This is a genomic window from Pseudomonas sp. NBRC 111130 (assembly GCF_001320485.1).
Taxonomy (GTDB): domain Bacteria; phylum Pseudomonadota; class Gammaproteobacteria; order Pseudomonadales; family Pseudomonadaceae; genus Aquipseudomonas; species Aquipseudomonas vlassakiae.
Genome location: NZ_BCBG01000012.1, coordinates 112,680 through 165,510 on the forward strand (window position 1 = coordinate 112,680; position 52,831 = coordinate 165,510).

Consider the following 52,831-nt stretch of genomic DNA (forward strand, 5'->3'; position numbering starts at 1 on the left):
AAGCCCATCCGCTTCCACTCCCTTCAGGTGAACGACGACGTGCTCCTCTAAGCAGAATGGGTAAGCGCACACCAAGCGTGGTGTTCAAATCACTATTTGATCCAAGCCGCCGTATTGGGGCGTGGGCGCTGAATCAACTGTATCTCGCACTGCCATCCCCAGACAGAAATTGGGTTCCCGATTGCCAGACTGAGAATTTTCACACCCGCCTCTGGGAAGCCCACCTATTAGCGATTTTTCGTGAACAGGGACTCTTGGTCACCCAGCCTAAAGAATCACCCGATTTTCACATCGAGAATAGGCTGGGAGATGAGGCCTGGGTTGAAGCAGTGACAGCCAACCCGGAAGAGCGGTATGAGCATTTTGGCGCCTCGCCGGTCCCCCCACCCGCTGACCGACATGAGCGTTTCTTAGGAGCGGCTGCAGAAAGGTTTGCGAGGACCATCCAAAACAAATTGGACAAGCGTTACGAATCCCTACCGCACGTGGAGGGTAAGCCGCTCATTCTGGCCTTAGCCGATTTCCATGCGCCCAGTTCAATGCTGTGGAGCAGGGAGTCGCTCATCAGCTATCTCTATGGCTTTGCAGTTCACTCATCTGCGCATCGTGGTACGCACCTGATAACTGTGGAGGAAGAGACATCTCTGCTATCAGGGCGCCCCAACGGCCTATTTACGCTAATGGAAAATGCCCATCTTTCAGCGGTCATTTTCACCAATGCCTGCACAGTGCCAAAGCTCAGCCGAGTGCCGATCTCAGGTGGAGCTCATCTAGACGGGTACCGATACTTGCGGTTTGGTGAGTTTTTCGACCGTTCTCCGGGAGCATCACGAGGTATCCCATTTCTGTTGGATGTAGCGTCCAGCGACTACGGTCAGCTCTGGCCGCAATATGGCTACGAGCCGTGGTCTGCTGAAGTGGAGGTATTCCATAACCCTATGGCACTATACCCGGTGCCTAATGAGTTGATACCAGAAGTCACCCACTGGAGAGAAGTAAACGGAAGAGTCGAGTGCGAATCTTTCTTTGATGTATCCATACTCCGATCCAGAACACTCGTCCTCAGTGCAAACGCTAAGGTTCCGTCACTCGATGAGTTGCTGACAGCAGCCAGTCCTCCAGAGCTCTGACGGCGGCGGGGTGGCCGCATCGTTGCCACGCAGGTAGATGAGAATTTCTCAGCAAGCTACCCAGCCAGGGGAAGGACATGAGATCCCCTGCGCAATTCAGGACCGTTGAAGCGTCACCTCTCTTCGGGTAAAAGCATGACCGTCATACAACGCTACAACAGCGTCATACCCGAGAGCATAGGAAGAAAAATGTCGATCCAAGGACTAAAACGATACTTTGGAAACAAGATTCACGCAGTGATAATGATGGCCCCGCTTAAGCGGGAAATGATACGCCTCGGCATATGCACCCTTATGGCGATTATTCTGAATATCATCTTGTATACCGGCGTTGAAGTAGACGGCACCATCAAGCCGTGGGCAGAAACCCCGATAAAACTGTTTGCATCGTCGATGTTATTCGCCTTCATGATCAAGGCTTTTCTGCCAGTTCTCGGCTGGACGATACTGAAAGCAATGCTGTTGAGTGCGAACAATGCCTTCAGCGGCATACTGAGTTTTTTGGGCAATCAGTTCACAGGCGTCATGTACTGTACCGGAATTATTATGGGTTCTATCACGATTAAATTGTATATGGTTTCCGGGGTTTTAGACTCTGAGTTTGCTTATCTGTCCGCAATCGTATTTGCTTCCGGGGTTTTATATTTCTATGTGCTGCAATGCGCCATTCAAAAAACAATGAGTCCGGCCCTGCGTACACCAGCAGTACCGCGTTAAACCACTAGGCTGTGACTATTCATCTCTGGTGCTCAGTAGGCGCTCGCTCTGCTGAACCCTCACCCATACACAACCATTAATGGACTGGCCCGCCTTCGACTTTATGAAGAAGGCGAGCGAGCACGTGACTGATTGCGCATGTATTCCGAGATGAGACTTTCGAAATTGATGTCCGCCTCCTCAACGAGAATATTGACGTGACAGTACAGCTCTTCAGGACCTCTGAGATAATTGAAAATCCTTGATCTAACGATGCCGCAAACCCCTTCTTTGACCGCCGTAGAGGGGAGGTTGATAACATCGCCAACGCACGGGATAAGAGCTAGGCCATGGTCGCTGTTGAAGACAATGTCAGCTGGACAGGCATCAATGCTGGCATCGGATTGTCCTTGCGAAACCTGCTGATAATCAATGCTATACCTCATGTACAGCCTACCTCATTTGTTGAGTGAGGAATCAGCGCCGCGGATCGTAAACAGAAACCTCAAGTTCGCAAGCGACGGGAGCATGTAGCGGATTTTCGGTACTAGAGAGCTTGGCAACTATCGTTTTTCAAGCACATACCCTACGCCCCGAAGCGTATGTATCAGTTTGGTCTCGAAAGGGTCATCTATCTTGGCTCTGAGTCTTCGAATCGACACCTCTACAACGTTTGTGTCGCAGTCAAAATTCATATCCCAAACCTGCGAAATAATTTGGGTGCGGCTCAGCACCACACCGGTATTACGCATCAGGTAATGCAGTAACGCGAATTCTTTCGTGGTCAGGTCAATGCGCTGACCGTCCCTGAATGCCCTGTGCCGGCTCTGATCAAGCTCCAGGTCAGCGACGCGAATGACCTCTACGGATGCAGGGTGATCTGACCTGCGCATCAAGGCGCGAACCCGGGCCAGCAGCTCAGGGAACTCAAATGGCTTGATCAGGTAGTCATCTGCTCCGTTCTCCAGCCCCCGGACCTTATCCGCCAGCCGGCTTCTCGCCGTCAGCATCATGATACGGGAAGGGCAGTTTTTACGACGCAACAACTCAAGGACCTGCCAACCGTCCATCTCTGGCAGATTTATATCCAGGATAATCAGCTCATATTCGTGCTGCTTAGCCAAGAATAATCCATCTGACCCGGTGTGGACGCAATCTACGACATAGCCACATTCCGTCAGACCTTGACGCACATACTCCGCAGTTTTTACTTCATCCTCAATTACCAGAATTCGCATGGGATTTTGTCTCGATATCACTGAGCAATTAACCGCGCACGCGCGCCGGCATTATTGAAAGGGATGGTAAATCAAAATGAGCGTGCCGGGGCTCAAATGACGGATTTGTAATTTCTAGGTAATACAGTTGATAGTCTGGCGGTATATCTTGTCGCGGTTTGGGTTTGACAGTTGCGGGCCCTCTCTCCAGCAGGTGATTTGACCTTATGAAGTATTGGGTTATTTTCTTCTTTGTGCTGGCTTCGTTCCGCTCAGATGACGGCGAGGTCGCTCACATTGAAGAGACTGGTCATTGGTGTAGTCATGAACTTCACCGGCATGCGATGCGTACAATCGAACGCCTACTTGAATTTTAGGCAAAAAAAAGGCGCCCAATGGGCGCCAAATATCCACCTTTTACCAAAGGAGCACTTAAGCCACTCAAGGTGAATGCGTAATGCTCGTTTTACTAACAGGACCCGCCAATGGATAACTGGCCCAGTTAGCGAATTACAGAATCGAAAGCGGGTACTCGATGATTACACGAGTTTCATCCAGATCCGATTCGAAAGCAGTGGCACGCGTGGTTGCCTGGCGCAACCGGAAGGACAGATCTTTTGCCGGACCGGTTTGGACAACGTATTTGACTTCGACGTCACGCTCCCAACGCTTCTGATTGTCGAGCGGGTTGCCGTTGTCGTCGGTGCGCATGTAGAACTGGTTAGCGTTCGAGTAATCCGCACCCGAGCCTCTGGCGTAGCGCGTCATGAACGTCAGGCCTGGAATGCCGTAGCTGGTGAAGTTCAGGTCATAGCGCAGCATCCAGGAACGCTCTTTCGGCGAGTTGAAGTCGCTGTACTGGATGGAGTTGTCGACGAAAATCGAGTCCGACTGACGCAGGTAGTCGAAATCGTCGTCGCCGTTGTTGCGCTGATGCGACAGGGCCAGGGTGTGGGCACCGTAACGCACACCGACCTTGGCACTCCAGATGTTGTTGTCGAATTCACCCAGGCGCTTCTTACCTTCATCTACGGCTTTGTAGTAGTTGAAGCCACCGATCAGCGCCAGATCGTCGCTCAGCGGGTAAACCACGCTTGTGCCGGCGTAGTACTGATTCCAGACGTCTTTCAGCTGGCTGGCGTAGACGCTCACAGTCCAGTTGTCGTTGATCGAGTAGTCACCGCCACCGTAACCGATCCATGGCGAGTTGACCGGGCCGCCGTAGAACGTCACGAAGTTGTCGTTCAGGTTGCTTGAGACCGGCTGGCTCATCGCATGCAGACGACCACCCTGGAGGGTAAGGCCCTGGATGCTGGTGTTCTCAACGGTCACACCGCGGAAACTCTCTGGCAGCAGGCGAGAGTCACCCGATGCGACGACCGGGGTCGATGGGAAGACATCACCCACTTTCACGATGGTATCGAACAAGCGGACTTTGGCTGCGCCGCCGACCTTGGTGTATTCGTCGCGAGCTTCACCCTTGTTATCAACGGGCAGCACGTCGAAGGAGCTACGGCCGCCGTTGCGCCCATCACCGGTGTCGAGCTTGAGGCCGATCATGGCAAAGGCATCAACGCCAAAGCCAACGGTACCTTGGGTAAACCCGGAGTTGAATTTGCTGATGATCGCGTGCGCCCAGGCTTCGGAGTAGCCGTTCGTATTGCCCTTGCCACTGTTGTAAGTGGGGGCGGTGCTGTCGCGGTTATCACGGTTGAAGTAGAAGTTACGGTTCAACACTGTAAGGCTGCTGCCTTCAATGAAGCCTTCTGGCTTGTCTTCAGCTTGTGCCGAAATAGCATAGCTTCCAGACAGCGCAGAAACTGCCGCCAAATACAGTGGTACTTTGATTTTCATCCGATGCTCCTTTGATTCACGGCAGTTTTTATTATGTTTACCGGCGCGGGTGTCGTTAGTTGTTCTGACCCGGCGGCGCGCCTAGCGTAGCGCGAGCTCATATTTGCAGGCCGAAGATAACGGGAGGGTGATAGGACAATTACAATTTCGTCATCTACCTGTTATTCGGCACCTTCGCACCGCGTGTTTGCCATCTCTGTTGCTTGTATCGAAATCATCGTGTCGGGTTGGGTTTCCCAGTATTTACGGGCATTACAAAGCTTTCTTACGAAATTGTAATTTTCTAGCCACCCCTCTGATAGCTACCGCTCATTAGAGTGCCATCACCTAATCAAGTGGGGCTTGGCAGCTGTTTCGGCGTTCTCGCCAAGCTTTATCGAAGTTTGTGCACGAGGACCATCAAAGTGCCCCGGTATAACCGCAATGTCTTACCCAAGACCCCCGTCTCGCCCTGGAAGATCGCTGCACTCTGTGCAGTCATCTCTGGGTTGATGGCGCCTGCAGCCCTTGCCCAAAGCATCAGCTTGCCCCAGGCGCTTTCGACGGCCATGGATGCCAACCCAGACCTGGCCGCGGCCAGGCAAGAAATTGGGATCGCTGATGGTGCTCGCAAGCAGGCCGGGCTTATCCCCAACCCCACAATCTCGTATGACGTGGAAGACACCCGTCGTAACACCAGCCAGACGACTGTCTCTCTCAGCCAGACCCTTGAGCTGGGCGGTAAGCGGGGGGCTCGTGTTGACGTCGCCACATACGGGCAGACCGCCGCACAGCTTGAGTTAGACCGTCGCGTTAACGGCCTGCGTGCAGATGTCGTCCAAGCCTTTTACGCCGCGTTGCGGGCCCAGACAGGTCTCGACCTGGCCAAGCAATCTCTCGAACTGACTGAGCGCGGTCTTCGCATCGTCGATGGCCGTGTTCGCGCAGGTAAGTCGTCCCCAGTGGAGGCGACCCGCGCTCAAGTGCAACTGGCCGAAGCCCAGCTGCAAGTTCGACGTGCAGAAACGGAAAAAGCGACCGCTTACCAACAGCTCGCTCAAATTACCGGGAGCTCAGTCACCGTGTTTGATCGACTCGAATCGCCAACCCTCTCCCCGGGCTTGCCACCTCGCACTGAAGATCTGCTGGCTAAGCTCGACCAAACAGCAGAAATGCGTCAGGCCGTGGTGCAGATAGACAAGAGCGATGCCTCGCTCGGCTCAGAGAAAGCTCAGCGTATCCCGAACCTTACTGTCAGTGTAGGTAGCCAGTACGACCGCTCTGTGCGCGAGCGGGTCAACACTGTGGGCCTGTCTATGCCTTTGCCGCTGTTCGATCGTAACCAGGGCAACATTCTTTCCGCTTCTCGTCGTGCAGATCAGGCCCGGGACCAGCGCAATGCTGTTGAGCTGCGCCTGCGCACCGAAACCCAAACCGCGTTGAACCAATGGTCCACCGCCATGCAGGAGGTCGAGTCCTACGACAAGACCATTCTGCCTTCAGCCCAACAAGCCGTAGAGACCGCAACCCGCGGCTTCGAGATGGGCAAATTCGGTTTCATCGAAGTGCTGGATGCCCAGCGCACCTTGATCGTCGCTCGTGGCCAATACCTCGAATCGTTGGCAGCGGCGACCAATGCGCGTGCGCAGGTGGAAAGGGTTTATGGCGAAGTCGGCTCAACCGCCGGCACTCGCTGAACGGGCCAAACATTTTCTTCGGCACACAGCCTTGAACAAGCCGGTGCCTACGATCAGCAGGAGTAGCAATGGATAACAAACGCAAGATCGCCCTCGCGGTAGCCGCTGTGGCAGCCCTCGGATTTGGCAGCCTTGCCTGGAACAACAGTTCCGGACAGCAGGCCGCCAGTACTGCCGAGCATGGCGCTAACGATGGCCATGGCGACGAAAAGAAAGCCGCATCTGCCGCCAAAGAGGAAGGTGATGAGGGCCATGGTGAAGAAGGCCACAGCGAAGAGGGCGGTGAAGAAGAGGGCAAGCTGACGCTCAGCGCTGAACAGATCAAGGCCGCTGGTGTTGCCCTGGAAGCTGCAGCGCCTCGTGACCTCGGTACCGTCGTGAGCTTCCCTGGCGAAATTCGCTTCGACGAAGATCGTACTGCCCACGTGGTTCCTCGTGTTCCTGGCGTTGTTGAGGCTGTCCAGGCCAACCTGGGCGAGACGGTCAAGAAAGGGCAAGTCCTCGCGGTAATCGCCAGCCAGCAGATCTCTGACCTGCGCAGCGAACAACAGGCCGCACAGCGTCGCGTCGAACTGGCGCGTGTGACCTTCGAACGTGAGAAGCAACTGTGGCAGGACAAGATCTCTGCAGAGCAAGACTACCTCCAAGCACGCCAAGCGCTGCAAGAAGCGGAGATCTCCTTGGCCAACGCCAAGCAGAAGGTCGGCGCAATCGGTGCCTCGGTTAACTCCGTTGGCGGTAATCGTTACGAGCTCCGCGCTCCCTTCGACGCCGTGGTAGTGGAGAAACACCTGACCGTCGGCGAAGTCGTCAGCGAGGCGACCAACGCCTTCATCCTTTCCGACCTGAATCAGGTCTGGGCGACCTTCGCAGTTCCGCCGACAGATCTGGGCAAGGTCACGACTGGCCGTGCAGTGAAAGTCTCTTCGCCTGACATGAACGTCGAGGTCGAAGGGAAGGTGGGTTATGTCGGCAGCCTGCTGGGCGAGCAAAACCGTGCAGCTACTGTCCGCGTCACCTTGACCAACCCCAACGGCGCCTGGCGTCCAGGCCTGTTCGTAAACATTGCGGTCACCTCCCAGACCGATCGAGTTGCCGTAGCGGTCCCTGAGCACGCTGTGCAGACCGTTGAAGACAAACCTTCGGTATTCGTACGCACCCCAGATGGCTTTGACACCCGCCCGGTAAAACTGGGTCGCCGCGACAATGGGTACGTGGAAATCATCGACGGTATTGAAGCCGGCGCCCAGGTAGCAACCAGTGGCAGCTTCACACTCAAGTCCGAGCTCGGCAAAGCTTCTGCCGAACACGGTCACTGATGCGAACTGACAGGATGATTTCTCATGTTTGAACGTATCATCAGATTCGCCATCGAGCAGCGCATCGTAGTAATGATCGCCGTTCTGATCATGGCGGGTATCGGTATCTACAGCTATCAAAAGCTGCCCATCGATGCGGTACCCGATATCACCAACGTCCAGGTGCAGATCAACACTGCAGCGCCTGGTTACTCGCCCTTGGAAACCGAACAACGGATCACGTTTCCAGTTGAAACGGCCATGGCCGGTCTCCCGGGCCTTCAGCAGACCCGTTCCCTGTCTCGCTCTGGCCTGTCTCAGGTCACCGTGATCTTCAAGGATGGCACTGACATCTTCTTTGCCCGCCAGTTGATCAACGAGCGGCTGCAGGTTGCGAAGGAACAGCTGCCAGAAGGTGTAGAGGCCGTCATGGGTCCGGTATCTACCGGCCTCGGCGAGATCTTCCTGTGGACTGTTGAAGCCGAAGATGGCGCGGTCAAAGAGGACGGTACGCCGTACACCCCGACCGACCTGCGCGTGATCCAGGACTGGATCATCAAGCCTCAGCTGCGTAACGTCCCGGGTGTGGCCGAGATCAATACCATCGGCGGTTATGCCAAGCAGTTCCTGGTTGCGCCGGATCCAAAGCGCCTGGCTACCTACAAGCTGACACTCAATGACCTGGTCGCAGCGTTGGAAAGTAACAACGCCAACGTCGGTGCCGGCTACATCGAGCGTAATGGTGAACAGTTGCTCATCCGTGCACCGGGTCAGGTAGGCAATATCGAAGACATCGCCAACATCGTGATCACCAGTGTGGATGGTGCACCGATTCGCATCAGCAGCGTTGCTGACGTCAGCATCGGTAAAGAGCTCCGTACAGGTGCTGCTACTGAGAACGGCCGCGAAGTCGTGCTCGGTACCGTGTTCATGCTGATTGGTGAAAACAGCCGCACCGTATCTCAAGCTGTCGCCGCCAAATTGGCGGACATCAACCGCACCCTGCCAAAGGGCGTGGTGGCTGTGACTGTTTACGACCGTACCAACCTGGTTGAAAAAGCCATCGCGACGGTGAAGAAGAACCTGGTGGAAGGCGCGATCCTGGTTATCGCCATTCTGTTCCTGTTCCTCGGCAACATCCGTGCGGCTCTGATCACCGCGATGGTGATTCCGCTGTCCATGCTGTTCACCTTCACAGGCATGTTCAACAACAAGGTCAGTGCCAACTTAATGAGTTTGGGGGCACTCGACTTCGGCATCATCGTCGACGGTGCCGTGGTTATTGTAGAAAACGCGATCCGTCGACTGGCTCATGCGCAACATAAGCATGGCCGCATGCTCACCAAAACCGAACGCTTCCACGAGGTCTTTGCCGCGGCGCGAGAAGCTCGCCGGCCGCTGATCTTCGGTCAGCTGATCATCATGGTGGTGTACCTGCCGATCTTCGCCCTCACCGGCGTCGAAGGCAAAATGTTCCACCCGATGGCCTTCACCGTTGTGATGGCGCTGCTGGGTGCAATGGTCCTGTCCGTTACCTTTGTTCCTGCAGCTATTGCCATGTTCGTCACTGGCAAGGTGAAGGAAGAGGAAGGCGTGGTCATGCGCACAGCTCGACTGCGCTATGAACCGGTTCTGCAATGGGTGCTGGGACATCGGAACATCGCTTTCTCGGCCGCAGTAGCCTTGGTCGTGCTCAGTGGTTTGCTGGCAAGTCGTATGGGTAGCGAGTTCATCCCAAGCCTCAGTGAGGGTGACTTTGCGATGCAGGCCATGCGTGTGCCTGGAACGAGCCTCACTCAATCTGTCGAGATGCAGCAGCGTCTGGAGAAAGCGGTGATTGCGCAGGTGCCTGAAGTTGAGCGGATGTTCGCACGCTCGGGTACCGCAGAAATTGCATCTGACCCGATGCCGCCGAACGCCTCTGACGCCTACATCATGCTCAAGCCTCAGGATCAGTGGCCTAACCCGAAGAAGCCTCGTGATGAGCTGATTGCTGAAGTGCAGAAGGCCGCAGCGGGTGTTCCAGGAAGCAACTACGAGTTGTCGCAGCCAATCCAACTGCGTTTCAACGAGCTGATTTCGGGCGTGCGTAGTGACGTCGCTGTGAAAGTCTTCGGCGATGACATGGACGTGCTCAACAACACCGCCAACAAGATCGCGGCAGCGCTCAAAGCGGTCCCGGGCTCATCGGAAGTGAAAGTTGAGCAGACATCCGGCCTGCCGGTGCTGACCATCAACATTGACCGCGAAAAAGCAGCACGCTACGGCCTGAACATCGCGGATGTTCAGAACTCGATCGCTATCGCCGTGGGTGGCCGTCAGGCCGGCACGCTGTATGAGGGCGACCGTCGGTTCGACATGGTAGTACGCCTACCAGAGACCGTTCGCACCGACGTAGCGGGTATGTCCAGCTTGCTGATCCCGGTACCTGCCAATGCGGCACAGGGTGCCAATCAGATCGGCTTCATCCCGCTGTCCCAGGTCGCCAATCTGGACCTGCAACTGGGCCCGAACCAAATCAGCCGCGAGAACGGCAAACGTCTGGTTATCGTCAGCGCCAACGTTCGAGGCCGCGATCTGGGGTCCTTCGTTGAGGAGGCGACCGCATCGCTGGACAAGAAGGTGCAAATCCCTGCGGGCTACTGGACGACTTGGGGGGGCCAGTTCGAGCAGCTGCAGTCGGCTGCCAAACGCCTGCAGATCGTTGTTCCAGTCGCCTTGCTGCTGGTCATGACCTTGTTGTTCCTGATGTTCAACAACCTGAAGGACGGCATGCTGGTCTTCACCGGTATTCCATTCGCACTCACCGGTGGTGTTGTGGCGTTGTGGCTGCGGGACATCCCACTGTCGATCTCGGCAGGTGTCGGCTTCATTGCACTGTCCGGCGTTGCAGTACTGAACGGCCTGGTGATGATTGCCTTCATCCGCGGGCTAAGGGAGGAGGGACGAACGCTCAGACAGGCAGTCGATGAAGGTGCATTGACCCGTCTGCGACCTGTTCTGATGACAGCCTTGGTAGCGTCCCTGGGCTTCATCCCGATGGCTTTGGCCACCGGCACCGGTGCCGAAGTTCAGCGGCCATTGGCGACGGTGGTGATTGGCGGGATCCTGTCCTCCACCGCACTGACCTTGCTGGTACTGCCTGCCCTGTATCACTGGGCACACCGCAAGGATGAAGACGGCGACGAGGCCGAAGTGGTTAGCTAACAGCCTCCGCTAAAGAGAAGCCCACAACACGTGTTGTGGGCTTTTTTGTTTAAAGTGAAGTAGATGCACTTACCTTTCAAAATTGTAAGTTTCTCGTCATGCCGGTGATGCCTATGCATTGCTAAGGTTACGCCCGAGAAGTTTTGAAATTGAGAGGGTTTTATGAAAAAGCTAATTATCGCTGCTGCACTTGTTGTTTTCTCGGTGGCTTCGCAGGCCAACACTTTCTCCGAGAGCAAGCAGCTTCAATACACCAAGGAACACCAGACCGCAGTGGCCAAGTACGCGGAGAAAAATGGCAAGCCAATGCCAGAGATTCAGGATTACAAATATGGCATGAAGATAGACGTTGCGAAATTCGTACGTCAGTCGCAGGACCCCCGTACCTGCCAGGTCTATCCACGGTTGATGACCTTCGAGGACTCCCAGGGCACGCTCAAGACTGTTCGTTACTCGATGTATTCGCAATGCATCAACAACAAGTAGTAAACGATTTGAACAGAACAATTAGAGAATTCATAAATGCCAGGCAGTGCCTGGCATTTTTTATTACGCCCGATACCCCATAGCTTCGAAATGTTAACGCCTGGGCTCGGGCAAACCGTGCAATAGATCTTAGCCAACCAACAGAGACGGCTCCCCAACTGCAGAGGGCAATTGGAAGCCTTGACCCCAGAAGGGACGAGTTATGAAGAGTTTGCTTGAACGCCCTGATGACCAAGCCGGGCATGAAGGTCATAGCCATGAGCATGGCGGCATTTTTGGAATGAACACAGAGCTGATTTTCGCGCTGATCTGTGGTGCTCTCCTGGGTGCCGGAGCTCTCGCAGGAAAACTTGGCCTGATTGATCGTCTGCCTCTGATTCTGTACGTGTCGGCCTACGTGTTCGGTGGATGGTTCACCACTAAGGAAGCGGTTACCAACATCCGTCAGAAACGCTTCGAGATCGACTCGCTGATGCTTCTCGCCGCAGTCGGTGCCGCGAGCATCAGCGCCTGGGCGGAGGGGGCTCTGCTGCTGTTCCTGTTCAGTCTGGGGCATTCCCTTGAAAGCTACGCGATGGGGCGGGCCAAGAAAGCGATTGAGGCACTGTCCAAGCTCGCACCAGCCACCGCGATCGTACGCAGAGCAAATGGCACGGTGGAGATGCCCGTGGAGCTGCTGGTTCCCGGTGACGTTGTCATCGTGCGCCCCAATGACCGCCTGCCGGCCGATGGTTTTGTAGTCGTAGGCTCCTCAAGTATCAACCAGGCGCCAGTAACCGGTGAGAGCGTCCCCGTGGACAAGCAACCTGTTCCTGATGCCGAACTCGCACGCAGCAAGCCAGATGCAGTGGATGCAGCCTCGAAAGTCTTCGCCGGTACCATCAATGGCGAAACGCTCATCGAGGTTGAGGTAACCCGGCGCTCTACGGAGAGTACCTTGGCGCGGGTCATCAAGATGGTCAGTGAAGCCGAAGTCAGGAAGTCACCGACCCAGCGATTCACGGACCGCTTCCAACGCATATTCGTCCCGTTGGTTTTACTGCTGGTAGTCGGGCTGCTATTTGCCGGCATTTTCCTTGACGAGCCGTTCCGTGACTCGTTCTACCGGGCGATGGCCGTACTGGTTGCAGCCAGCCCCTGCGCGCTCGCGATCGCTACACCAAGCGCCATTCTCTCTGGCATCGCCAGGGCAGCCCGAGGTGGCGTGCTGATCAAGGGCGGTGCGCCACTTGAAGAGCTTGGATCATTGAATGCCATGGCATTCGACAAGACCGGTACCCTGACCGAAGGGCGCCCACGTATCACCGATGTAATACCCATAGGCGGCACGCAGATCGAGGATCTGCTAAACGTCGCCATCGCTGTGGAGTCGATGAGCGACCATCCGCTGGCTGCGGCAATTGTGCGTGACGGTGAAGAGATGATTGGCACACGGCGCCGATTCCAAGCCAAGAACATGAGCAACATGATTGGCCGCGGCGTGCGTGCTGAGCTTGATGGGCAGTTCGTCTGGATTGGCAAGGTCGAGATGTTCGGTACCAATGGTATTCCCGCACTCAGCAAGGCAGCCCTGGAGGCTGCGGAGCGTCTACGTCAGTCAGGCCGTACCACCATGGTGGTACGGCGTGCTGACAAGGATCTGGGCGCTATCGGGCTATTGGACACACCCCGGGAGGGGGCCAAAGAGGCACTCCAGAAGCTTAGAGAGATGGGCATCGAACGCATGGTCATGATTTCTGGAGACCACAACCGCGTTGCAGAGGCTGTAGCCAAACAAGTTGGCTTAGATGAAGCGTGGGGAGACCTGATGCCGGAAGACAAGGTCAAGGCCATCAAAAACCTGCGCCTTAGCGCCAAGGTGGCCATGGTGGGTGACGGCGTCAATGATGCCCCTGCCATGGCCAGTTCGAGCGTTGGTATCGCAATGGGGGCTGCTGGATCTGATGTTGCCCTGGAAACGGCTGATATCGCGCTTATGGCTGACGACATCAGGCAACTCCCATTTGCGGTGGGGCTGAGCCGTCACACGCGATCGATCATCCACCAGAATCTGTTCGTCAGCTTGGGGATTGTGGCCATCCTGGTTCCGTCCACCATCATGGGCTTGAGCATTGGTGCCGCTGTTGCGATCCATGAGGGCTCCACACTGTTGGTCGTCTTCAACGCCTTGCGCCTGTTGGCCTACCGCAGAAGCACCTGATCCCTGAGCTTCAATCATGAAGCTAAGCAGGGAAATGACCTGAAGTAGAAGTACGGGTCGTGCGCGATCAGCGCACGACCCGTACTTTTCTCTCACTCGTCGATCCCGATGCGCTTGAGGCTTTCAAGGGCCTTTCCGCACTCAGGTGAGCCATGCCGTAAGCCGCAGGCCAATGCAGCTTTGAGGCTCATGACACCGGCTACGAAACCGACTTGATTGCCGACTCCGTGTCCGTCCGCAAATCCCTGATCATACGCAATCTCGACAAGCGCATTGATCGCCGCCAGGGTGTCCTGTTTGTTTTTACTCTTTTGCATATCTACTCCGCGAGCATTCAGCTCATATCGCTCGGTTAGGTGGCGGCGCCTTCAGGTTTGGGGTGAGCGAATCCCGCTCCCATAGCCAATCCCTAACGGGGGGCTCAGCCCGCCACCGTAAGGAAAATCAGCTATTGAGAGCAGATGACTCGTTTTGGTCACCCGTGCTGCTCGCCTCACCGCATTGGCACTGAGTGGGTACATCCGGGTAGTCGCTGTGATTCTCAATGAACAGCGTTCGGCAGGTTTCGCACCCATAGATCCGGGGCAGGGATTTAAGGCCGCTCGGAAGCACGTCACTCAGAGGCTCGTTATGCCAAGGAGCCCCGTCAAGGATTCTTGAACGCAGGATGTTTCCCAGGCGCCAGGTGTCACTTTGTGCGCGCCAGGACCACATCGGCGCAGAAAGCGAATACTGGATGAAGGTCTCTTGTGACTGCCTGGATAGCGGGTACTTGGGGCGGGTCCAGCCGGAATCGATGATGCTGAACCCCATGCCCATTTCTGCGCTCGGGTGGGTCTTTTCACCAAAGAAACGGTCATGCGTCGCTGGAGCCGTCGCATGATGGTCAGTCGGTGGGAATACCCACAGATAACACTCATCCCGGTTGACCATGCTGATGAGCTCGCTTGGCCCCCGCATGGGGGAATTTGCAGCCAGGGCGAAGCGATCCTTCCACGACATTTTGGGAGGCGGCGCAATACCAGCAGCGATGGCCAACGTGGCAGTCTTGGGGACGAAGCGATCGCCTAGCTCGTTCAGATCCAGGTTCTTGCAGAGAGCCTTGAAGGCCTTTTTGCGAGTCTTCGAGCTGAAGGAGGGGTCAAGGAGCAGGCGAACCTGGTTCACGCCGATTCCCGCAGTTCGTAGCACCTCAATGACTTCTTCAGCCACACCGACTGCTTGAAGATCGGTCAATCCTAAGCACGTTTTCGCCCGCTCGACCGCCGCGTAGAGGTTGTACTGCCGTGTCTCGTTGTCACGACAGACCTGAATTGGCAGCTTGTCTTGGATGGCAACTTGCGGTGCAACGGAGCCGATGGCCGCGTGGAACAGCTGGTGGAGGTGCAGATGAGAGTACGGGCGGCCAGAAGCCGAGAACGAGGCGTGCAGCTGAGCAGCGAGAGGTTGAAGCAGCTTTTTTGCAGACATGACTATCCCCTAATGAGCGACGTTGGGGTAGCTGCGCTTGTAGGGCCGTTAGACGCGAAGCTGGACGTCGAATCAGGTTCAATCATGAATAGGAGTCAGGTTTGATTTGCTTGCACGGCCACCATGCAAAGCCCGACGCGGCAATCACATCAGATTCGCCGAGCTTTGGCAAGAGCGGTCATCGGTAAGCGAAAGCAGGTAGGAGGAGGGCGCTCCATGCTTGATCACCTCCAGAAACAGGAAAGCCGGAAGCACGTTGAGCGCTTCCGGCTTTCTCACGTCAGACTGATGAGAGGGATCAGAAGACGTATTGCAGGCGGGTCACGATGGCATTGCCGCTGTCGTCGCCCACGGTGTTCTCGTTGTTGTCGGTGCGCACGTTGATGTAGTTGGCACTGACTTTCACCGCCTCGTTGACGTACCAGTTCACACCCACCGTGTGGCTCTTGGCCTTGCGCTCGTTCGATTGGTCCGCCGCGGTGACCAGGTTGCCGTCTTCGACCTTGATATCGTCAAAGCGGTAGAAGACTTCCCAGGCCCCCAGTTCCTTGTTCTCTGGTTTGATAGTGTCGAACTTGGCACCATCGAGCTTGTAGATACGCGGCTCGCCGGTCAGGGTGTAAGCCATCTGGGCGTAGTAACCGGAGGCCTTCATGTCGTTGTTGGCCTGGTCAGCTTTCAGCTTGCGGCGAAGGTATTCCGCTTGAACCGAGAACGGGCCGGTGGCCCAGGCACCTTCGAGACCCCAGACCGAGTCGTCCTTCCACAGGCCATCTTGTGCAGCAGCACCGCCAAACAGCATGCGGTTGCCGTTGGTGCCGGCATCGCCGCCGCCATTGGTATCTACACCGCGGACGCCCAGACGCGAACGAATCCGGGTATCGACCGCACTGTTTTTGAGGTCGCGGTAAGCGTACTGAGCACCGACGTGCAGGACGTTGCCATCACTGTGCAGCGGTGCGAACACGCCACGTACGTTGTAGCGCTTGGTGCTGTCGCCATCCGAGTTGTTATTGGTTTCGCTGAAAACGCTACCGGAAACATAAGCCATGTCAGCGATGGTGCTGGTGGCTTGAACACCCATGCCGGCGTTGTCGTTGATCCAGTCCGCCAGGTCGTACGAGAGGTTCCGCTCCATGGCGGTGGTCCACTTCGAACTGGTGGCTTTCTCAAGACCGAAGTCGGTGTAGAAACGGCCAAAGCGCAGTTGCACCGGCTTGAAACCCGTGTAGGTCAGGCTGGCTTCGTCGAAGTAGCCGTCGGAGTCGTTGCCCGTGTTGCGGGAAAGGTCGTAGTTGAGCTGATACTTCCAGTCGCGGTACAGCACGCCACCGAGCTCAAGGTAGGCGCGACGGAAGTAGCCTGCGTCAGCGGTATCGCCATTCTTGGTGAAGACACCATCGAAACGGCCGTAGTCGGCCTGAACTCGGCCGCCCAGTTTGAAACTGAATTCCTTGTCAGAAGTCGATACTTCAAGACCGCCCTTGGTCTTCAGAACGATGTCAGCTCCGTCAGTGGTTACTGTTCCGGAGAATGCTTGCGAGGAAAATGTGCCTATTATTGCGGCAGCCAACAGCTTTTCCCGCATGTTCGAAGAACGGATCATTGCTTGCCTCTCGTATGTTAAGTGCTTAGCTACCGACGTTATATTTCGCCCTGCGCCGGCCTAAATTTATCTTGCAGATGGGAGCAGGCCACGGTTGTCACCTGCTGTAACAAGATGCCTTTGTTCTAAGCACTCTGACTAGGTTGCAAGCGAATATGACAGTTGTGTTTCTGTAGTGTTAACGGAGGAGTTTCAAACCTAACAAAACTGTTACCGAACAAGCCAGTCCTTCTTATCAAAGAAGCTCTTCTTGATCAATCTTCGAATTTCCAAAACCTGCGGATTGCGGACAAGCTTCGTTTTGATAACAAGATAGACATCTTTCTCCTCCAGGTCGTCCAGGAAACCCGGCACGGGTAGGATATTTCTCTCCAGTTTTCGGCTGTAGTCGGGCAGCACTCCAATACACGCACCGCCAACGACAAGGCCTCGTGATAGGTTGTAGCTCTTGACCCGAGTGGTACCGCCCTGATGCTCAGCCATTATCGATGCCCACTTTCGTGAGCCCGCCAAGATCTCTTCATCCCAAGGGACAACGAGCATGAAGTTGTGCAAATCCAAGCTCTCCACTGGAAGGGTGACGCTTCTTGAATAGCGGCTGGAAATGAACAGGGCGTGCCCAATCCGGCCAAGCCGTTCAAACCTATACGTAGGATGGCGATCAAGCGCGCCTTTATCATCTGGGCTCACCAAAGCGATACCCACATCGACTTCACACTCAGAAAGCATCTGCGTTGTGCATTCTGAATGGATTTCCAGCTGCATTTCGGCATGATCACGCACGTAGGCGACTAGATCGCGGTTTACGATGTCGTTCAGCACTGGCTCTGTGATCGCGATGGTAAGCCTGGGGACTTCCTTTTCACCGGACTTGCCAAGGCCGTCTGGGCCGAAGAGCTGGCACAGGTAATGGCTGACCCTCTCGCCTGTGCGGGTCAGGGCAAGCTTGTTGTGTTTGTAGACAAACACGGGAGCACCAATGTGCTCTTCCAGTTTCTCCAAGCGTTTCCGCAGGCCTACCACTGGCACATTGAGCCCTCGGGCAGCCTGTTTGAAACTGGCACAACGTGCTGTTGCGAAAAACTCTACGGCCAGCTGATCATCAATTGGCAAATCATCCAATATGTCAGGGCTGTAAGGAACAACGGTGCTTGTATATGTTTCATTTTGTGTAACCATTAGGTCCCCCTTAATTCGGGGAATCTATCTCAATGCCACCCGGTGTTTCCTTATCTTGTCAACATTGTAATCCACGGGTCATGCATGCGTTATCGGAAGGCTTTTATTTCGAAAGCGTAATTTTCAGGCAATCCCTCTGATATTGTAGCGTGCTAGCCTAGTGCGCCGACTTGTTACTTACCATATATAGATTCGGCTAATTACGCATTTACATTTAGTTCACTATTTTTTCACCTTTGCCTCCATAGGCTTTGGGCATGGAAAATCAAACCCCACCTCTTACTACCTTACTGATTCGTTATCTGGGGATCGGCTTCATAGCAACGGGAGTCCATTATGCGGTGTTCCTATTGCTGGTTACGACAGAATTCGTTACTCCGTTACTGGCCAGTATCTGTGGCGGCATGGTTGGCGCAATCGCGAGCTTCATTGGAAATAGGGCGCTCTGTTTTGTGGCAGATGGCTCTCGTAAGTTTCAGCCTGTCAGGTTTGCACTGGTCGCGTTAACCACAAACTTCGGCAATGGCGTGGGTATGTGGTTCCTCATCAAGTCGAATCTGTCACCGCTCATCTCCCAAGTCGTAGTGACCTTAAGCCTCACTGCACTTGGATTCATTGCACATCGTTTTTGGACATTCAATCATGCAGACATTACATCGCTTTCCCGAGCGCCCTGATCCCTTGTTAACCATCGTGGTCCCTTGCTTCCAGGAAGAGGAAACCATCCCCGAGTTCCACCAGCGAATCACCCGCGTGGTGAAGCGCTTACCCGTCTCCTGCGAAATCCTCTATGTCGACGACGGCAGTAATGACCGGACGGCCGACATTCTTCGCCACTATCAGGATGGGTCATCTGTACGTTGCCTGTCCCTGAGTCGCAACTTCGGCAAAGAGGCTGCACTGAGCGCCGGGATAGACCATGCCCGTGGCAGTGCGCTGATCTTCATTGATGTCGACCTGCAGGATCCACCAGAGCTCATCGCGGCCATGGTGGACTACTGGCAACGCGGCTACGACGTGGTGAACATGCAGCGCAACCTGAGAATCGGTGATTCGTGGTTCAAGCGCATGAGTGCCCGGGCTTACTACTGGGTCATGCAGCGCCTGGTGGAGAAGGTGGACATGCCGGCCGATGTCAGCGATTTCCGATTGATTGGGCCTGCGCCGCTGGCAGCCCTGCGGGCCCTGGATGAACGCTCCAGGATTCTCAAAGGCATGATCGGCTGGGTAGGCTTTCGTACCATCGAACTGCCCTACAATCGCACTGTTCGCCATGCCGGGAGCACCAAATGGAATGCAGCTGGCCTGTTCAATCTGGCCATCGAGAGCATCGTCAGCTTCTCTCGCAAACCACTGCGCATTTTCAGCCTCATCAGTTTCGGTCTTTTCGTCTCCAGCATCTGCTACATGCTTGCGTCGCTTGTGGCAGGCAGTTTCGACATCCATCACCTGATCGTCGGAATGGCTTCATTCATGTGCGTCGGTGTCGCCATGGTGGGGGAGTACCTGGGCGTGACACTCGCGGAAGTGAAGCGCCGGCCTCTCTATTTCCTGAAGCACAGCAACAAGGCAGATCCCGTGTCACTCCACCCTTCGATGGCTTCGATCGAGGGTAAGAAATGCTGAACCTGAAGAACGAGAGGACGCTGTGGTGGGTCCTGGGTTCGATTTTGCTATTGCGTTTGGTGGGGCTGGGCATCTACCCGCTGATGGACACATCTGAGGCCCGTTACGCTGAAATGGCTCGCAAGATGGTCGAGTTGAATGACTGGATCACGCCCATGTTCGACTACGGGGTACCGTTCTGGGGCAAGCCTCCGTTGTCCTTCTGGACCCAGGCCGCGAGCATGACGGTCTTCGGCGTTAACGAGTTCGCTGCGCGCTTCCCAGCGTGGCTACTCCACCTGGCAAGCTGTTTCATCATCATCAAACTCGGCACGCAGCAGATTTCTCGTAACGCCGGCATCTGGGCTGCCATTATTTTTTCCAGCACCACACTTGGCCTGGTCTCCAGCGGTGTTGTGCTGACTGACCCTGTTTTGTCGTTCTCGATTCTGCTGGCCAGCTACGGTTTCTGGCGTTGGATGAAGTGCGCCAGCAAGGCGGATGCCTACCTGATGTTCGCAGGTCTCGGGCTGGGCTTGCTTGCCAAAGGGCCGCTGACCCTGGTGCTTATGGGGGCGCCGGCATTCGCCTGGTTCGTTATCTACAAGGAATGGGGACGGGTACTGAGGCTTCCCTGGATTAGCGGCCTTGTACTCATGTTCGGTATATCCGTGCCATGGTATGTCGCGGCCGAGATGAAAACGCCCGGCTTCATGGAGTACTTCTTCGTTGGTGAGCACTGGAGCCGCTACGTCGTCAGTAACTGGGCAGGGGACCTCTATGGTAGTGCTCATGCCAAGCCGTACGGCAGCATCTGGATCCAGCTCGGATTGTCGCTACTGCCATGGGCCTTGTTTCTACCACTGTTGATCCGCAAGCGTGGATCGATGCAGCGCTTCAAAGCCTACCTCTGGCTGTGGGCCTTGGCGACACCGGTCTTCTTCACATTTGCAGGCAACATTCTGTGGACCTACCTGCTACCCGCGCTGCCAGCGTGGGCATTGCTGCTGTCTGCACGGGTCAGCGAAGTTGGCCCGAAGACCACCTGGGCTGCCGCTGCGAGCGCATTGGTGTTGCCAATCATCGGTGCGGGCATCATCTACGCCGGGGTACTAGAGGAGCGCCCTCAGAATCAGCGGGATGTGGTTCAAGCCTGGCTCAATGTGCAGTCTGCTCATTCCGCTCCCCTGATCTATCCTGGCCGCCGCTCATACTCGTCGGAGTTTTACAGCAGCGGGAAGTCCGAGAACATCAAGGATCCTGCCAAGTGGCCGCGGGATGGCTCGTTCTATCTGTCCAGGCGCTTGCGAGACAGCAAGGATGGTCTGCCCGCTGATCTAGCTTGCACATCGATCACCGAAGCGAACGCCAGCCAGCTCCTGCTGTGCCATTGGAAACGCCCCGCACAAGGTGCCGAGGGTCTGGCCGGAGAAAGCAATGCGGAAACGCCTCGCAAGAACGAAGGCTAAATTCCAAGCACAAAAAAGCCAGGTTTTACCCTGGCTTTTTTGTCGATTTCTTTCGTCATTTGAAGTCCTATTTAACCGCCGATTAATTGTCGGCTTGTTCCTTACCATCCTTGCTTTCTTTCTTTTGCTCTTGAGCGACTTGTTGTTTGTTCTGGTCCGAAGAGTCATCGCTCCATAGGCGAGCCTGTTCGGTTCGGAAGTTCTCGTTGAACTGTTTCGTTCGCTCGAAGCCGCCTTCAGCGTAAGCGGTACCCATGAGACCCAGCAGCAGGCTGCCAATAGCGATAGATTTGACAAATTTCATTGTGAACCTCGGTTCATACTAGGCCAACCTGATTAGCGGCCTTTGTTGGTTTGTAGTTTAGGAACGCGAAGCTAACGACAAGGTGAGTCAATAATTACAATTCCGTAATTTTGGCTGCAGATAGGATGCGTTAAATCTTCAAATCTGGAAGGATCATGTCTATCTCGGCACTGTCGAGGGCGACTTCGAATTTTCTCTTAAATTACAATTTTGATATCTAGCGCGTTAATTCAGCGCGGCGTTGTTGGCCGCCCTAGGAGATAGCCATGAATGACATAGAGCCCTGGGCAGTTGCTATCGGTGACTTTCGCCGCTGCACTGAAAAACTCACTGTCCAGCTCGATGAGCTGACCTCGCAGACGCGCACCTCCAGCGCTGTTCTGGAGAGGTCGAACGAACTGGTGGAGCAGGTGGACGCTGTCGGCCGGCAGATTCAGGAGGAGGTGCGAAAGGCGGAGAAGGCTTGGTCGAACGCGGAGGAGGTTGCCTTGCGCGCCGCTGCATCAGCGTATTCAGCTGCATGCCGCGGAGTCGACACCGCCATCCAGCCACTGATCTCGGAGCTTACAGCAGCGACAAAGGCGGCGGACGCCTCTATCCAGGAGCTCAAGCGGGCACCGGTGCTGGCCAAGCGTTATGTGATGGTGGTCGCCACGGCGTTCTTCATTCTGGCGCTGATCTGTGTCTACTCGACCATGCGCCTGATCGATGCCGCCGGCAGCGTAAGTGCTCAAGAGAAAGTGAATGCTCAGTACTTCTCACACCTGTGGAAAAACGCCAATCCTGACGAACAGAAGATTATTAAGTCGGTGATTCTGCGGTCGCCCATGGACCCTGTGGTCCTTCGGCACTGATGCATTGAGGCAAACAAAAGGCCCGTCGATTGACGGGCCTAATCGTGTCTGCGCAATTTAAGCGGCGGTCATTGCCGGCTGCATTTGCTGGGCTTCCGGAAAGTGAAGGTGGAACCAGGTGAAGTTTTCTTCGGTCACCTCCACGCTCGCCGATCCCTGGTGCAGACTCATGATCGACTGCACAATGGCCAAGCCAAGACCGGTACCGCCTTCGCTCCGTGCTCGGCTCTTGTCCACACGGTAGAACCGCTCAAACAAGTGCGCGTGGTGTTCCTTGGCAATACCACGGCCGGGGTTGCCGACACTCAACGTCGTACCGCTCGCACTATGCTGCACCTTAACGTAGACCGTGCGGCCGCGAGGGCAGTAACGGATCGCGTTCGAGACCAGATTCGAGACGGCACGTTGAACCATCAGGCGATTCCCGCGCACCACGTCATCACTGCCGGAGATCTGCAGCTGAATCTCGCCTTCTTCTGCTGAAATGCTGAAGAGATCGCACACTCGCTGAACCTCGTCGACCAAGGAGACGGATTCGAACTCCACCATTGATGCTGGATGACTGACCTGGGCCAAGAACAGCATGTCGGAAACCATGCGGCTCATGCGGTCCAGCTCTTCTGTGCACGACTCCAGAACCTCCCGGTACTCGGAAAGCGATCGTTCTCTGGTCAAGGCAACCTGGGCCTTGCCCATCAGGTTGGAAAGCGGTGCTCGAAGTTCGTGAGCAAGGTCGTCAGAAAACTGCGAGAGCTGCTGAACCCCATCATCCAGGCGAGCCAGCATGATGTTGATGCCGTCGGCGAGCATTTTGAGTTCTGCCGGCATCCCATCAGTTGGAAGGCGATGGTCGAGGCTCTCGGTTGAGATTTTCGAGGCGATCTTGAGGAACTTGGTCAGTGGTAGCAGGCCTCTGCGCACAGTCCACCAGCCAATGGCCAAGATCAGTGCGAGGATGACGGGGGACATCATCAAGGCCCAGGTCAGCAACGCATCGAGCAGCGCCTCACTGGATGACTGGTCCATGGTCATATAGACGCTGACCTCTGTTCCATCGCCCAAACGCATGATTCGAGAAGCACTCAGCAGAGGACGGTCCTGCGTATCACGCCATTCGTGCTCTTTGGGCTGGGCCGCCGGCTGAAACTTGTGCACCTCCAGATTGACCTGTTTCGAGCCAATCGAGAGCAGGGGAGTCTGATTCTGTGAGGTATCGAATATGCTCACATACAGGTTGTTGTGGCCCATGACCAAATCGACAAGCTGATGCGCATCCGCGTTGACGCCGGAGATGTCCGGGATGGTGGACAGGTTGTGAGCCATCCCCGCCATCTTTACTTCCAGGTCTGCTCTGGCATTTCTTTCCAGAGCCTTGCCTACCATCAGATAGCCAAAGGTGGCGAACAGAAGCAGCAACGCTGCGCTCATCAACCCAACTTTTAACCCCAGCTTTGCAGCCAGGCTGAATGGCCTCATGCGCGTTCCTCAAAAACGTACCCAACGCCACGAAGCGTGTGAATGAGCTTGGTTTCAAACGGGTCATCGATCTTCGAGCGCAAGCGCCGGATGGCTACATCGATGACATTGGTGTCGCAATCGAAATTCATATCCCAGACCAACGAGATGATCTGAGAGCGAGTCAGCGCTTCGCCCGTTCGGCTCATGAGCAGGTGCAGAAGCGCAAATTCCTTGGTGGTGAGATCGATGCGTGTGCCACCGCGGAAGACGCGATGGCGGACGGAGTCGAGTTCCAGATCGGCAATTTTCAGCGAGCTCTTCTCGACTAACTCATCACCACGGCGTTGCAGCGAACGGATGCGAGCAAGCAGCTCAGGGAATTCGAATGGCTTCACAAGGTAGTCATCCGCGCCGCCGTCCAAGCCCTTGAGCTTGTCATTGATGCGTCCGCGGGCGGTCAGCATGATGATGCGGACCCGGCTGGTCTTACGGATGGTTTCCAGCAGGTCCCAGCCGTCGATACCCGGGAGGTTCACGTCCAGGAGGACCAACGAATAGACATTAGTGTTGAACAAGTGCAGAGCATCTACACCGTTGTGCACGATATCTACGACATACCCGCTTTCGGATAGGCCCTGCTGAAGATATTCGGCAGTTTTAATTTCGTCTTCCACAACTAGAACGCGCATAACTTATCTCAAGGTGTGAGGAAGGAGTTGGCCTAATCCGCCAAGATTATGGTTGCAGGCTGTTCGAAAGTTTGGCTGAGGGTATGGCATGTGGTAGTCGCTACCTCTGTCCATACGCCGGGTCACCTGAGGACGCTTGAATCTTAACGCGAAGAAGCTGGCCGCGGCGAAATCCTACAAATTTGTAATGTAGCCGCAAGATTTCTGACAGTCATGCAGGCTCCACCCCTAAGCATAGCGGATTCTGGGGCCTGCGGCGGTGTATGACAGATTCGCCTGGCAGGTGGAATCGGCCAGGACAGGCAGCATTTCGGTCGTTAGCTTGCAAGGACTGGTACTGGCCTTGGATCGAGGGCGCCACGCAGGCAGACCCCATGCACGGCCGCAAACCGCAGCGCCTTTCTGCAAATTAGTTCACGTGGCGGCTCGATATTCTCTCGAATAATTATCTTACAATCTATTACATGTCCAAATTGTAATTGCACGATCATCTTGGTGTTAGCCTCCTTTGCTAGTTTAAGGGCAGCGGAAGAGGCATCGCTGCTTTGGAAATTGTCTCATTTCAAAGCAGCTTGGCAAGAGCACCGAGCAGTTGTTCGCGCCAGTGCATTCACCTGTAAACCATACGCTCCTTTGGTAGGTGAATTTTAGCGCCCCCCTACGGGCGCTTTTTTATTAAGGGACTTCTTATGAACACTACTGTATCAGCGATCGCCGTGTTTATGCTCTTTACATCACTAACAGCCAATGCCCAAAGCGGTATGGAGATCAATAAACACATCGAGCGTACTGCTAGAGAGGCTACAGCGGATTATGCTCAACGCGTAAAAAAGCCCATGCCTCAACTAGAAGACTACGCCTATGGCATGGACCTGGACGTTGGTAAGTTGGTGTATGTATCACCCAATGTGCGGTACTGCGGTAATGTAAGAAGCATGATGACCTACGAAGACTCGAAAGGCGAACTGCACATGGTTCGCTACCTGGTGAAGGGCGAGTGTGTTAATAGCCGTTAAGACTCATCAAGATGATCCCTGCGGCCACCGGATCATAGAAGCTCAATGCCGAACCGGCGCAGCAGTATGGCGAAGCCTCCGAAGCTGGCCATTGTGATGAGGATGCTGCTGATCAGTGTCGGCCAAAAGCCGAGCTTAGGTAGCAGCAATGGAAAAGCAATAAACATCGGCAGGGTCGGAAGCACGTACCAGAACGTGTACCAAGCATGGTTGGAGATCTTCTCCATGCTCTGGTTCTCTAAATAGAGCCAGACCAACGTCACGACCGTGACCAAGGGTAGGGCGGCGACCAAGCCGCCCAGCTTGTCGCTGCGTTTCGCCAGCTCTGACACGAGAATCACTATACCGGCAGTGAGTAGGTACTTCGTGATGATCCAGGCCATCGCTGAGCCTTCTGGAGGTTGTTGACGAGGGCAGGCGAAGCCATTCACCAACCCCCTTGAAGCGCTCCTGCCGTTTACGGCATCCCTCACCGCATTTTTTTTGCAACATCACCCTCAGCCAGGAGGGTGATGTGTTTGCATGGTGTTTACCGATCGGTCAGTGCGAGGGTGAGGGAACGCTCTCGTGGAAAGCTGCCCGCTCGATCTGGATGGTGCAGTGATGGATTTCGAATGCATCGCTGACAGCATCCACGACGGCCGCCAACACAGCATCCCCATCTGCAGAATCCCGAACCACTACGTGCGACGTCATCACGTTACTGCCACTGCTGACAGCCCACACGTGCAAGTCATGAACGTCCGTCACGCCATCTACTCCGAGGATGGTGGCCTCGATTGCCGTAACGTCGAGCCCCCTCGGGACACCCTCCATGAGGATCCCCAGGCTTTCGCGAAGCAACTGCCACGTCCGCGGCAGAACCCAAAGGCCGATCGCCACAGCGACAATCGTGTCGACCCAGGTCCAGCCGGTGAAGCGGATGATAAGTGCCGCGATGATTACGCCAAGCGAGCCGAGCATGTCGCTCCAAACTTCGAGGTAGGCTCCTTTGACGTTGAGGCTTTCGTTGCTCGCAGATGCCAGAAGGCGCATCGAAATTAGGTTGATGATCAGGCCGGCGATTGCGATCCACATCATCGCTCCGGTAGCGATCTCCGCCGGCATGAAGAAGCGCTGGTAGGCCTCATACAAGATGTACATCGCCACCAGGAAGAGCAGCACGGCGTTGAACGTCGAAGCCAGAATTTCCAGGCGCGCATAGCCGAAGGTTCTTTTCTGATCCGCCGGCCGCTTGGCTATCTGAAGTGCAATCAGTGAGATCGCCAAGGCGGCAGTATCTGTGAACATGTGAGATGCGTCCGACAGCAGCGCCAGGCTGCCGGTAATCCACGCACCGATCACTTCTGCAATCATGAAGCTGCCAGTCAAGCCGAGCGCCATGATTAGCTTCTTCTGATGCCCCTCGCGTACTGCAGCGCTGCCATGGTCATGATTTGAACCCACGTATTTCTCCTTGCGCAGGGTTGTGGTCTCGTTGGCCTTCCTGTCTACCTAGCCTTAGAGCGTCGCTTGGCCACACTGACTGCAAAATCTTGCTCCTGCACTCAGCAGCGAGCCGCAGGCGGTGCAACCACTCGATAGCGGTGTTCCGCAGTTTAGACAAAAGCGTGCTGACGGATCGTTGGCCGTCCGGCACTGCCTGCAGCCCTGCAGATCTTTGATGGGGGCAGGAGTGGGAGGGCGCCCGCCGTCATACACCTGATTACCGCCGTCGCAGCCCTGCTGCCGGCCATGGCGATCATATTGCTCGGCCCCATGTCCCCCGCTGTGGTGCTTGCCTCCACCGTGGTTTCCACGGCCATGGTGCCCGCCCAGGATGTTTTTGAAAAAGCTCATGGTATTCGCCCCTCATTGATGGGTGACATATTAACGAGCAAAAGTTGAAAATTATGTTCTGCTCGCGAGAAAGACTTGTAAGTTGAATTGAAAGTTCAAAATTAGCCTACGACAAAACGAAACCGTTTTGTTTGTGAAATTAAATTTATCTAGCTGAGCGGAGCATTGCTTTTGGTGGGTAGTATTCCCCTAATTTTGATCATAGCGTGATCAATGACAATCAAAACAGCAGTAATTGGATTTCTGTCAGCATTGTAATCCCGAGGTCATCGTGTCGTTATCAGGTCCCGGAAATAATGCGCTCAGCGAGATTCATTTCTCTTTTTATCCCTATGCCTCACACATACTAAGCGTCCCCAACGCCTAGGGGCCTAAGGCCTCTGACGCTCCGCACATTGCGCAATCGCTCAGCATCTGTCGACGGTTTGCCTTGTAGCTCCCGCTAACTCCATAGCTACCGCCATGGATAAGCAGCTTCCAGAGTTTGATAATGACACCTTCCAAATCCATTGTTCACACCCTGTTAAGCAAATGGATCTTTGCTATTCGCAATGCGCGGCAGAAAGGCATCAGTACTAATTTGCTAATCGGCCTGGTGACTTTTTGGTTACTGCTATTCGCGAACGCTGAGCTCTGGAACGTGCTCTGGAAGCTGGTATTCAAAACCGATGAAGTGAACTGGCAGCTAGCGGCTAGCCTCCCAGTCATAGTATTCGCATGGGTGTTTACCGTTCTGAGCTTGCTGTCATGGGGGCGGCTGGCCAAACCCATACTGTGCCTGGTACTGATCAGCGCGTCTTTTGCGAGTTACTTCATGAATGCCTACGGCATCGTGATCGATTACACAATGTTCACCAACGTTGTGGAGACCGACGTCGCTGAGGCAACCGAGCTGCTGAATTGGAAGCTCGGTCTTTGGGTCGCAATGGTTGGGGTGTTGCCCGTCTACCTGATTGCCCGGGTTCCCCTCCGGCGCAAGCCTTGGGCCAAAGCTTTGGTCAGCAGGTTCATTGCTCTGTCGCTCGCTCTGTTGACCTTATCTGGCATCGCGTTGAGTCAGTACCAGTCGTATGCCTCCTTGCTGCGCAACAATCGGGAGATCCGGCTGATTCTGGTACCTACCAACTTGTTTGCGGCTGGCCATGGGTACCTGAAGCGTCAGCTGGCCTCACCTAAAACGCTGACGGCCATTGGTACTGATGCGGTAGTTAATCGACAGGGTGCGGCTCGTAAACCCAGGCTGCTGGTACTGGCAGTAGGAGAGACCGCTCGCTCCGCCAACTTCTCCCTCAACGGCTACTCCCGTGAAACGAATCCGGAACTAGAAAAGCGAAATGTCATTAGCTTCACGAACGTGAGCTCCTGCGGTACCGCTACCGCGGTCTCGCTGCCATGCATGTTCCTGGACGTGGGTAAGGCCCAGTACAAAGATGGCTTGGCCAAGAGCCGAGAAGGGCTGCTCGACGTGCTTCAACGCGCTGGCATCAGTGTCATGTGGACTGACAACAACTCGGGGTGCAAAGGGGTCTGCGACAGGGTTCCCAACCACAAGGCTGCCTCTCACGCGGATTCCCAACTGTGCACCAGCGAGGAGTGTAAGGACGGGGTGCTGCTCACGGAGATGCAAGACTTCATCAAGCGCCAGGAAGGCGATGCTGTCCTGGTGCTCCACTACAAAGGCAGTCACGGCCCGGCCTACTACAAGCGCTACCCCTCGCAATTCAAGAAATTCGCACCGGTGTGCGAGACCAACGAGCTCGACAAATGTAAGCAGGAGGAGGTGGTCAATGCCTACGACAACTCAATCCTCTACACCGATTATGTGACTGCAAATCTCATCGATATCCTGGCGGCCAACACCAAGTTCGACACTGCGCTGATGTACGTTTCGGACCACGGCGAATCGCTGGGGGAGGGTGGGCTCTATCTACACGGGCTGCCTTACGCGATGGCTCCTGACGAGCAAACAAAGGTGCCGTTGGTACTTTGGATGTCTGACTCGCTCGCGAAGAGCGAAAAGGTCAACGTGGGTTGTTTGAAAGCTCAAACCACGTCACCGCTGAGCCACGACAACCTGTTCCACACCGTGCTCGGCATGATGAACGTCCAGACGTCTTCGTATCGCTCAGCGCTGGATTTCACTGCCCCTTGTAAGCCCTTTGTCGGAGGCTCTTATTCTGGCCTCTGAATGTTCGATGTGGACCGGATCATCGGCCAGGCGGTTCTGCACCAGCCTGCTTTGACAGCTGAGAGAAGCTGGACTAATTACATAGCTGCATTCAACAACCCAAGCGGAAAAGGAAGTTTTGCATGAGCATCAAGCCAGGCCCAAAGCGCACCAATGAAGATGGCACTCCGGACAAAAGGCAGCGAGTCACCCCTGAAAAGCAGAAGGACCATCCGGACCTGAAACCCCACAAGCACAAAAAGGGGGAGTAAGAAAAAAGCAGCTCTCGGGAGCTGCTTTTTTTTTGGGGCTGTGTGCAAACCCTCCCGACCGTCTCGCTGATCAATCGGACCGCGTCGTGAGTCTTCCGCTTGGCTTGATGGATTCTGAAGCTACCTCCGGATCGGTTATCCCTTCAGTGCGGACGACGAGACTGATATCCCAGAGCGTTGAGCTGATACTCGCTGACAGCCCGAAATTGTGATTCTGCGATTTGACGCAGGCGCTCAACCTCTTCGGCAGATGAGCCAGAAGCCTGCGCCTCGTGGTATTGCTTCATCGCATCCACTGCGTCGGTATACATGGGGTGGTCGGGGAGAAGAGCTGGCATCTTTTTCGTCATGTAGCGGCAGGTCCTCACTGGATAGTCGACGGTGGTTTACCTGCTTTGAGGAGCTGAAAATCAATGACCGCCTGATAGAGCGAATCTGCCAATGGGTGAAGACGCTGTACCTCAAGGTCTGGCAATCCAGCAGCCTCCGCTTCGTGGGCCTGTCGGATAGCTTCAAGCGCTTGCCTCATCAGTGGCTCACCAGCCTCGACCATTCCAATGAATGTGCGCTTCACAACATTTTGCTCCATTCAGCTGAAGATGAATTATAGGACACCGCGGCGTGGCAAGGCCCCGAGCAGCATAGGTGTTCGACGCCCGACTGAACGAATCAATGAGGAGCGCGCTGGCCTGGGGAGTGGCCAGGGCGCGTGTCGTAGCTACGTTGTAAACCACTTTTTTTCACTGTAAACCACTGTGGTTACAGTGAAAAAAAGTGGTTTACAACAGGCCTCCTCAGGCCTGAGTCAGCTCCAGCAGATCGCCCAGTTCCTCCCGGGCCATCTTCACTCTATCCATTCTGCGATAAGGATGATCAACCGGCATCCGGATAAGGGATTCGAACCAAGCCGAATCGAATTTGATGACTTCCTTGTGAATGTGCTCAAGCTCACCTCCGCGAGGCTGTGACACTACAAACTCCATGCTTTCAACCAAGCCGGACGCTTCACTGTCTTTGACGATTCGATGGCGGATGAAACTCATTTTGAGATCAAAATATGCCGCCTTCGAACCAGGCACCTTCTTCGATTCCAGCCGACCAGTGCTGCTGATTTCCGCCCCTGGCACCTCAGCGGCAATAGCTTTCACCAGCTCAGCATTTCCAATGACCTTCTGGCCAAACAGGCGGGTGGCGTCCGACATGTAAGCAAAGATCCATGGCACATTGCGAAGCGTCGCGCCGGTATAGAGGTAGCCACGCTCTCCCTTGTAACGCTGCAGCATGCCTCTCAACGCGTTCTCGGAAAGGACCAGTTGGGTCTCTTTCTCCAGGATGTAAACCACGCGATCGAACTGTTCGATCAATAGCTTGAGAATCTTCCGTGGGACGCCGTCAAACCTGGTTTTTCGTTCTGTTTTCTTGTGCTGGCGAGGCTGGAAGTACGGGCAATCGTTACGGGCCTCACTATCAAATGGAGCGATGCCGCGAATGCTCTTAGTAGCATGTTTCCCGAATGGGTTCTTCACGTTAGGCGGTAGCTCATACAGCCCAACCAGCTGGACAGGGTTGTCGCATGCCGGGCATACAGCAAACTGAGCTAGCTTGCCGGCACTTCCAGGCTGGTACCATGGATCTCTGCGGAAGGTCTCGGCCTCGAAACCTTCCTTGTCGATGATCTTGCTTTCTGTGTCTTCGATGCGGACCTTATAGACATCCATCTTTGCTGAAACCGTATCAATAGAGGGTCTCTGGATGGTAACGAGCGAGGATAGGCAGCAGTAGGCCTAACTGACCCTTTTGGTGGTCACCCACTGGTTTGAGGCCCGCCCAAAGCATGCCTGATCGACCTGGGCGGGCCCTAGAAACAACTAACCCCCTGGTGCGCAGTACAGGTCTGGGACCTGCCCGAGGCGTGGGGGCTATTCTTGGAGCGACAGTGACACCGGCTCCGGAGAAAATCAATTGGTTTGTAGAGCAGCCGGTCAGCTAAGGTCAAACCCAGATCCTAAAGGGGAGGCCGATAGCAGCTCAGTCAGCATCATCGGCACCTTCTTCATCTTCATCGGTATCCCCAACACTGAGCCAGTCGTGAAGGTTGTACCGCACGAAGTCTTCCGCATCGAGCATGGTAAAGTCTTGGAGCACCGTGACGTCTGCTCCACCGAAGTACAGCCCATCGTTGAGATTTCTGGCCACCCCGAGCAATTCATTCAGCTGGTCGTGCAGCTCATTTGCGCGCCTGGCGTGCTCTCGTTTGGTCAAAAACCGGAACACCACCTCGTAGGGCTCAGCCGGGTCGCGAATCTCGCCCTTGGGGTTGAAGGAAACCCAAGCACTAGCGAAAAATTGGTTGTTCTGATGGAGGAAATCGTCGACAAGCACGGCGATGCCCTTCATGCCGTCGTCACCTTGGTCTGCCTTCAGGCGGTTGACCAACTCGTCCGGCATCGCAATACGGTTGTAATGGTGGGACATCCAGTATGAGAAATACTGACCGTTTTCTTCGCTCAGCGTGATTACCGGATTTCGGTGGAGCGTCGGAAGCACGGCTCTCTTGGTCCACACACGCTTGTGAATCTTGAGCTCCAAAACCTGCTTTTCCGCGTGCTGCAGGTGCAGCGTACGTGGATTGAGGGCGTGCAGCTGCTTATCAAAGGCCTTTTTCTTTACCTTAACGGCAATCCACTCTATCCACGGCGCATCACAAAGGTTGCGTGCATGCACCGTGCAGGAATGGGAGGCCAACATCCAATAAGCTGGAGCCACCCCCTCGAATTGGCCTTTCAGGACCTCCTCGGATATGTGTTCAATCAAGGCGTCACCTGAGACGGTATCTCCTTGCAGCCAACCAGCAGCGCTAATGGCACTTACGATCTCTTGCTCAGGTGTATCAGCCATAATCAAACCAAATTCGAACCGCCCGATTTTTCTAACCTGGCGATGGTTTTGAGGTCCCTATCACGTAGCTGCTGCGCCTTGCCAGCCAACTCCGCAACCATTCCGTACACACCTTTAGCGCCATTTCGATTCCACGCTTCATCCGAAAGCGCATCCTGAATCAGGCGGCCATCGGCGGTTGGATAGAAAAGCACCCGATGCAGATACTGCGCTTCTTCGGCGTTAACTTGGCGCAACGCCTCAGTTAAAGCCGCAAGCCTCTCGGGAAAACCAGTGGCGGTTTTTCCAGTCCGCCAATTGTACACGGTCTGACGAGACACGTTGAAGATCTGCGCGATGGAGCTATCTGACAACTTGAAGTCGCTCCTAAGCTCCTCGATTAAGGCCGGCGCTACGTCTTCGGTAACATTGGCATCCTGGCTGGTGTCCACCTCGGTCCAGGCACCAGCATGCACGCCATGAAAGCTCATGCCTGCTGAGCCGATAAGTTGTGGATAGGGCAGGGAGGCAGTCCCAGGAGCGACTACTACCGAAACGGCCAGCATCGCTGTGAAAGCAATCGCCAATACAGGGTTTGCTGTCGTGCTACCTACACGCGGAGCAATTTCAGGGTTTTCCCAAGTAGAAGATCTGCTTACAGCAGCCCCGGTAGGATCAATCCATTGCCCATTCATTGCTGTAGTCATTTCGCCTTCCCCCAAACCTCAAAGGCATGATCTTTCGCGACTGTCCTAAAAGCAAAGTTAGCAGTCTTATGCAAACCGTCGAGTCTCGTGCAGATCTCCTCGGTTCCCAGTCGTTCGGCTAACTGCAGCGGCCAATGCGCATCCGTATCGAGAAGAGCACCATTTTCGCTAACAGGCACAAATGCACCTTGCAGAGGAGCACCATGCTTGGATGAATTCCTCGATTGCTTAGCAATTTCGAAAACCATGGCCGGCTCGACCAAATCTTCCGGTATCCACATACCAGTCTGCCGCCAGCATCTGATGTGCAGATACTCCGGATCTAGATGGTAGGTGGTAGTAGAGATTCCAAGCTGCTCCTTGGGGACTTTCCCATGCGCCGCTAGCTCATCGCATTTAAGTGGGAGCATGGCTTCCGGAAGGTAGTCGGCTAGGGTCTCACCTTCAGCTGGTTCAATTTTATCGACGTACCGCATCCCGATAGCGGTGATATCCAATGCACCTGCTTGCCCTACCAGCGCCTCAATGCACTCACGGAAAAGCGCTAAGTGGTTATCAAAATGAAGATAATTTGTGCTTTGCAGGATCATGTGATCCATGGCCAGCACGCACGCGTAGTCAGCATCCCGATTAAGGAACGCCCAAGAATTCGGTTCTCCGCTGTGCATCACTCCAGGCGGCACGCCCTTGACCATCTGGAAGAAGCCCGGGAGGCTCTGACGGATCGTGTGCTGAATGTCTGGGATCAGCTTTGGCAGCTTAAGAATCGGGGCAAATCTGATTACGCTCAACGCATAGATAAGCGGCGCCCTTGCTAAGACCCCTTCGCGTTCTGACATGTTAACTCCTCCACCGCGCCCAACGAGGGACCGGATTCTACATCATTTGACAAATCCTTTGACAAGAACTGTATAGCAGGGCCTTTCGATTTGACAAGCGGTCCCCGTGAGGGATGGAGTGCAGAAAACGCCTCCATCAGGAGCTTACTCGTCATTCCAGAAAAGCCTCTACAGACACCATCGCTAAGCCTCTGAGGAAGCACGAATTTTTAATCAGAGCTCTTCCTAGCAGTGAGAAGAAACTCAACGAATCGTCACCAGATAGCTCAATCCAGGGGAACGCTTGCTCTGATGGGGTGGTTCAGAAACGTGCTGTCTGGTCCAGATTTCTCATCTACGAAGAGCACGAAGAGCTCTTGGATCCAGAGTTTGAGGCCGTGATTGGCTGAATGGAGAGGTCGGAAAGAGGACGGGTGATCCAGTGAAGCACAAGCGCAGTCAGGAGGCTTGCGATGGTGTTCACTGAGATTGAGACGAGAGCATTCCGCATTTTGGAGAGTCCATTTTTTGAAGTGGACCTCTATTTAATGCGCATAAACTGTGTGTCACCACCACCCGCAGAAAATTTCGTCACGCCCCAGAATGGGAATTTGCATTCGGGGCGCACCACGATTCATCTCGTGCCAGAAGCCGCCTGCAGTGCAATCAATTGGCGAGCCAAGACTCGACTACCTCAGCGCCATACTCGTTTTTCCAGGCCTTAAGCGTACGCTGATTACCACCCTTGGTCTCAACAACCTCTCCGCTGTGTGGATTCTTGTAGACCTTTACTTCGCGTGGTTTCCGAGAGGTTTTTGGGGCCATATCAGTGGAAGCCACCGCTTGCGGATCGAGGATCAGCACCACTTGGCGCAGGCCGTAGCCATACTCGTTGAGCAAACTGCGCAGCTTCGTTTCAAATTCCATTTCCTGCTTCAGGGCAGAGTCATTTTTCAGCGCTTCCAGCTCCGCCAGTTGGGCTGCGAGCTGTTGTTCGAGCAGGCGGAATTCAGCGAGACGGGACATAAGATTCTCCAAAATGGGTTCGATGATTTTAGCAATCAAGAAAGAAAGCGTGCTAACTATCTTGATCCCACATGCCTGAATCGGCAATCACGAGGCTGAGCGATCGGTGTGGATAAAAACGTGATGGCTTCAGGATCGTCGATCTGGGCGGCTTCACTTGCGAGGTAATCGATCAGCTTTTTGCTTCTTACCCAAACGTACTGCCGGCAAGCCGCGTTTGGAATGGATGGCCCCGCAACGGGGCGAAACCTGGCCTCCCAAAGGTGCTTGAACGCCTCCCTGGTCGACTTCCCCAAATACACCGCAATCTCCGGTCCCAAGATATAGCCACGCCTGAATCTGTCGATGGCTTGAGGCTTAACCATCAATTGCGTACGCCGGCCTCGTTCGACAGCAGTGCTCCATAGCAGACCCAGTCGAACGAACGCGTATGCGCATTGTTCTTTGACGCCTAACAGCGCAGCAGCCTTGACTACCGACAGGCCGGGAAAGACCGGACTCTTGTTCTCAGCTCGGGCTTGTTGCCACGCTGCAAAATCTTGCGGCTTGAGTAACCACGCCCCTACCGCAACCGAGCCATTCTCAGCTGGGCCGTAAGCGCGAAGTTCACCTGCACGTATTGCCTGAACCAACTCGACCAACCCACCCCCCTTGGGCAGAGAATGCTTGGCCAAGTAGTTGATCGACACCAGGCTCTGGTCAGAGCTGGTAGGCAGCTTCTCATCAATCAATTCGTTGATCGAGCGGCAGTCAATCAGCCACCTTTCGCCTGGGCGCGGTTCTCCACCAAAGAACTGGAGGGTACCACCAGCTAGCAGCTGCCTAACCCGATTGCGACAGAGGCTTAGCAAAGTCGAGGTTTCTTTCATATCAGCCACGCCCTGGAGATGCTGCGAGATTGCCTTCAAATGATCCAGGTCCACGACCGTAAAGACTCGATCTTCATGGACCTTCTCCCGATAGGCGATTTGTCCCTCCTGATGAAGGCGTTTTATGACTGATACCCCGAGACCACAAGCTTCAGCAGCAGAATCGAACGACACCCAACGATGTCTCTCAATCGTCTCCTCACTCAAATTGCGATTTCGCTTCGCTAACGGTGCTTCCCACGCATGCTGCAGAAATGATTCGAACTCTCGACGAAGAAAGTCAAAACAAGAGTCATCCAGATCACGGTGGATGTCGTGGTATATCGGGCCGAACGATCTGCTGAGCGTCCAATGTTCGTTATCGGAATGGACTGCCTTGAGGCCACTCAGCAGTTCTCTGAATGCGAGAGGCCAGTTCATGAGAACCACGCCCGCCGCGTTTGCCATAAGCCGCGATATCTCTAGCGAACCCGAATCAGCAACCTTCAGCGGCTGGGTTCTTTCCGTAGGCAAACTTCTGACAGCGAGACGCGATGACAACTCGTGAAACTGTTCGTAGGTGAGGGCCGCCAATCCCGCGTCAGCTGGCAACGAGTCGGCGTAAAACCTATCTTCAAAGCCAGAGGTGAGCCAGGCGGCCGTATCACTCGCCGGCGCGATCTCAAAATTGGTCCCACTCAATGAGGTGCCACACGCTTGGCAACTATTCGCACTCATTGCGCTTGGATCGGTTTCCTTCAGACAGTTGGGGCACCGCCCGTGGAGTTCAGTGCCGTGGACAGAACACGTCGTAACCAGGGTCAAGCCCCAGCTTTCTCTCCAATAACCGGCTTCGCCCAAACAGATCGGACAGTAACGAGCGTGATGAGTCGTCCATAACTTGACCCCCTTGGGCCTTGGATCACGAAACTCAGCAGATACCGCAGGCCAGCTCAGTGGTCCTTCCATCATCTGCAGCCAGTCCGCAACATCGGTCTCGTCGGCTCGTGCAAAGGCGGTGAGCAGTTCCTTTCTGGGTAATCCGTTGGCTTTCGCCAGGCGCTGCAGGTACCCCAAAAGACTTTCGTCTTGGTGTGGTCGTGGGTTGATTAAAAGACCAAACATTCCTACACATCCATGAAATCGAAGACATAAAAATCAGGGGAGTAGAGCCGGGCCGATAAGCCCGGCCCTTGGCCGTCAGGTACTGCTCTCTTCGAACGTCTCAAACGGCTCCCGCTTCCCGAACAGAGGCTGGAAATTGAAGCTCGCACTGAAGGGGTTTCGATCCTCGGTGGCGTAGCTCCAAACCTCGTCTTCAAAAGCCTGGGCCAGCACAGGAAGTTCAATCCCGACAAGGTCCTGGACTTGAACCAGCCAAACAGCCCTGTCCACAATCTTGATGAGGTAGTCGATCAATCCATAGGAAGCCAGGTAGAAGCGTTTAATCATCGCTGGCTCTACAAAACTGATGGTTTGAACAGGCAGTTCGCCCTCGATTGCCTGCAACAACATCACGAAATGAAGAGACGTATTAGCGGAGAAGGTGAAGCGATCGTATGCCACCGTGGCCGAAAACCTGCGTCGCAGTTGCTCGTTTGCTAGCAGGAGATTTTCGGTGCGCTTCAGCCCAATCAGAACAAACGCGATACTGGTTTCATTCATCAGACTCTTGATCCAGTCTGCTGCCTCATACGCACCATTACGACGATAATCGACCAGGTGCTGCGCCTCATCGAGGACCAACATCTCCACGCCAAGGTTCTTCAGCAGCAGGACTACTCGCGCAAATTTAACCTCTGCCGAATGTCCTCGTGCCTCTGCGAAGGGATCCTTCAGCTCTGCCAAAATGGCTGCTGCCAGGTTCTTTTTGGTTGGAGACGAAGGCATCTCGACGAACAGAACTGTCCGCTTCTGTGGGTCATGGCTCTCCAATTCCTCCAATGACCGAATGTACTCCTTGACCAATGTGCTCTTGCCCACTCCGCTTGGACCTTGGATCAGCAACCCTTTACTTGCTCTGGTACGCCGACTATCGCCGTGGATATCGCCTAGTCGCGTCAACGCTCGCTCGACTTGAGGGCTGTGAATAAAACGATCGCGGAGCGTAAAGCTGTATTCACCATGCTCGTAGCATTCGTACAGATTGATGGCGTTCATGGCTTAGAACTCCCAGCAGGGCGACGAACCGAGACCTTGAAGGCTGCTGGCGGAATGTTAGGAATAGAGTCACCGGTCCATTCCACTTCAGCGAGTACCTTGGGTGGAGGCGTGCTTTCGGTCACTCGACCCTCCTTGTCGATTTTCGCTATGGCAGCTGCGCGTCGTTTTCTGAGCGTCTGCGAACGGCGGGCCTCGTCTGCATCTTCCATAATTTCCTGGTAGCACCTGTGCGTAGCCTCGAAGCTAGGCTGCTCATTATATTTTTCTCGCAGCGCTTTCTCGGCAGCCTTCCACACCTCCCTGCTCTTACCGGCCATTCGCTCATCTTTGGCGGGCACTTTGAAGAACAAGTTTCTGAAGCGGTCGTGAACCCAAACGTGCCCGGCTTCGTCTCGATAGCGGACGTTTACCTTTTCTCCGTCTGCCAAACGCATACGGAGCTCAGCAAGTTCCGTAGAGTGGTAGCCCACTTTGGCAACCTCGATGCCGTAATGGTGAACCTTCACCGAGGCCCGCTTGGCCAGAATGCACTCCAACGAGTCCAGGTCGACGGGAAGGCTGATGACATGGTTCGCCTCGCTAGTCCCCCAGACTTGAGCCGGTGTTCTGTTGTCCAGCCCCCGATGAGGAGTCTGGTGGTAACCATCGACGATCCATTTCACTACCACCGCCTCCAATTGAGGGAGCGTGAAACATGCATTCTTCTCCGAGTCGTAATCGCCACGCTGCTGGATATTCGAGAAGGTGGTACCCGGGAGGTTGTGGATAAGCCCCAGGTTCTGTGTGCTGAAAAAGCGTTCGACGGCACCTTTCCTTTGAGGGGCCCTTGAAGCGGGATACATGATCTCGATACCCAACTCGTTGAATCCCATGATGAGATCGCCCGCGTGAAATTCCGCTGCGTTGTCTGGGACTATTCGAGCCGGCAGCCCACGTGCCCACCATTCATTTCTCACTTTCGGAAAGCGCTTCAGCAATTCGGCTTTTGGACGGATTGAGCGTTCGATCACACGAAGCACGGTTTCCGTATTTGGCGCCGACAGGTGGAGCAAATATCCCATCACCATTCGAGAGAAGCGGTCGAGGACGATCGTCAGATAGGGGCGCCCAATGCACAGCCCCGAGGTTTCATCCACAAGCTGGACGTCCAACAAGGTGTGATCAATTTCCCAACGTTCCAAAATCTCATGGACACGTAGGACACCCGCCGCAACACGGTGCTTCTTGTCTGCTGCGTGTTTTCCGAGCCTCTCCTTATCCACAAGGTACGGATCCAGCTTGGCGATGTACCTTCGGACAGTCATTCCGCTTGGGATCTTGAGCTGATCCGAAGGCAAACGACTTTTGTTCCTCTCTTTTATCTGATCTTCGAATTCTGAAACGACCACGCTGACCGCTGGAATCGTATCCTGCAGGTAGGTTTTATTAATCACCCCTTCAAGAATAACTTCGAGCTCTCCCTGTATCGCGGCAGCCCGACCCTTTTTGGCATGCTGAGGGATAAGCTTTACTACGTTCTGGCCAATGTATTTGGCTGCCCAACGTCGAATAGTGGAAACCGAGGGTGCGCACGCATCCCCAATCTTTTTGGCGATATCTCTAAGTTTCTTGATCATGTCTTCGTCACCCGGTAGCTTGTATTTACCGCGCTTAGTTAGGTCGTCCAGATACTTGCGTCGACGCAATGCCTCATCTCCATGTTTTTTGGGGAAGCATGAAATATCTGGAGGGACGTTCCGCACATACGGAACCTTCCCAAGGTATGGCTGATCAGCGGAGATCTCGATCTCGCGCTTCTCGTAGGCCTCATAGAACTCCTTCTCGGATAGCTTCGTGGGCTCACCAAGCTCATCGAAAAAGAGCAGCTTCCGGTCAATAAGCCTCTTCTCAAGCACCATCAGTACGCCACGAACGATGACGACCAATTTCACCCTAAGGGAAAAGGTTTGCATGACGGTGCCCCCCTTGCAGGAAGACCGGGGAGTCAGTGTCAATTGACCTATCAAGGTCAATGCCCACCACCCCAAGGCCTAACAAGCGCCAGGCTTTCCCCTCACCAACCACGTAGAGCTGATCTGCAACGGTCATAGGCGGCCATTCGTTGAAGGTCGCCATTACCTCCTCCAACGCCTGATGCGAAAGCTCTGGACCGCGCCGGTGATACATCAGCCTTCTAAGATTGGTAGCCAGGGGCTCAGCTTCAATTAACTTTTCAGTGATCACCGAAAAGTTACGGGCAGTGGCGTTGAAGTAGCGCTCAGCGGCATCCAGTCGCTGCCTGACGCTGGCAATCTTCAGTCGGTCGTGAGGCTTCACTTCAAACCACCACTCGCGCCCATCCGCGAGGAAAACCTGTACGTCTGGGTAATATTTGAAGTAGCCCTGGAGCGATGGAACACGTTCCTCACTGGGCTGCGGGACGTAGCCGATGACCGCAGGAGACAGCTCAAGAAGCCGAAAAAGAGCGCCTTCGAGCTGGGACTCCCAGGGCACAGGCTTTTTATTTTTGAGCGATGGGAAGTAGCCGCGGTAATGGTTGGACCGCCGCGTGACCACCTTTCGTACTGTCATGAAACACCTCCGAAAATCTCGAAACGAGCGCCGACGCTGCGCCAAAAAATCAAGGCGCAGGGCGGGCGAAGTGAGGCCTTTCGACAGGCAACACTGTGCCGTCGAGTAACCTCGCTAAGGTCGAAAAAATGGGAGAGGATTGACAGTCGCTTCGAAAAAGCAGACATTGCGGGTTCTGAGGACGCAAGTCTGCTTCGCTAAGCGCGGTCAGTCCTCTCGGGATTGATCGCGTTTTTCTACATTTTCAGGTCTCCTTTTCTCTCATTGGTCATGACTCTCATGACTGATCAGAATCTAAAGCAATCGGCTTGCTCTCTTTATTTCTAAACGGCCACTTCGTGATCGCTGGAGCAATTTGGATCAGGTCTGAAGCTCTCGCTTCAAACAGCTGATTTGGCTGAAAATCTTCAGTGCAAAGCGGAAAAGTTGGTCATAGATCTTATTCCAACATCCCTTCGAAATCTACAAAAAATCCAAAATGGCAACTTCCACCAAATTCCATTTCCATACTAAATTGTTCAAATTAATACTTAACACGTACGCTTAATTAACTATTAAGGTGTTCAAATATTAGTTTTAAAGTCCTCTCAATCTCTCTGCTGCTCAGATCCGCCCGCCGACCCTCTCAGCACTTCCAGCGCCCCATCAAATCACTTCCTCAAATCCCCCCATCTGCATCATTTTCCAATGAGCGGAGTAGGGCGCCCCGGCAGGAATTCCAGGCAAAAAAAAGCCCGCGAAGGCGGGCTTGATGGTGACCGACAGGGGCCATGGTTGAAGCCCGGCCGGTCATCTATTTGTGAAAGCGTGCAGCTTTTCTGTGAACCTACAACCGGATCAGAAGTCCAGGTTCGACACCGACAGCGCATTGCTTTCGATGAAGTCACGGCGTGGCTCCACCGCGTCGCCCATCAGGGTGTTGAAGATCTGGTCGGCGGCAATCGCGTCTTCGATGGTGACCTTGAGCATGCGGCGGACGGTTGGGTCCATGGTGGTTTCCCACAGCTGCTCCGGGTTCATCTCGCCCAGACCCTTGTATCGCTGAATGGTGTGGCGCTTGGTGCTTTCGTTCATCAGCCAGTCGAGCGCTTCCTTGAACTCGGTGACTGCCTTGCGACGTTCGCCGCGCTGCACGTAAGCACCCTCGCCGAGCAGGGTAGACAGCTTGGCCCCTACGGTGACCACCGAGCGGTAGTCGTTGCTGCCGAAGAAGTCGCGGTTGAAGGTGACGTAGCTGGCAAGACCGTGGGAAGTGACTTCTACTTCCGGCAGCCAGACATTGCGTTCCTTGTCTTCGCGCAGGCTGGCCTGATAGGCCAGGCCCGACTTCTGGCTGCTGTTCAAGCGCTCCTGCAACTTCACCAGCCACGCTTGCATCAGGGCGTGATCGGCCAACTGTTCCAAGGTGATTTCCGGCAGGTAAATGAAGTGCTCGGTGATGTCTTCCGGGTACAGCCGCGACAGGCGCTTGAGGGTCTTCATCACCGTGCGGAATTCGTTCACCAAGGTTTCCAGTTGTACACCGGAAACGGCTGGCGCCGATTCGTCCAGATGCAAGCTGGCATCTTCAAGGGCCGATTGGGTCATGTATTCTTCCATGGCCTCGTCGTCCTTGATGTACTGCTCCTGCTTGCCTTTCTTGACCTTGTACAGCGGCGGCTGCGCGATATAGATGTAGCCGCGCTCGACCAGCTCCGGCAACTGACGGAAGAAGAAGGTCAGCAGCAGGGTACGGATGTGCGAACCGTCAACGTCAGCATCGGTCATGATGATGATGTTGTGATAACGCAGCTTGTCGATGTTGTACTCTTCGCGGCCGATACCACAGCCCAGTGCCGTGATGAGCGTGCCTACTTCCTGGGACGAGATCATCTTGTCGAAGCGTGCTTTCTCGACGTTGAGAATCTTGCCCTTCAGCGGCAGGATCGCCTGGGTGCGACGGTTACGGCCTTGCTTGGCCGAGCCGCCTGCGGAGTCACCCTCCACCAGGTACAGTTCGGAAAGGGCAGGGTCCTTCTCTTGGCAGTCCGCCAGTTTGCCCGGCAGGCCGGCGATATCCAGCGCGCCTTTACGGCGAGTCATTTCGCGGGCTTTACGCGCCGCCTCACGGGCACGTGCAGCGTCGATCATCTTGCCGACAACGGCCTTGGCTTCGTTCGGGTTTTCCAGCAGGAAGTCGGCGAAGTACTTGTTCATCTCTTGTTCCACGGCGGTTTTCACCTCCGAGGAGACCAGCTTGTCCTTGGTCTGCGAGCTGAACTTCGGATCCGGTACTTTCACCGAGATGATCGCGGTCAGGCCTTCACGGGCGTCGTCACCGGTGGTGGCGACTTTGTTCTTCTTGGCCAGGCCTTCCTGCTCGATGTAGCTGTTCAGGCTACGGGTCAGCGAAGAGCGGAAACCGACCAGGTGCGTACCGCCGTCACGCTGCGGAATGTTGTTGGTGAAACACAGCAGGTTTTCGTTGAAGCTGTCGTTCCACTGCAGGGCAATCTCGACACCCACGCCATCGTCACGCTGGACGTTGAAGTGGAAGACCTGCGAGTTGACCGGGGTCTTGTTGGTGTTGAGGTATTCAACGAAGGCCTTCAAACCACCTTCATACTTGAAGAACTCTTCCTTGCCCGAGCGCTCGTCCTTCAACAGGATGCCAACACCCGAGTTGAGGAACGACAGTTCGCGAATCCGCTTGGCCAGTATGTCCCAGCTGAAGTGAATGTTCTTGAAGGTTTCAGCCGACGGCTTGAAGTGGATGTGGGTACCGGTAGTTTCGCTGTCACCAACAACGGCCATCGGAGCCTGCGGGACCCCGTGAACGTAGGTCTGCTCCCAGATCTTGCCACTGCGGCGAACAGTCAGCACCAGCTTCTCGGACAGGGCGTTCACGACTGATACACCTACACCGTGCAGACCGCCGGATACCTTGTAGGAGTTGTCGTCGAACTTACCGCCGGCGTGCAACACAGTCATGATGACTTCGGCTGCCGAAACGCCTTCTTCTTTATGCACGTCAACCGGAATGCCGCGACCGTTGTCGCGCACACTGATGGATTCGTCCGTGTGGATGATCACCGTGATGTCATCGCAGTGACCGGCGAGGGCTTCGTCGATCGAGTTGTCGACCACTTCGAAGACCATGTGGTGCAGGCCGCTACCATCATCGGTGTCGCCAATGTACATGCCGGGACGCTTGCGTACGGCATCCAAACCTTTCAGCACCTTGATGCTGGAGGAGTCGTACGTTTGATTTTCGCTCATGCCTTCACTCCCGATGGTCGTGGGTCTGGGTGATACGGCCATGTTCCACGTGGAACAAGGCAACTGGCGTTTCCGTTTGCCAGCCTTCCCTCAGTAATTCGTGATCTACACAGGTGATAAACACCTGGCAGCGTAATTCTTCTAGCAAGCGGCACAGTGCGCGTCGATGCTGGTCATCCAGCTCGGACGGCAGGTCGTCAACGAGATAAATACAGTGGCCGCGACGAGCCTGACTGACGAGATGGCCCTGTGCGATGCGCAGTGCGCACACCACCAGCTTTTGCTGACCACGCGACAGGATGTCGGCTGCATTATTGGCAGCCAGACGAAGACGCAGATCCGCACGCTGCGGGCCGGCCTGGGTATGACCCATCTGCTGATCGCGAAGGACAGAGGAGGCGAGCACTTCTTGCAGTTCCCGGTCCTTGTCCCAGCCTCGGTAGTAGCTCAGGGTCAACCCGTCCAGCTCGACCAGTTCGCTCAGGGTTCGCTCGAAGACGGGCTTCAAGGCCTTGATGTAGTTGCGACGGTATTCATCTATTTCCGCGCTGGCCAGGCATAACTCTCTGTCCCAGGCGGCTTGCGAAGCAGCGTCAAGTGTACCATGCCGCAACCATGAGTTCCGCTGCCGCAGCGCCTTCTGCAAGCGCTGCCAGGCGGGCAGGAAACGAGGTTCCACGTGGAACACTCCCCAATCGAGAAACTGTCGGCGGATTTTCGGTGCACCTTCCAGCAACCGAAAACTGTCCGGGTTGATCAGTTGCAGCGGCAACAGTTCAGCCAGTTGAGCGGCGCTCCTGGCATTCTGCCCGTCAATGCGGATAGTGAATTCGCCCGCCCGCTCCCGTGAAACACCCAGGTTGCTGGTGACACCTTCAGCCAACTGCACTTCGCCAAATACTGTACAGGCAGGCTGTTCGTACTGAATGACCGGGTTCAACCGGGTACTGCGAAATGACCGGGCAAGGCCAAGCAGGTGCACGGCTTCGAGCACACTGGTCTTGCCGCTGCCATTGGCGCCGTAGAGGATATTGATGCGGGGGGACGGTGAGAGAGTCACCGGGTGCAGATTTCGCACCGCGGTGACCATGATACGTCGAAGGGACATTTCGTCTGCTACGAGTTACAGACGCATCGGCATGACAACGTAGGAGGAATCGTCGTTGCCAGCTTCCTGCAGCAAGGCACTGCTGTTGGAATCAGACAGAATCAGACGAACTTGCTCGGTAGTCATAACGCCCAGCACGTCAAGCAGGTAACTGACGTTGAAGCCGATCTCCAGCGAGCTGCCTTCGTAGTCCACACCGATCTCTTCTTCTGCTTCTTCCTGCTCAGGGTTATTGGCCTGAATTTTCAGTTGGCCGGCAGCCAGCTGCAGGCGAATGCCACGGTACTTTTCGTTGGAGAGAATAGCAGTACGGCTGAACGCTTCACGCAGCGCTTGACGGTCACCCACCACCAGCTTGTCCCCCCCCTTCGGCAGTACGCGCTCATAGTCAGGGAATTTGCCGTCGACCAGTTTCGAGGTGAAGGTGAACTCACCGGTGGTCGCACGGATGTGATGCTGGCCGAGAACGATGCTGACCATGCCTTCCGGATCGGTGAGCAGGCGCGCCAGTTCAAGGATACCCTTGCGTGGAACGATGACCTGATGGCGATCATCCTGTTCGATCGGTGCGCTCATCGAGCACAGTGCCAGGCGGTGACCGTCGGTGGAAACCGCACGCAGGGTGTTGCGCGACACTTCCAGCAGCATGCCATTGAGGTAGTAACGCACGTCCTGCTGGGCCATGGCGAAGCTGGTGCGCTCGATCAGACGGCGCAGTTTGCTTTGCTCCAGGTTACAGGTCAGCGAGCCCGGGCCTTCTTCCACAGTGGGGAAATCGTTGGCAGGCAGAGTCGACAAGGTGAAGCGGCTACGGCCGGCTTTGACCAGCAGCTTCTGCTCGTCCACCTTGATGTCGATCAGTACATCGTTGGGCAGACTCTTGCAGATGTCCATCAGCTTGCGCGCCGGGACAGTGATCTCGCCTGGCTCAGCCGGCTCCTCCAGTTGCACGCGGCCAACCAGTTCGACTTCCAGATCGGTACCGGTCAACGACAACTGCTGGCCTTGCACGACCAGCAGGACGTTGGACAGCACCGGCAAGGTCTGGCGGCGCTCGACGACACCGGCGACCAGTTGCAGGGGTTTCAACAGGGCTTCGCGTTGAATGGTGAAATGCATGGTCTAGTCCCTTGCCTTCAATTAGCTGCGCTGGCGATCATCACGTCGTCAGCGTCCGCAGCAGGTTCTTGTAGTCCTCGCGGATGTCCGCGTCGGATTCCTTCAATTCATTGATCTTGCGGCAGGCGTGCAGCACCGTCGTGTGATCGCGACCGCCAAACATGTCGCCGATCTCCGGCAGACTGTGGTTGGTCAGCTCCTTCGACAGTGCCATGGCAACCTGACGGGGGCGCGCAACGGAGCGCGAGCGGCGTTTGGACAACAGATCGGCAATCTTGATCTTGTAGTACTCGGCCACGGTACGCTGGATGTTATCCACACTCACCAGCTTGTCCTGCAGCGCCAGCAAGTCTTTCAACGACTCGCGAATCAGCTCGATCGTGATGTCACGACCCATGAAGTGCGAGTGAGCGATCACCCGCTTCAGGGCGCCTTCAAGTTCACGTACGTTCGAGCGAATACGCTGAGCGATGAAGAACGCGGCATCATGCGGCAGCTCGACCTTGGCCTGGTCGGCCTTCTTCATCAAGATCGCCACACGTGTTTCCAGTTCAGGCGGCTCGACGGCAACCGTCAGGCCCCAGCCGAAGCGCGACTTCAGGCGCTCTTCCAAGCCTTCGATTTCCTTCGGGTACCGGTCGCTGGTGAGAATCACCTGCTGGCCACCCTCGAGCAACGCATTAAAGGTGTGGAAAAACTCTTCCTGGGAACGCTCTTTACGGGCGAAGAACTGGATATCGTCGATCAGCAGCGCATCGACCGAACGGTAAAAACGCTTGAATTCGTTGATCGCGTTCAGCTGCAGCGCCTTGACCATATCCGCGACGAAGCGCTCGGAATGCAGGTACACCACCTTCGCATTCGGATTTTTCTTCAGCAGGTGGTTACCCACGGCATGCATCAGGTGGGTCTTACCCAGGCCGACGCCGCCATAGAGGAACAGCGGATTGTAGCCATGCTTGGGATTGTCGGCGACCTGCCAGGCAGCAGCGCGGGCCAACTGGTTCGACTTACCTTCTACAAAGGTCTCGAAGGTGAACGTTCGGTTCAGATAACTGGTGTGCTTGAGCGCGCCTTCCACCTGAACAGTGCGCTGTTCGGTACGGCTGCCAGCAGCCGTTGCCGAAGGGCTGTCCCCCATGCTGTCGAAGCTGTCACTCGAAGCCTGTTCAACGACCTCGTTCGCTTGCGTCGCCTCTGTTGCTGGAGCCTGCGCCGGTTCGGCAACAGTGGTAATCGCAGGCGCAGCGGCCTGTTGCGTCTGGCTTTGCGCAAGTGTGGCAGCCACCGCGGCACTGACGGGTGCATTAGGTGCAGCACGAGGGGCAGAGCTGCGACGACTACCTATTAACAAGGAAAGGGCGGGCGCAATGCCATCGCCGTTTTCACCCAACAGTTCGAGCAGACGGCCGAGGTACTTTTCATTCACCCAGTCGAGCACGAAACGGTTCGGCGCATAGACGCGCAACTCGTCGCCTTCGGCTTCGACCTGTAGCGGACGGATCCAGGTGTTGAATTGCTGGGCAGGCAGTTCATCGCGCAGAAGCTCCACGCACTGCTGCCAAAGTTCCACTGACACGGATATCCCCTGAGTTGAAAGCCGGATGAGGCAAAAACAAACCGCCATTGTACCGGTCGAGCGATCAGTTATCCACATGTGGAAACATTCTGAGCCATGACAAAACAGCCATTTAGCGGCCAAAACGTCTCTCAGCGACTGTGAATAAGCCCTGTGGATAACCGCCTATGAAGGCTATGCACAACCCAGGGTTGCAGCCTGTTGATAACTCTGCTGTGGATAACGACCTTTTCTATCCACAGCCTTTCAGCAGCTCCATCACAAGCGCAGCACTTGTTACCGACAAGGTTTCGGATTTCTGTAGGCCTTGTGATTAAAGGGCTTCAGTGGGTTATCCACAGAAGGTTATCCACTTAAGATCTATAAGTTCTTCAGAAAAGCTTTTTATATGTCTCTTCTTTTTTTCATTTTGTCGTCCGTCTGCGTGACTGATCAACCCTTCCTGGCCCAGCAGCTATCAGGACGCCTTCTATAAGGAAAGACTGGTTGGAAATTGACCTATGGGCTTGCTTTCTCTAGAATCGCCGATCTCTTAAAAAGGGGGCCATTCCGGCCCGTAGTCGACAAACCAGGTAACAACGCCATGAAACGTACTTTCCAACCAAGCACCATCAAGCGCGCTCGCACCCACGGCTTCCGTGCCCGTATGGCTACCAAGAACGGCCGCGCTGTTCTGTCGCGTCGTCGTGCCAAAGGCCGTAAGCGTCTGGCCATTTGATTTTTCGGCACAGGTGGTGAGTCAGGACTTCAGTCGGGAAAAGCGTCTGCTTACACCCCGGCACTTCAAAGCGGTCTTCGACTCCCCAACCGGCAAGGTTCCAGGGAAAAACCTGCTGATCCTTGCTCGCGAGAACGGCCTGGATCATCCAAGGCTTGGCCTGGTGATCGGCAAGAAGAGCGTCAAGCTCGCCGTTCAACGCAACCGCCTCAAGCGCTTGATGCGCGATTCCTTCAGGCTCAATCAGCAATTGCTGGGTGGCCTGGATATAGTGATCGTCGCGCGCAAGGGATTGGGTGAGATAGAAAACCCGGAATTGCACCAACACTTTGGCAAGCTCTGGAAACGCCTGGCGCGCAGCCGGCCAACTCCAGCGGCAAACGCCGATTCCGCAGGGGTAGACAGTCAAAATGCGTAAACTGGCCCTCGTTCCGATCCAGTTTTACCGTTACGCCATCAGTCCCCTGATGGCCAATCACTGTCGTTTCTACCCCAGTTGCTCCTGTTACGCTCTTGAAGCCATTGAAAACCATGGCCTCTTGCGTGGCGGGTGGCTAGCCGTTCGTCGCCTGGGGCGTTGTCATCCGTGGAACGACGGCGGTTTCGATCCCGTTCCCCCCGCTCCTTCCTCCCGAACTTCTTCGATAGCCGAGTAATCATGGATATTAAACGCACGATCCTGATCGTCGCCCTGGCAATCGTGTCCTACGTCATGGTCCTCAAGTGGAACGAGGACTACGGCCAGGCTGCCCTGCCGACTCAGAATACTGCTGCCAGCACTGCTGCCCCGGCCTTGCCCGACGGTGTGCCGGCCGGTACCGCCAGCGCCGATGTGCCGAGCGCCAATGCCGAATCCAGCCCTGCCGAACTGGCTCCCGCTGCAGTCAGCAAGGACCTGATCCGGATCAAGACCGATGTCCTGGACCTGGCTATCGATCCGGTTGGTGGTGACATCGTCCAGCTGAACCTGCCGAAATACCCACGCCGTCAGGACCATCCGGACATTCCGTTCCAGCTGTTCGACAACGGTGGCGAGCGCGTCTACCTCGCGCAAAGCGGCCTGACCGGCGCCAACGGTCCGGATGCCCGTTCGTCGGGTCGTCCGCTGTACGCTGCCGAACAGAAGAGCTACCAGCTGGCTGATGGCCAGGACCAATTGGTCGTCGACCTCAAGTTCAGCGATAACGGCGTCAACTACATCAAGCGCTTCAGCTTCAAGCGCGGCGAGTACGACCTGAATGTCAGCTACCTGATCGACAACCAGAGCGGCCAGACCTGGAACGGCAACATGTTTGCCCAGCTCAAGCGTGACGCCAGTTCCGACCCATCGTCGAGCACCGCCACCGGCACCGCCACCTACTTGGGCGCCGCCATGTGGACTGCTTCCGAGCCTTACAAAAAGGTCTCGATGAAGGACATCGACAAAGGTAGTTTGAAAGAAAATGTGTCGGGCGGCTGGGTTGCCTGGCTGCAGCACTACTTCGTGACCGCCTGGATTCCGGCCAAGTCGGACAACAATGTCGTCCAGACCCGCAAGGACAGCCAAGGCAACTACATCATCGGCTACACCGGCCCTGTGCTCAGCGTTCCGGCTGGCGGCAAGGCTGAAACCAGCGCCATGCTGTATGCCGGCCCGAAGATTCAGTCGAAGCTGAAAGAACTGTCCCCAGGTCTGGAGCTGACTGTCGACTACGGCTTCCTGTGGTTCATTGCCCAGCCAATCTTCTGGTTGCTGCAACATATCCACAGCCTGCTGGGTAACTGGGGTTGGTCGATCATCGTGTTGACCATGCTCATCAAGGGCCTGTTCTTCCCGCTCTCGGCTGCCAGCTATCGCTCGATGGCGCGCATGCGGGCCGTGGCGCCGAAGCTTGCCGCGCTGAAGGAACGCTTCGGTGACGATCGCCAGAAGATGTCCCAGGCGATGATGGAGCTGTACAAGAAAGAGAAGATCAACCCGCTGGGCGGCTGCCTGCCGATCCTGGTACAGATGCCGGTGTTCCTGTCGCTGTACTGGGTACTGCTGGAAAGCGTCGAGATGCGCCAAGCCCCATGGATGCTGTGGATTACCGATCTGTCGATCAAGGATCCGTTCTTCATCCTGCCGATCATCATGGGCGCCACCATGTTCATCCAGCAGCGTCTTAACCCAACGCCACCGGATCCGATGCAGGCCAAGGTGATGAAAATGATGCCGATCATCTTCACCTTTTTCTTCCTGTGGTTCCCGGCTGGTCTGGTGCTGTACTGGGTTGTGAACAACTGCCTGTCGATCACTCAGCAGTGGTACATCACCCGCCGTATCGAAGCAGCCACCAAAAAAGCTGCTGCTTGACGGGCTACTGCGCTAGCCTGTGAATAAAAACGCCCCTTCGGGGGCGTTTTTGCTATCTGTCGTTTTGTCGTAGAGGCTTTCGAGCATGAACACTGTGCGTGAAACCATCGCTGCCATCGCCACCGCCCAAGGCCGCGGTGGCGTCGGTATCGTCAGGCTGTCCGGGCCATTGGCAAGCAAGGCTGGCCAGTTGATCACCGGCCGGACGCTGAAGCCACGCCATGCCCACTACGGGCCATTCCGCGATGAGGATGGCCTGGTGCTGGATGAAGGCATTGCGTTGTACTTCCCTGGGCCGAACTCGTTCACCGGCGAGGATGTACTTGAGTTGCAGGGACATGGCGGCCCGGTTGTCCTGGATATGCTGCTGCAGCGCTGTGTGCAAGTCGGTTGCCGTCTGGCGCGCCCGGGCGAGTTCAGCGAGCGGGCGTTCCTCAACGACAAGCTTGATCTGGCCCAGGCCGAAGCCATCGCTGACCTGATCGAGGCGAGCTCCAGCCAGGCTGCACGTAATGCCTTGCGCTCGCTGCAGGGCGAATTCTCCAAGCGTGTGCATAGCCTGACAGAGGCGCTGATTGCCCTGCGCATTTATGTCGAGGCCGCGATCGACTTTCCGGAAGAGGAGATCGACTTCCTCGCCGATGGCCATGTGTTGTCGATGCTTGATGCCGTCCGCGCCGAGTTATCCACTGTACAGCGCGAGGCCGGGCAGGGCGCCTTGCTGCGTGACGGAATGACGGTGGTCATTGCCGGCCGGCCAAACGCCGGCAAGTCGAGCTTGCTGAACCAGTTGGCGGGGCGTGAGGCGGCCATCGTCACCGACATCGCCGGCACCACCCGGGATATTCTGCGTGAACATATCCACATTGACGGCATGCCCCTGCACGTCGTCGATACGGCCGGCCTGCGAGATACCGACGACCATGTGGAAAAGATCGGCGTGGAACGCGCGCTCAAGGCTATCGGCGAGGCCGACCGGGTACTTCTCGTAGTCGATTCCACCGCACCCGAGGCCAGTGACCCGTTCGCCTTGTGGCCCGAGTTTCTTGACCAGCGTCCAGATCCGGCGAAGGTCACGCTGATTCGCAACAAAGCGGACCTCAGCGGTGAGCGGGTAGGGCTGGAGTTGTGCGAAGACGGCCATGTAACCATCACCCTCAGTGCCAAAGGTGACATCCAGGGGCTGCAATTGCTGCGCGATCACCTGAAGGCCTGCATGGGTTACGAACAGACCGCCGAGAGCGGTTTCAGCGCCCGTCGGCGCCACCTGGATGCCTTGCGCCAGGCCAGTTCGCACCTGGAGCATGGTCGCGCCCAACTGACCCTGGCTGGTGCGGGTGAATTGTTGGCCGAAGACTTGCGGCAGGCACAGCAGGCCCTGGGTGAAATCACCGGCGCGTTCAGTTCCGATGACCTGCTGGGGCGGATTTTCTCCAGTTTCTGCATCGGCAAGTAGTCCACAACCAGGCAAATCCAAGGCCGCTCCGTTGGGAGCGGCTTTTTTTTGCCTGCGATTTCCATTCGTCGGATCTTTCGAAGCCCTACCGGCCCCTGTGGGAGCGGCTTGAGCCGTGAAACGCCAGATCAGGCCTAACAAAATCATCCACAGACTCGTTTTCCTGTTCAGGAGCCCTGTGGAAAACTGGCCCTTAGCCCTCTTGATAAGCAGGCCATGTTGCTGAGGAAAAATCCGCCTGTGGGTAAACGTTCATTTAATCCACAGGCTTAAAGACGTTATCCATACCCCTCATGGTCGGTAAGCCACAGGGTTCAGTTTCCCTGGAAATCAGACAGTGAAAGGGCTACAGAAGCTTATCCACAGGTGAGGCTGTGCATAAGAATAAACATAAAAACAAAGCTTTTATAAAGTTTTCTTCTTTGATTTCTGTTGTCTGCCATTCATCCACAGACTGGTCAAAATTTGCTCAGACGGTTCCTTTGCAGGGGGTGAAGTCCCTATACTTGTCCGCTTACCTTCTCTATTCGCAAAAACAGGCACGAGGTGCGTGGTG

At 55.4% G+C, this 52,831-nt stretch carries 48 protein-coding genes (1 of these 48 running past the window's edge); 20 read left to right on the top strand and 28 right to left on the bottom strand.

Annotated elements, in window-relative coordinates:
- On the top strand, positions 1 to 1,130 hold the 3' portion of the coding sequence (locus tag APH33_RS26415) for a hypothetical protein (RefSeq protein WP_196997244.1). 298 nt of this gene lie to the left of the window's left edge; only the last 1,130 of its 1,428 coding nucleotides appear in the window; its start codon lies beyond the left edge, outside the window; its stop codon occupies positions 1,128 to 1,130.
- A 189-nt stretch (positions 1,131 to 1,319) separates the two neighbouring features.
- Positions 1,320 to 1,847 (top strand): hypothetical protein, encoded by a 528-nt coding sequence (locus tag APH33_RS06840; protein WP_012269855.1) that lies wholly within the window; start codon positions 1,320 to 1,322, stop codon positions 1,845 to 1,847.
- A gap of 101 nt (positions 1,848 to 1,948) precedes the next feature.
- Here APH33_RS06840 and APH33_RS06845 read toward each other — a convergent pair whose 3' ends face one another.
- The 3 genes from APH33_RS06845 to APH33_RS06855 all read right to left on the bottom strand — a co-directional run bounded on the left by APH33_RS06845 (position 1,949) and on the right by APH33_RS06855 (position 4,897).
- The gene (locus tag APH33_RS06845; RefSeq protein WP_010951457.1) at positions 1,949 to 2,272 is read right to left on the bottom strand and encodes a hypothetical protein; all 324 of its coding nucleotides are present in this window, start codon (positions 2,270 to 2,272) and stop codon (positions 1,949 to 1,951) included.
- 117 nt (positions 2,273 to 2,389) lie between these two features.
- A complete protein-coding gene (locus tag APH33_RS06850; protein ID WP_003253420.1) occupies positions 2,390 to 3,064 on the bottom strand; it encodes a heavy metal response regulator transcription factor in 675 nt (224 codons plus the stop codon).
- 489 nt (positions 3,065 to 3,553) lie between these two features.
- The gene (locus APH33_RS06855; protein ID WP_003253422.1) at positions 3,554 to 4,897 is read right to left on the bottom strand and encodes an OprD family porin; all 1,344 of its coding nucleotides are present in this window, start codon (positions 4,895 to 4,897) and stop codon (positions 3,554 to 3,556) included.
- A gap of 404 nt (positions 4,898 to 5,301) precedes the next feature.
- Here APH33_RS06855 and APH33_RS06860 point away from each other — a divergent pair, with 404 nt between their 5' ends.
- From APH33_RS06860 to APH33_RS06880, 5 genes are all read left to right on the top strand, one after another.
- Complete coding sequence (locus APH33_RS06860; RefSeq protein ID WP_010951456.1) at positions 5,302 to 6,573, top strand: TolC family protein; 1,272 nt, start codon at positions 5,302 to 5,304, stop codon at positions 6,571 to 6,573.
- A 68-nt stretch (positions 6,574 to 6,641) separates the two neighbouring features.
- Positions 6,642 to 7,892, top strand: coding sequence for an efflux RND transporter periplasmic adaptor subunit (locus tag APH33_RS06865; RefSeq protein ID WP_010951455.1), 1,251 nt, complete (start codon positions 6,642 to 6,644; stop codon positions 7,890 to 7,892).
- A gap of 24 nt (positions 7,893 to 7,916) precedes the next feature.
- Positions 7,917 to 11,078: a CusA/CzcA family heavy metal efflux RND transporter gene (locus APH33_RS06870; RefSeq protein WP_010951454.1), complete on the top strand. Its 3,162-nt coding sequence runs from the start codon at positions 7,917 to 7,919 to the stop codon at positions 11,076 to 11,078.
- A 162-nt stretch (positions 11,079 to 11,240) separates the two neighbouring features.
- The gene (locus APH33_RS06875) at positions 11,241 to 11,564 is read left to right on the top strand and encodes a DUF2790 domain-containing protein (RefSeq protein WP_003253432.1); all 324 of its coding nucleotides are present in this window, start codon (positions 11,241 to 11,243) and stop codon (positions 11,562 to 11,564) included.
- A 202-nt stretch (positions 11,565 to 11,766) separates the two neighbouring features.
- Positions 11,767 to 13,764: a heavy metal translocating P-type ATPase gene (locus APH33_RS06880; protein WP_016497351.1), complete on the top strand. Its 1,998-nt coding sequence runs from the start codon at positions 11,767 to 11,769 to the stop codon at positions 13,762 to 13,764.
- 92 nt (positions 13,765 to 13,856) lie between these two features.
- On the opposite strand, the gene APH33_RS06885 is transcribed toward APH33_RS06880, so the two are convergent.
- The 4 genes from APH33_RS06885 to APH33_RS06900 form a co-directional block, all read right to left on the bottom strand.
- Positions 13,857 to 14,081 carry a hypothetical protein gene (locus APH33_RS06885; RefSeq protein WP_010951451.1) on the bottom strand — a complete coding sequence of 75 codons (225 nt, stop codon included), beginning with the start codon at positions 14,079 to 14,081 and terminating at the stop codon, positions 13,857 to 13,859.
- 127 nt (positions 14,082 to 14,208) lie between these two features.
- A complete protein-coding gene (locus APH33_RS06890; protein WP_011953109.1) occupies positions 14,209 to 15,234 on the bottom strand; it encodes a hypothetical protein in 1,026 nt (341 codons plus the stop codon).
- 298 nt (positions 15,235 to 15,532) lie between these two features.
- Positions 15,533 to 16,840 carry an OprO/OprP family phosphate-selective porin gene (locus tag APH33_RS06895; protein WP_009395904.1) on the bottom strand — a complete coding sequence of 436 codons (1,308 nt, stop codon included), beginning with the start codon at positions 16,838 to 16,840 and terminating at the stop codon, positions 15,533 to 15,535.
- A gap of 210 nt (positions 16,841 to 17,050) precedes the next feature.
- The gene (locus APH33_RS06900; RefSeq protein WP_010951447.1) at positions 17,051 to 18,019 is read right to left on the bottom strand and encodes a LysR family transcriptional regulator; all 969 of its coding nucleotides are present in this window, start codon (positions 18,017 to 18,019) and stop codon (positions 17,051 to 17,053) included.
- Positions 18,020 to 18,276: 257 nt separating this feature from the next.
- Between APH33_RS06900 and APH33_RS26420 the strand changes: the two genes are divergently transcribed.
- From APH33_RS26420 to APH33_RS06910, 3 genes are read left to right on the top strand one after another with little or no spacing between them, the layout of a single operon-like run.
- Positions 18,277 to 18,696 carry a GtrA family protein gene (locus tag APH33_RS26420; RefSeq protein WP_010951446.1) on the top strand — a complete coding sequence of 140 codons (420 nt, stop codon included), beginning with the start codon at positions 18,277 to 18,279 and terminating at the stop codon, positions 18,694 to 18,696.
- On the top strand, positions 18,662 to 19,645 hold the full coding sequence (locus APH33_RS06905) for a glycosyltransferase family 2 protein (protein WP_010951445.1): 984 nt from the start codon (positions 18,662 to 18,664) through the stop codon (positions 19,643 to 19,645). The genes APH33_RS26420 and APH33_RS06905 overlap by 35 nt, the downstream gene beginning before the upstream one ends.
- Positions 19,639 to 21,093 (top strand): phospholipid carrier-dependent glycosyltransferase, encoded by a 1,455-nt coding sequence (locus APH33_RS06910; RefSeq protein WP_010951444.1) that lies wholly within the window; start codon positions 19,639 to 19,641, stop codon positions 21,091 to 21,093. The genes APH33_RS06905 and APH33_RS06910 overlap by 7 nt, the downstream gene beginning before the upstream one ends.
- Positions 21,094 to 21,175: 82 nt before the next feature.
- Here the strand turns inward: APH33_RS06910 and APH33_RS06915 are convergent, their stop codons facing one another.
- Entirely contained in the window at positions 21,176 to 21,397 is a 222-nt protein-coding gene (locus tag APH33_RS06915) for a hypothetical protein (protein WP_010951443.1), read from the bottom strand.
- Positions 21,398 to 21,663: 266 nt separating this feature from the next.
- Between APH33_RS06915 and APH33_RS06920 the strand changes: the two genes are divergently transcribed.
- Positions 21,664 to 22,251, top strand: a complete 588-nt coding sequence (locus tag APH33_RS06920; RefSeq protein ID WP_010951442.1) for a hypothetical protein — start codon at positions 21,664 to 21,666, stop codon at positions 22,249 to 22,251.
- 57 nt (positions 22,252 to 22,308) lie between these two features.
- Here APH33_RS06920 and APH33_RS06925 read toward each other — a convergent pair whose 3' ends face one another.
- The gene (locus tag APH33_RS06925; protein WP_010951441.1) at positions 22,309 to 23,727 is read right to left on the bottom strand and encodes a heavy metal sensor histidine kinase; all 1,419 of its coding nucleotides are present in this window, start codon (positions 23,725 to 23,727) and stop codon (positions 22,309 to 22,311) included.
- On the bottom strand, positions 23,724 to 24,398 hold the full coding sequence (locus APH33_RS06930) for a heavy metal response regulator transcription factor (RefSeq protein ID WP_003253457.1): 675 nt from the start codon (positions 24,396 to 24,398) through the stop codon (positions 23,724 to 23,726). The genes APH33_RS06925 and APH33_RS06930 overlap by 4 nt, the downstream gene beginning before the upstream one ends.
- A 689-nt stretch (positions 24,399 to 25,087) precedes the next feature.
- Between APH33_RS06930 and APH33_RS06935 the strand changes: the two genes are divergently transcribed.
- The gene (locus APH33_RS06935; RefSeq protein ID WP_010951440.1) at positions 25,088 to 25,414 is read left to right on the top strand and encodes a DUF2790 domain-containing protein; all 327 of its coding nucleotides are present in this window, start codon (positions 25,088 to 25,090) and stop codon (positions 25,412 to 25,414) included.
- Positions 25,415 to 25,446: 32 nt separating this feature from the next.
- Here the strand turns inward: APH33_RS06935 and APH33_RS06940 are convergent, their stop codons facing one another.
- The 3 genes from APH33_RS06940 to APH33_RS26425 form a co-directional block, all read right to left on the bottom strand.
- The gene (locus APH33_RS06940) at positions 25,447 to 25,797 is read right to left on the bottom strand and encodes a DUF3147 family protein (protein ID WP_011953105.1); all 351 of its coding nucleotides are present in this window, start codon (positions 25,795 to 25,797) and stop codon (positions 25,447 to 25,449) included.
- 157 nt (positions 25,798 to 25,954) lie between these two features.
- Entirely contained in the window at positions 25,955 to 26,860 is a 906-nt protein-coding gene (locus tag APH33_RS06945) for a cation diffusion facilitator family transporter (RefSeq protein ID WP_010951438.1), read from the bottom strand.
- A 54-nt stretch (positions 26,861 to 26,914) separates the two neighbouring features.
- Complete coding sequence (locus APH33_RS26425; protein WP_079732563.1) at positions 26,915 to 27,253, bottom strand: zinc ribbon domain-containing protein; 339 nt, start codon at positions 27,251 to 27,253, stop codon at positions 26,915 to 26,917.
- Positions 27,254 to 27,743: 490 nt separating this feature from the next.
- Between APH33_RS26425 and APH33_RS06955 the strand changes: the two genes are divergently transcribed.
- A complete protein-coding gene (locus APH33_RS06955) occupies positions 27,744 to 29,441 on the top strand; it encodes a phosphoethanolamine transferase (RefSeq protein ID WP_003298414.1) in 1,698 nt (565 codons plus the stop codon).
- Positions 29,442 to 29,563: 122 nt separating this feature from the next.
- Positions 29,564 to 29,692 (top strand): hypothetical protein, encoded by a 129-nt coding sequence (locus tag APH33_RS27630; protein WP_003253468.1) that lies wholly within the window; start codon positions 29,564 to 29,566, stop codon positions 29,690 to 29,692.
- A 143-nt stretch (positions 29,693 to 29,835) separates the two neighbouring features.
- Here the strand turns inward: APH33_RS27630 and APH33_RS06960 are convergent, their stop codons facing one another.
- The 15 genes from APH33_RS06960 to dnaA form a co-directional block, all read right to left on the bottom strand.
- Positions 29,836 to 30,042, bottom strand: coding sequence for a hypothetical protein (locus tag APH33_RS06960; protein WP_003298411.1), 207 nt, complete (start codon positions 30,040 to 30,042; stop codon positions 29,836 to 29,838).
- A 14-nt stretch (positions 30,043 to 30,056) separates the two neighbouring features.
- Positions 30,057 to 30,266: a hypothetical protein gene (locus tag APH33_RS06965; RefSeq protein WP_003298409.1), complete on the bottom strand. Its 210-nt coding sequence runs from the start codon at positions 30,264 to 30,266 to the stop codon at positions 30,057 to 30,059.
- Between the two features lie 220 nt (positions 30,267 to 30,486).
- A complete protein-coding gene (locus APH33_RS06970; RefSeq protein WP_010951435.1) occupies positions 30,487 to 31,410 on the bottom strand; it encodes a hypothetical protein in 924 nt (307 codons plus the stop codon).
- A gap of 310 nt (positions 31,411 to 31,720) precedes the next feature.
- Positions 31,721 to 32,590, bottom strand: a complete 870-nt coding sequence (locus APH33_RS27380; protein ID WP_016497350.1) for a hypothetical protein — start codon at positions 32,588 to 32,590, stop codon at positions 31,721 to 31,723.
- Positions 32,591 to 32,592: 2 nt separating this feature from the next.
- Positions 32,593 to 33,276: a transcriptional regulator gene (locus APH33_RS06980; protein WP_126404318.1), complete on the bottom strand. Its 684-nt coding sequence runs from the start codon at positions 33,274 to 33,276 to the stop codon at positions 32,593 to 32,595.
- Entirely contained in the window at positions 33,273 to 34,115 is an 843-nt protein-coding gene (locus tag APH33_RS06985; protein WP_010951432.1) for a TIGR04255 family protein, read from the bottom strand. Before APH33_RS06985 ends, APH33_RS06980 begins: the two co-directional genes overlap by 4 nt.
- A gap of 645 nt (positions 34,116 to 34,760) precedes the next feature.
- Positions 34,761 to 35,120: a histone-like nucleoid-structuring protein, MvaT/MvaU family gene (locus APH33_RS06990; protein ID WP_010951431.1), complete on the bottom strand. Its 360-nt coding sequence runs from the start codon at positions 35,118 to 35,120 to the stop codon at positions 34,761 to 34,763.
- Between the two features lie 56 nt (positions 35,121 to 35,176).
- The gene (locus tag APH33_RS06995; RefSeq protein ID WP_010951430.1) at positions 35,177 to 37,093 is read right to left on the bottom strand and encodes a TniQ family protein; all 1,917 of its coding nucleotides are present in this window, start codon (positions 37,091 to 37,093) and stop codon (positions 35,177 to 35,179) included.
- Positions 37,094 to 37,168: 75 nt separating this feature from the next.
- Positions 37,169 to 38,128: a TniB family NTP-binding protein gene (locus APH33_RS07000; RefSeq protein ID WP_010951429.1), complete on the bottom strand. Its 960-nt coding sequence runs from the start codon at positions 38,126 to 38,128 to the stop codon at positions 37,169 to 37,171.
- Positions 38,125 to 40,083, bottom strand: coding sequence for a DDE-type integrase/transposase/recombinase (locus APH33_RS07005; RefSeq protein ID WP_016497347.1), 1,959 nt, complete (start codon positions 40,081 to 40,083; stop codon positions 38,125 to 38,127). Before APH33_RS07005 ends, APH33_RS07000 begins: the two co-directional genes overlap by 4 nt.
- Positions 40,064 to 40,702, bottom strand: coding sequence for a TnsA endonuclease N-terminal domain-containing protein (locus tag APH33_RS07010; protein ID WP_054884433.1), 639 nt, complete (start codon positions 40,700 to 40,702; stop codon positions 40,064 to 40,066). Before APH33_RS07010 ends, APH33_RS07005 begins: the two co-directional genes overlap by 20 nt.
- An 837-nt stretch (positions 40,703 to 41,539) precedes the next feature.
- Entirely contained in the window at positions 41,540 to 43,960 is a 2,421-nt protein-coding gene (gene gyrB / locus APH33_RS07015; protein WP_054884434.1) for a DNA topoisomerase (ATP-hydrolyzing) subunit B, read from the bottom strand.
- 4 nt (positions 43,961 to 43,964) lie between these two features.
- Positions 43,965 to 45,068: a DNA replication/repair protein RecF gene (recF, locus tag APH33_RS07020; RefSeq protein WP_054884435.1), complete on the bottom strand. Its 1,104-nt coding sequence runs from the start codon at positions 45,066 to 45,068 to the stop codon at positions 43,965 to 43,967.
- A gap of 15 nt (positions 45,069 to 45,083) precedes the next feature.
- Positions 45,084 to 46,187 carry a DNA polymerase III subunit beta gene (dnaN, locus tag APH33_RS07025; protein ID WP_054884436.1) on the bottom strand — a complete coding sequence of 368 codons (1,104 nt, stop codon included), beginning with the start codon at positions 46,185 to 46,187 and terminating at the stop codon, positions 45,084 to 45,086.
- 40 nt (positions 46,188 to 46,227) lie between these two features.
- Positions 46,228 to 47,766: a chromosomal replication initiator protein DnaA gene (gene dnaA / locus APH33_RS07030; RefSeq protein ID WP_054884437.1), complete on the bottom strand. Its 1,539-nt coding sequence runs from the start codon at positions 47,764 to 47,766 to the stop codon at positions 46,228 to 46,230.
- 583 nt (positions 47,767 to 48,349) lie between these two features.
- Here dnaA and rpmH point away from each other — a divergent pair.
- From rpmH to APH33_RS27525, 6 genes are all read left to right on the top strand, one after another.
- Positions 48,350 to 48,484 (top strand): 50S ribosomal protein L34, encoded by a 135-nt coding sequence (gene rpmH / locus APH33_RS26430; protein ID WP_003253163.1) that lies wholly within the window; start codon positions 48,350 to 48,352, stop codon positions 48,482 to 48,484.
- 13 nt (positions 48,485 to 48,497) lie between these two features.
- Positions 48,498 to 48,902, top strand: a complete 405-nt coding sequence (rnpA, locus tag APH33_RS26435; protein ID WP_082433472.1) for a ribonuclease P protein component — start codon at positions 48,498 to 48,500, stop codon at positions 48,900 to 48,902.
- Positions 48,895 to 49,140 (top strand): membrane protein insertion efficiency factor YidD, encoded by a 246-nt coding sequence (gene yidD, locus APH33_RS26440; RefSeq protein WP_079230263.1) that lies wholly within the window; start codon positions 48,895 to 48,897, stop codon positions 49,138 to 49,140. Before rnpA ends, yidD begins: the two co-directional genes overlap by 8 nt.
- A 2-nt stretch (positions 49,141 to 49,142) precedes the next feature.
- Positions 49,143 to 50,819: a membrane protein insertase YidC gene (yidC, locus tag APH33_RS07040; RefSeq protein ID WP_054884439.1), complete on the top strand. Its 1,677-nt coding sequence runs from the start codon at positions 49,143 to 49,145 to the stop codon at positions 50,817 to 50,819.
- Between the two features lie 85 nt (positions 50,820 to 50,904).
- Positions 50,905 to 52,275 carry a tRNA uridine-5-carboxymethylaminomethyl(34) synthesis GTPase MnmE gene (gene mnmE / locus APH33_RS07045; protein ID WP_054884440.1) on the top strand — a complete coding sequence of 457 codons (1,371 nt, stop codon included), beginning with the start codon at positions 50,905 to 50,907 and terminating at the stop codon, positions 52,273 to 52,275.
- A 374-nt stretch (positions 52,276 to 52,649) separates the two neighbouring features.
- Positions 52,650 to 52,831 (top strand): hypothetical protein (locus tag APH33_RS27525; protein WP_218187125.1); only part of this gene is annotated, 182 nt, incomplete at its 3' end.

Bases quoted from the DNA above. Each gene is read 5' to 3' on its own strand.
- APH33_RS06840 (WP_012269855.1), top strand. From the start codon at position 1,320: ATGTCGATCCAAGGACTAAAACGATACTTTGGAAACAAGATTCACGCA.
- APH33_RS06845 (WP_010951457.1), bottom strand. From the start codon at position 2,272: ATGAGGTATAGCATTGATTATCAGCAGGTTTCGCAAGGACAATCCGAT.
- APH33_RS06850 (WP_003253420.1), bottom strand. From the start codon at position 3,064: ATGCGAATTCTGGTAATTGAGGATGAAGTAAAAACTGCGGAGTATGTG.
- APH33_RS06855 (WP_003253422.1), bottom strand. From the start codon at position 4,897: ATGAAAATCAAAGTACCACTGTATTTGGCGGCAGTTTCTGCGCTGTCT.
- APH33_RS06865 (WP_010951455.1), top strand. From the start codon at position 6,642: ATGGATAACAAACGCAAGATCGCCCTCGCGGTAGCCGCTGTGGCAGCC.
- APH33_RS06870 (WP_010951454.1), top strand. From the start codon at position 7,917: ATGTTTGAACGTATCATCAGATTCGCCATCGAGCAGCGCATCGTAGTA.
- APH33_RS06875 (WP_003253432.1), top strand. From the start codon at position 11,241: ATGAAAAAGCTAATTATCGCTGCTGCACTTGTTGTTTTCTCGGTGGCT.
- APH33_RS06880 (WP_016497351.1), top strand. From the start codon at position 11,767: ATGAAGAGTTTGCTTGAACGCCCTGATGACCAAGCCGGGCATGAAGGT.
- APH33_RS06885 (WP_010951451.1), bottom strand. From the start codon at position 14,081: ATGCAAAAGAGTAAAAACAAACAGGACACCCTGGCGGCGATCAATGCG.
- APH33_RS06890 (WP_011953109.1), bottom strand. From the start codon at position 15,234: ATGTCTGCAAAAAAGCTGCTTCAACCTCTCGCTGCTCAGCTGCACGCC.
- APH33_RS06895 (WP_009395904.1), bottom strand. From the start codon at position 16,840: ATGATCCGTTCTTCGAACATGCGGGAAAAGCTGTTGGCTGCCGCAATA.
- APH33_RS06900 (WP_010951447.1), bottom strand. From the start codon at position 18,019: ATGGTTACACAAAATGAAACATATACAAGCACCGTTGTTCCTTACAGC.
- APH33_RS26420 (WP_010951446.1), top strand. From the start codon at position 18,277: ATGGAAAATCAAACCCCACCTCTTACTACCTTACTGATTCGTTATCTG.
- APH33_RS06905 (WP_010951445.1), top strand. From the start codon at position 18,662: ATGCAGACATTACATCGCTTTCCCGAGCGCCCTGATCCCTTGTTAACC.
- APH33_RS06910 (WP_010951444.1), top strand. From the start codon at position 19,639: ATGCTGAACCTGAAGAACGAGAGGACGCTGTGGTGGGTCCTGGGTTCG.
- APH33_RS06915 (WP_010951443.1), bottom strand. From the start codon at position 21,397: ATGAAATTTGTCAAATCTATCGCTATTGGCAGCCTGCTGCTGGGTCTC.
- APH33_RS06920 (WP_010951442.1), top strand. From the start codon at position 21,664: ATGAATGACATAGAGCCCTGGGCAGTTGCTATCGGTGACTTTCGCCGC.
- APH33_RS06925 (WP_010951441.1), bottom strand. From the start codon at position 23,727: ATGAGGCCATTCAGCCTGGCTGCAAAGCTGGGGTTAAAAGTTGGGTTG.
- APH33_RS06930 (WP_003253457.1), bottom strand. From the start codon at position 24,398: ATGCGCGTTCTAGTTGTGGAAGACGAAATTAAAACTGCCGAATATCTT.
- APH33_RS06935 (WP_010951440.1), top strand. From the start codon at position 25,088: ATGAACACTACTGTATCAGCGATCGCCGTGTTTATGCTCTTTACATCA.
- APH33_RS06940 (WP_011953105.1), bottom strand. From the start codon at position 25,797: ATGGCCTGGATCATCACGAAGTACCTACTCACTGCCGGTATAGTGATT.
- APH33_RS26425 (WP_079732563.1), bottom strand. From the start codon at position 27,253: ATGAGCTTTTTCAAAAACATCCTGGGCGGGCACCATGGCCGTGGAAAC.
- APH33_RS06955 (WP_003298414.1), top strand. From the start codon at position 27,744: ATGACACCTTCCAAATCCATTGTTCACACCCTGTTAAGCAAATGGATC.
- APH33_RS27630 (WP_003253468.1), top strand. From the start codon at position 29,564: ATGAGCATCAAGCCAGGCCCAAAGCGCACCAATGAAGATGGCACTCCG.
- APH33_RS06960 (WP_003298411.1), bottom strand. From the start codon at position 30,042: ATGACGAAAAAGATGCCAGCTCTTCTCCCCGACCACCCCATGTATACC.
- APH33_RS06970 (WP_010951435.1), bottom strand. From the start codon at position 31,410: ATGGATGTCTATAAGGTCCGCATCGAAGACACAGAAAGCAAGATCATC.
- APH33_RS27380 (WP_016497350.1), bottom strand. From the start codon at position 32,590: ATGGCTGATACACCTGAGCAAGAGATCGTAAGTGCCATTAGCGCTGCT.
- APH33_RS06980 (WP_126404318.1), bottom strand. From the start codon at position 33,276: ATGACTACAGCAATGAATGGGCAATGGATTGATCCTACCGGGGCTGCT.
- APH33_RS06985 (WP_010951432.1), bottom strand. From the start codon at position 34,115: ATGTCAGAACGCGAAGGGGTCTTAGCAAGGGCGCCGCTTATCTATGCG.
- APH33_RS06990 (WP_010951431.1), bottom strand. From the start codon at position 35,120: ATGTCCCGTCTCGCTGAATTCCGCCTGCTCGAACAACAGCTCGCAGCC.
- APH33_RS06995 (WP_010951430.1), bottom strand. From the start codon at position 37,093: ATGTTTGGTCTTTTAATCAACCCACGACCACACCAAGACGAAAGTCTT.
- APH33_RS07000 (WP_010951429.1), bottom strand. From the start codon at position 38,128: ATGAACGCCATCAATCTGTACGAATGCTACGAGCATGGTGAATACAGC.
- APH33_RS07005 (WP_016497347.1), bottom strand. From the start codon at position 40,083: ATGCAAACCTTTTCCCTTAGGGTGAAATTGGTCGTCATCGTTCGTGGC.
- APH33_RS07010 (WP_054884433.1), bottom strand. From the start codon at position 40,702: ATGACAGTACGAAAGGTGGTCACGCGGCGGTCCAACCATTACCGCGGC.
- gyrB (WP_054884434.1), bottom strand. From the start codon at position 43,960: ATGAGCGAAAATCAAACGTACGACTCCTCCAGCATCAAGGTGCTGAAA.
- recF (WP_054884435.1), bottom strand. From the start codon at position 45,068: ATGTCCCTTCGACGTATCATGGTCACCGCGGTGCGAAATCTGCACCCG.
- dnaN (WP_054884436.1), bottom strand. From the start codon at position 46,187: ATGCATTTCACCATTCAACGCGAAGCCCTGTTGAAACCCCTGCAACTG.
- rpmH (WP_003253163.1), top strand. From the start codon at position 48,350: ATGAAACGTACTTTCCAACCAAGCACCATCAAGCGCGCTCGCACCCAC.
- yidD (WP_079230263.1), top strand. From the start codon at position 48,895: ATGCGTAAACTGGCCCTCGTTCCGATCCAGTTTTACCGTTACGCCATC.
- yidC (WP_054884439.1), top strand. From the start codon at position 49,143: ATGGATATTAAACGCACGATCCTGATCGTCGCCCTGGCAATCGTGTCC.
- mnmE (WP_054884440.1), top strand. From the start codon at position 50,905: ATGAACACTGTGCGTGAAACCATCGCTGCCATCGCCACCGCCCAAGGC.